General features: G+C 47.0%; 52 protein-coding genes and 2 tRNA genes (2 of these 54 cut by a window edge). 7 read left to right on the top strand and 47 right to left on the bottom strand.

Annotated elements, in window-relative coordinates; genetic code table 11:
* The 6 genes in view from QCB45_RS09905 to QCB45_RS09930 are tightly spaced (at most 56 nt apart) and all read right to left on the bottom strand, a layout consistent with a single transcriptional unit that may run on beyond the window.
* Window positions 1–83, bottom strand: partial view of a CopD family protein gene (locus tag QCB45_RS09905; RefSeq protein ID WP_279420815.1) — the beginning only. The gene continues 385 nt to the left of window position 1, outside the view; only the first 83 of its 468 coding nucleotides appear in the window; its start codon is at window positions 81–83; the stop codon falls past the left edge of the window.
* A gap of 15 nt (window positions 84–98) precedes the next feature.
* Window positions 99–947 carry a sulfurtransferase gene (locus tag QCB45_RS09910; protein WP_279420816.1) on the bottom strand — a complete coding sequence of 283 codons (849 nt, stop codon included), beginning with the start codon at window positions 945–947 and terminating at the stop codon, window positions 99–101.
* Window positions 948–1,003: 56 nt separating this feature from the next.
* Window positions 1,004–1,444 carry a cyanase gene (gene cynS, locus QCB45_RS09915; RefSeq protein ID WP_279420817.1) on the bottom strand — a complete coding sequence of 147 codons (441 nt, stop codon included), beginning with the start codon at window positions 1,442–1,444 and terminating at the stop codon, window positions 1,004–1,006.
* Window positions 1,441–2,307: an ABC transporter ATP-binding protein gene (locus QCB45_RS09920; protein ID WP_279420818.1), complete on the bottom strand. Its 867-nt coding sequence runs from the start codon at window positions 2,305–2,307 to the stop codon at window positions 1,441–1,443. The genes cynS and QCB45_RS09920 overlap by 4 nt, the downstream gene beginning before the upstream one ends.
* A 9-nt stretch (window positions 2,308–2,316) precedes the next feature.
* Window positions 2,317–3,147: a nitrate ABC transporter permease gene (gene ntrB / locus QCB45_RS09925; protein WP_279420819.1), complete on the bottom strand. Its 831-nt coding sequence runs from the start codon at window positions 3,145–3,147 to the stop codon at window positions 2,317–2,319.
* A gap of 21 nt (window positions 3,148–3,168) precedes the next feature.
* Window positions 3,169–4,644 carry an ABC transporter substrate-binding protein gene (locus tag QCB45_RS09930; RefSeq protein WP_279420821.1) on the bottom strand — a complete coding sequence of 492 codons (1,476 nt, stop codon included), beginning with the start codon at window positions 4,642–4,644 and terminating at the stop codon, window positions 3,169–3,171.
* A gap of 297 nt (window positions 4,645–4,941) precedes the next feature.
* Here QCB45_RS09930 and QCB45_RS09935 point away from each other — a divergent pair, with 297 nt between their 5' ends.
* Complete coding sequence (locus QCB45_RS09935; RefSeq protein ID WP_279420822.1) at window positions 4,942–6,831, top strand: sigma 54-interacting transcriptional regulator; 1,890 nt, start codon at window positions 4,942–4,944, stop codon at window positions 6,829–6,831.
* A 55-nt stretch (window positions 6,832–6,886) separates the two neighbouring features.
* On the opposite strand, the gene QCB45_RS09940 is transcribed toward QCB45_RS09935, so the two are convergent.
* The 5 genes from QCB45_RS09940 to QCB45_RS09960 form a co-directional block, all read right to left on the bottom strand.
* Window positions 6,887–8,170 carry a diguanylate cyclase gene (locus QCB45_RS09940; RefSeq protein WP_279420823.1) on the bottom strand — a complete coding sequence of 428 codons (1,284 nt, stop codon included), beginning with the start codon at window positions 8,168–8,170 and terminating at the stop codon, window positions 6,887–6,889.
* A 158-nt stretch (window positions 8,171–8,328) separates the two neighbouring features.
* A complete protein-coding gene (locus QCB45_RS09945; RefSeq protein ID WP_279420824.1) occupies window positions 8,329–13,368 on the bottom strand; it encodes a diguanylate cyclase in 5,040 nt (1,679 codons plus the stop codon).
* A 195-nt stretch (window positions 13,369–13,563) separates the two neighbouring features.
* Complete coding sequence (locus tag QCB45_RS09950; protein WP_279420825.1) at window positions 13,564–15,645, bottom strand: methyl-accepting chemotaxis protein; 2,082 nt, start codon at window positions 15,643–15,645, stop codon at window positions 13,564–13,566.
* A 203-nt stretch (window positions 15,646–15,848) separates the two neighbouring features.
* A complete protein-coding gene (locus QCB45_RS09955; RefSeq protein WP_279420826.1) occupies window positions 15,849–16,724 on the bottom strand; it encodes a DMT family transporter in 876 nt (291 codons plus the stop codon).
* Window positions 16,708–17,865 carry a glycosyltransferase family 1 protein gene (locus tag QCB45_RS09960; protein WP_279420827.1) on the bottom strand — a complete coding sequence of 386 codons (1,158 nt, stop codon included), beginning with the start codon at window positions 17,863–17,865 and terminating at the stop codon, window positions 16,708–16,710. The genes QCB45_RS09955 and QCB45_RS09960 overlap by 17 nt, the downstream gene beginning before the upstream one ends.
* 249 nt (window positions 17,866–18,114) lie before the next feature.
* On the opposite strand from QCB45_RS09960, the gene QCB45_RS09965 reads away from it, so the two are divergent.
* From QCB45_RS09965 to QCB45_RS09980, 4 genes are all read left to right on the top strand, one after another.
* Window positions 18,115–18,600: a DUF6428 family protein gene (locus QCB45_RS09965; protein WP_279420829.1), complete on the top strand. Its 486-nt coding sequence runs from the start codon at window positions 18,115–18,117 to the stop codon at window positions 18,598–18,600.
* Window positions 18,601–18,768: 168 nt separating this feature from the next.
* Window positions 18,769–19,128 carry a CidA/LrgA family protein gene (locus tag QCB45_RS09970; RefSeq protein ID WP_279420830.1) on the top strand — a complete coding sequence of 120 codons (360 nt, stop codon included), beginning with the start codon at window positions 18,769–18,771 and terminating at the stop codon, window positions 19,126–19,128.
* Entirely contained in the window at window positions 19,125–19,844 is a 720-nt protein-coding gene (locus QCB45_RS09975) for an LrgB family protein (RefSeq protein ID WP_279420831.1), read from the top strand. Before QCB45_RS09970 ends, QCB45_RS09975 begins: the two co-directional genes overlap by 4 nt.
* Window positions 19,845–19,951: 107 nt before the next feature.
* Window positions 19,952–20,176 carry a (2Fe-2S)-binding protein gene (locus tag QCB45_RS09980; protein WP_279420832.1) on the top strand — a complete coding sequence of 75 codons (225 nt, stop codon included), beginning with the start codon at window positions 19,952–19,954 and terminating at the stop codon, window positions 20,174–20,176.
* Window positions 20,177–20,254: 78 nt separating this feature from the next.
* Here the strand turns inward: QCB45_RS09980 and QCB45_RS09985 are convergent, their stop codons facing one another.
* From QCB45_RS09985 to QCB45_RS10015, 7 genes are all read right to left on the bottom strand, one after another.
* A complete protein-coding gene (locus QCB45_RS09985; RefSeq protein WP_279420833.1) occupies window positions 20,255–20,578 on the bottom strand; it encodes a twin-arginine translocation signal domain-containing protein in 324 nt (107 codons plus the stop codon).
* A gap of 127 nt (window positions 20,579–20,705) precedes the next feature.
* On the bottom strand, window positions 20,706–22,004 hold the full coding sequence (locus QCB45_RS09990; protein ID WP_279420835.1) for a TolC family protein: 1,299 nt from the start codon (window positions 22,002–22,004) through the stop codon (window positions 20,706–20,708).
* 1 nt (window position 22,005) lies between these two features.
* Entirely contained in the window at window positions 22,006–25,170 is a 3,165-nt protein-coding gene (locus QCB45_RS09995) for a CusA/CzcA family heavy metal efflux RND transporter (RefSeq protein WP_279420836.1), read from the bottom strand.
* A gap of 9 nt (window positions 25,171–25,179) precedes the next feature.
* Entirely contained in the window at window positions 25,180–26,490 is a 1,311-nt protein-coding gene (locus QCB45_RS10000) for an efflux RND transporter periplasmic adaptor subunit (protein WP_279420838.1), read from the bottom strand.
* A 624-nt stretch (window positions 26,491–27,114) separates the two neighbouring features.
* Window positions 27,115–27,957, bottom strand: coding sequence for an MYG1 family protein (locus QCB45_RS10005; RefSeq protein WP_279420839.1), 843 nt, complete (start codon window positions 27,955–27,957; stop codon window positions 27,115–27,117).
* A gap of 147 nt (window positions 27,958–28,104) precedes the next feature.
* Window positions 28,105–28,377 carry a hypothetical protein gene (locus QCB45_RS10010; RefSeq protein ID WP_279420840.1) on the bottom strand — a complete coding sequence of 91 codons (273 nt, stop codon included), beginning with the start codon at window positions 28,375–28,377 and terminating at the stop codon, window positions 28,105–28,107.
* Between the two features lie 266 nt (window positions 28,378–28,643).
* Window positions 28,644–29,405 (bottom strand): hypothetical protein, encoded by a 762-nt coding sequence (locus QCB45_RS10015; protein WP_279420841.1) that lies wholly within the window; start codon window positions 29,403–29,405, stop codon window positions 28,644–28,646.
* A gap of 423 nt (window positions 29,406–29,828) precedes the next feature.
* Here QCB45_RS10015 and QCB45_RS10020 point away from each other — a divergent pair, with 423 nt between their 5' ends.
* On the top strand, window positions 29,829–30,323 hold the full coding sequence (locus tag QCB45_RS10020; protein WP_279420842.1) for an ATP-binding protein: 495 nt from the start codon (window positions 29,829–29,831) through the stop codon (window positions 30,321–30,323).
* 120 nt (window positions 30,324–30,443) lie between these two features.
* Here the strand turns inward: QCB45_RS10020 and QCB45_RS10025 are convergent.
* From QCB45_RS10025 to rlmE, 23 genes are all read right to left on the bottom strand, one after another.
* Window positions 30,444–30,520: transfer RNA gene (locus tag QCB45_RS10025), tRNA-Met, on the bottom strand.
* Window positions 30,521–30,607: 87 nt separating this feature from the next.
* A complete protein-coding gene (locus QCB45_RS10030) occupies window positions 30,608–30,928 on the bottom strand; it encodes a DUF2818 family protein (protein ID WP_279420843.1) in 321 nt (106 codons plus the stop codon).
* Between the two features lie 63 nt (window positions 30,929–30,991).
* Window positions 30,992–32,437, bottom strand: coding sequence for an NADH-quinone oxidoreductase subunit NuoN (gene nuoN, locus QCB45_RS10035; RefSeq protein WP_279420844.1), 1,446 nt, complete (start codon window positions 32,435–32,437; stop codon window positions 30,992–30,994).
* Between the two features lie 23 nt (window positions 32,438–32,460).
* Window positions 32,461–33,975 (bottom strand): NADH-quinone oxidoreductase subunit M, encoded by a 1,515-nt coding sequence (locus tag QCB45_RS10040; RefSeq protein ID WP_279420845.1) that lies wholly within the window; start codon window positions 33,973–33,975, stop codon window positions 32,461–32,463.
* A gap of 34 nt (window positions 33,976–34,009) precedes the next feature.
* The gene (gene nuoL / locus QCB45_RS10045) at window positions 34,010–35,983 is read right to left on the bottom strand and encodes an NADH-quinone oxidoreductase subunit L (RefSeq protein WP_279420846.1); all 1,974 of its coding nucleotides are present in this window, start codon (window positions 35,981–35,983) and stop codon (window positions 34,010–34,012) included.
* A 6-nt stretch (window positions 35,984–35,989) separates the two neighbouring features.
* Window positions 35,990–36,295 (bottom strand): NADH-quinone oxidoreductase subunit NuoK, encoded by a 306-nt coding sequence (gene nuoK, locus QCB45_RS10050; RefSeq protein WP_279420847.1) that lies wholly within the window; start codon window positions 36,293–36,295, stop codon window positions 35,990–35,992.
* Window positions 36,292–36,933, bottom strand: coding sequence for an NADH-quinone oxidoreductase subunit J (locus tag QCB45_RS10055; RefSeq protein WP_279420848.1), 642 nt, complete (start codon window positions 36,931–36,933; stop codon window positions 36,292–36,294). The genes nuoK and QCB45_RS10055 overlap by 4 nt, the downstream gene beginning before the upstream one ends.
* A 16-nt stretch (window positions 36,934–36,949) precedes the next feature.
* Window positions 36,950–37,441 (bottom strand): NADH-quinone oxidoreductase subunit NuoI, encoded by a 492-nt coding sequence (gene nuoI / locus QCB45_RS10060; protein WP_279420849.1) that lies wholly within the window; start codon window positions 37,439–37,441, stop codon window positions 36,950–36,952.
* 12 nt (window positions 37,442–37,453) lie between these two features.
* Window positions 37,454–38,515, bottom strand: a complete 1,062-nt coding sequence (nuoH, locus tag QCB45_RS10065; protein ID WP_279420850.1) for an NADH-quinone oxidoreductase subunit NuoH — start codon at window positions 38,513–38,515, stop codon at window positions 37,454–37,456.
* A 5-nt stretch (window positions 38,516–38,520) separates the two neighbouring features.
* The gene (gene nuoG, locus QCB45_RS10070) at window positions 38,521–40,632 is read right to left on the bottom strand and encodes an NADH-quinone oxidoreductase subunit NuoG (protein ID WP_279420851.1); all 2,112 of its coding nucleotides are present in this window, start codon (window positions 40,630–40,632) and stop codon (window positions 38,521–38,523) included.
* 46 nt (window positions 40,633–40,678) lie between these two features.
* Window positions 40,679–41,959, bottom strand: a complete 1,281-nt coding sequence (gene nuoF / locus QCB45_RS10075) for an NADH-quinone oxidoreductase subunit NuoF (RefSeq protein ID WP_279420852.1) — start codon at window positions 41,957–41,959, stop codon at window positions 40,679–40,681.
* Window positions 41,960–41,964: 5 nt separating this feature from the next.
* Entirely contained in the window at window positions 41,965–42,465 is a 501-nt protein-coding gene (gene nuoE / locus QCB45_RS10080) for an NADH-quinone oxidoreductase subunit NuoE (RefSeq protein ID WP_279420853.1), read from the bottom strand.
* Complete coding sequence (locus tag QCB45_RS10085) at window positions 42,462–43,715, bottom strand: NADH-quinone oxidoreductase subunit D (protein ID WP_279420854.1); 1,254 nt, start codon at window positions 43,713–43,715, stop codon at window positions 42,462–42,464. Before QCB45_RS10085 ends, nuoE begins: the two co-directional genes overlap by 4 nt.
* 9 nt (window positions 43,716–43,724) lie before the next feature.
* Window positions 43,725–44,402, bottom strand: a complete 678-nt coding sequence (locus tag QCB45_RS10090; RefSeq protein WP_279420856.1) for an NADH-quinone oxidoreductase subunit C — start codon at window positions 44,400–44,402, stop codon at window positions 43,725–43,727.
* A gap of 19 nt (window positions 44,403–44,421) precedes the next feature.
* A complete protein-coding gene (locus QCB45_RS10095) occupies window positions 44,422–44,898 on the bottom strand; it encodes an NADH-quinone oxidoreductase subunit B (RefSeq protein ID WP_178861732.1) in 477 nt (158 codons plus the stop codon).
* Entirely contained in the window at window positions 44,889–45,245 is a 357-nt protein-coding gene (locus tag QCB45_RS10100; RefSeq protein WP_279420857.1) for an NADH-quinone oxidoreductase subunit A, read from the bottom strand. The genes QCB45_RS10095 and QCB45_RS10100 overlap by 10 nt, the downstream gene beginning before the upstream one ends.
* A gap of 60 nt (window positions 45,246–45,305) precedes the next feature.
* Window positions 45,306–45,390, bottom strand: a tRNA-Leu gene (locus tag QCB45_RS10105).
* 17 nt (window positions 45,391–45,407) lie between these two features.
* Complete coding sequence (gene secG, locus QCB45_RS10110) at window positions 45,408–45,731, bottom strand: preprotein translocase subunit SecG (protein WP_279420858.1); 324 nt, start codon at window positions 45,729–45,731, stop codon at window positions 45,408–45,410.
* Window positions 45,732–45,733: 2 nt separating this feature from the next.
* Window positions 45,734–46,489: a triose-phosphate isomerase gene (tpiA, locus tag QCB45_RS10115; RefSeq protein WP_279420859.1), complete on the bottom strand. Its 756-nt coding sequence runs from the start codon at window positions 46,487–46,489 to the stop codon at window positions 45,734–45,736.
* A gap of 68 nt (window positions 46,490–46,557) precedes the next feature.
* Window positions 46,558–47,886, bottom strand: a complete 1,329-nt coding sequence (glmM, locus tag QCB45_RS10120) for a phosphoglucosamine mutase (RefSeq protein ID WP_279420860.1) — start codon at window positions 47,884–47,886, stop codon at window positions 46,558–46,560.
* A 48-nt stretch (window positions 47,887–47,934) separates the two neighbouring features.
* A complete protein-coding gene (folP, locus tag QCB45_RS10125; RefSeq protein ID WP_279420861.1) occupies window positions 47,935–48,774 on the bottom strand; it encodes a dihydropteroate synthase in 840 nt (279 codons plus the stop codon).
* 63 nt (window positions 48,775–48,837) lie between these two features.
* Complete coding sequence (ftsH, locus tag QCB45_RS10130; RefSeq protein WP_279420862.1) at window positions 48,838–50,805, bottom strand: ATP-dependent zinc metalloprotease FtsH; 1,968 nt, start codon at window positions 50,803–50,805, stop codon at window positions 48,838–48,840.
* A gap of 101 nt (window positions 50,806–50,906) precedes the next feature.
* Window positions 50,907–51,524, bottom strand: a complete 618-nt coding sequence (gene rlmE, locus QCB45_RS10135; protein ID WP_279420863.1) for a 23S rRNA (uridine(2552)-2'-O)-methyltransferase RlmE — start codon at window positions 51,522–51,524, stop codon at window positions 50,907–50,909.
* A gap of 64 nt (window positions 51,525–51,588) precedes the next feature.
* Here rlmE and yhbY point away from each other — a divergent pair, with 64 nt between their 5' ends.
* Window positions 51,589–51,897, top strand: a complete 309-nt coding sequence (gene yhbY / locus QCB45_RS10140; RefSeq protein ID WP_279420865.1) for a ribosome assembly RNA-binding protein YhbY — start codon at window positions 51,589–51,591, stop codon at window positions 51,895–51,897.
* Between the two features lie 41 nt (window positions 51,898–51,938).
* On the opposite strand, the gene QCB45_RS10145 is transcribed toward yhbY, so the two are convergent.
* The 6 genes from QCB45_RS10145 to trpA form a co-directional block, all read right to left on the bottom strand.
* Window positions 51,939–53,117 carry an O-succinylhomoserine sulfhydrylase gene (locus QCB45_RS10145; protein WP_279420866.1) on the bottom strand — a complete coding sequence of 393 codons (1,179 nt, stop codon included), beginning with the start codon at window positions 53,115–53,117 and terminating at the stop codon, window positions 51,939–51,941.
* A 28-nt stretch (window positions 53,118–53,145) separates the two neighbouring features.
* A complete protein-coding gene (purF, locus tag QCB45_RS10150) occupies window positions 53,146–54,663 on the bottom strand; it encodes an amidophosphoribosyltransferase (protein ID WP_279420867.1) in 1,518 nt (505 codons plus the stop codon).
* A gap of 78 nt (window positions 54,664–54,741) precedes the next feature.
* Complete coding sequence (locus QCB45_RS10155; RefSeq protein WP_279420868.1) at window positions 54,742–55,278, bottom strand: SPOR domain-containing protein; 537 nt, start codon at window positions 55,276–55,278, stop codon at window positions 54,742–54,744.
* Between the two features lie 2 nt (window positions 55,279–55,280).
* Entirely contained in the window at window positions 55,281–56,621 is a 1,341-nt protein-coding gene (folC, locus tag QCB45_RS10160) for a bifunctional tetrahydrofolate synthase/dihydrofolate synthase (protein ID WP_279420869.1), read from the bottom strand.
* Entirely contained in the window at window positions 56,621–57,475 is an 855-nt protein-coding gene (gene accD / locus QCB45_RS10165; protein WP_279420870.1) for an acetyl-CoA carboxylase, carboxyltransferase subunit beta, read from the bottom strand. Before accD ends, folC begins: the two co-directional genes overlap by 1 nt.
* Window positions 57,476–57,482: 7 nt before the next feature.
* Window positions 57,483–57,671: the final stretch of a tryptophan synthase subunit alpha gene (gene trpA, locus QCB45_RS10170; protein ID WP_279420872.1), read on the bottom strand. The gene runs 642 nt beyond the window's last position; the window shows 189 of its 831 coding nt (coding positions 643–831); the start codon falls outside the window, past its right edge; it ends in the stop codon at window positions 57,483–57,485.

A 57,671-nucleotide genomic window follows, 5' to 3' on the forward strand; every position in this document is an offset into this window, starting at 1 on the left:
CTATAAGCTAAAAAGATACCGCCTACCCAAAGCACTGCGACAACCGTATGAACCGACGTCGCAATCAAACTGGCTACATTCATTGAGAATCCTTGTTTTTAGTATGGAAGCCCCTCTTCGATCGGCAACGCAGGATCACGTGACCACTCATTCCAAGAGCCGAAATAGAGTTTTACATTATCCATGCCGGCCGACTTCAATGCAACCAAGGTATTGGAGGCTCTCGCCCCTTTAAAGCAATACAGGTAAACCGGCGTATCCTTATCGATTCCGACCGTCTTACATTCTGCCATAATCTCGTCAGGCGACTTGAGCATAGGTACAGCGCCCGGCTTCATCATTCGATACCATTCAATCCACACCGCACCCGGTAAACGCCCCTTACGCGGACAGAAATCCTTGCCGTATGGTGAAGAACTGTCGGCAATCCACTCATCGACATCACGCACATCCAGAAGCACCGTATCCGAATCAAGCGCCTTCAGAACATCGTCTTTATCAACCATGAACTCACTGCCCGTATCCTTAAGCGGGAATGTCTTGGCAACCGGTGTCTCCTCCTCTGTACTAACCGGAAAACCTTCCGCCAACCACGACTGGTAACCGCCTTGAAGGATACTGACCTTCTCATAACCAAGATAGGTCAACAAGAAATAACCACGGCAAGATTGACCGAAACCTGTATTCAAAGAATCTTCATACAGAACGGCCGTTTCTTCTCCCGACAAACCCGCGTCGCCAAAAGCTTTTGCGAAGTTATCCTTCAACTCCTCCAACCCTTCCGGACTGGAGGTCGCCAAAAAGGTGAAAATACTATGAATATTCACTGCTCCCGGAATATGACCCTGCTCATAGGCTTCCGGGGAGCGTGTGTCAATGATGACGACAGGTTCGCTTTTCATCATTGTTTCGAGCTTTGATGCATTAATCAATAACGGTTCAGACATGGTACTTCTCCTTTAAAAAGACAACTTCAATCCTTTCGATTCGAAATAAAACCGAATCACCAAGCTTTATAAGGTAGGAACTTACCGTTCATTTTGACCACAACGCGGTCACCGGCAGGATTCTCTTCCTTGTCAATATCCATTGTGAAGTCGATTGCACTCATGATGCCGTCGCCGAACTTCTCATGAATCAATTCCTTCATGGTCGGACCGTAAACGCCGACAATTTCATACAGACGATAAATCAACGGGTCGGTCGGTACGGCCTTTTCCCAAGACTTGTGCGGGAATGCCTGAAGAGCGGCAGAAACCGTCGCATCAAGGCCAAGGTAAGCACAAAGCTTATCAGCCGGTTCCGACTTAAGGCTGTTCATCCCCAAACAGGCAGATGTCACGAACACCTCCCCCAAACCGGCTGCTTCGGCGATACTCGCCCACGAAGCACCCTTTTCCGCTTTCGCCAAAATAATGGCTTCGGTCATTTCGATTTTTGTCATGCTATTTCCCTCTTTTTCAATAAATTCACCGTCACAGGCTGACGGTTAGGGTCGACCTCAGTTTGCTCTTTCGCATAGTCTTTGGAGCGGTTAACCAGGAAATCCACCAGGTGGTTACGGATGTTGTAGTAATCCGGATGATGGATGATATCGGTACGTTTTCTCGGTCTCGGAATGGTCACTTCGACCGACTCCGCAATCTGCGCTTTCGGACCGTTACTCATTAAAAGAATACGGTCGGACAACAAGATTGCTTCATCCACGTCATGCGTAATCATGAAAACCGTCTGCTTGGATTCACTCCAAATCTTGATCAACTCTTCCTGAATTACGCCACGAGTCAACGCATCCAATGCACCGAAAGGTTCGTCCATCAACAGCAACTGAGGCTGGGTCGCAAACGCACGAGCAATACTCACTCGTTGACGCATCCCGCCGGACAGTTCCGAAGGTTTACGGTTCATGGCATTTTTCAATCCCACCAGTTCCAGATACTTCTGGCTGTGGGCAATGACCTGTTCCTTGTTCCAGGCCGGCCATCGTGCCTGAACCGCAAACGTGATGTTCTGCAAGGTGGTACGCCATGGCAACAGACTGTAATTCTGGAATACCACCCCACGATCCAGACTCGGGCCCGAGACTTCGCGACCATTCATGATCACGACGCCTTCGGTAGCCTCATCCAAACCGGCCAGAATGTTCAGGATCGTCGACTTACCACAACCGGAGTGACCAATCACACAAACGAACTCACCTTTCTCGATATTGAAATTAGCGTGTTCGAAAATGGTCACCTCTGGATCTTTACCACGTCCCGGATAACTTTTCTTTAGTCCTTGTATTTCTAAAAAATGTGATGTCATCTCTCTCTCCTATTCTTCATATGCGATCCATCGAGCCGTAAATGCCAGAATCATATCCAACAGCATTCCGACTACTCCGATCATTAGGATAGAAAAGATTACGCTGGCCAAATCCAAGTTATTCCATTCGTTCCAGACGTAGTAACCGATACCGGTACCACCTACCAGCATTTCGGCCGCAACGATAACCAACCAAGCGATACCGATTGAAATACGCATCCCGGTTAAGATCGTAGGTGCCGCAGCAGGTAAGATGACCTGTAAAGCGGTTTTGACCGCACTCAACTCATGCGTCTTGGCCACATTAATCCAGTCCTTTCGGACATTGGCGACACCGAACGCTGTATTAAGCAACATCGGCCAAATGGAACAGATGAAGATAACGAAGATCGCCGAGATTTCCGAATCCTTGATGACGAACAGAGCCAACGGCATCCACGCCAAAGGGGAAATCGGCCTTAAAACCTGGATATAAGGGTTTAATGCGTTATACATCAAAGGCGACATCCCGATCAGAAAACCAACCGGAATCGCAATCAATGCTGCAAAGAAAAAGCCAACCAGCACACGATAAATCGAATAGCCCAACTGAATCCCGATCCCCTTGTCGTTAGGACCGGCATCATAGAAAGGATTACTCAATTCCTCGTAGGCGAGTTTGATGATTTCGGATGGAGGCGGAACCCTAGCCTCCTGCGAGGCTCCCCCCATCAACATCTCATACTCAGTCAGTGGCTTGGTATCTGTCGGAATCTGGTTCATCCACTCCCAGACACCCAACAGTACCACCAACATGATGACGGAAAGCAGCGCTGATTTCAGTCTTAACATGTTAAACATACATACATCCTTGGTTATTGATTAGCTTCTACGAATTTTAAAGCTCTGTAGATATTCTTCCGGCTTGGTATAGTCGAACTCTTTACCCATAATGGTATAGTTCTCGTATGTTTTGCTCGGAGGGGTATAACCCAACTCCTTCATAACCGCACCGGTCTCAGAGGCAAGATAAACTTCTTCTGCGATCTTGTTGTAATCGACATCCCCTTCGATATAACCCCAACGCTTCATCTGAGTCAGGATCCAAACCCCCATCGAGTGCCATGGGAATGGATCGAAGTCGATACGGTCCGGTACATTCTGAACCGATCCCAAACCGTCGGCGTAACGTCCAGTCAATACCTGTTCAACAACCGGTACAGGCTGGTTCAAATAGTTCTTAGGCGCAATGGCCGCTGAAATTTCCTTACGGTTTTCAGGCTTCGCCGAATATTCGGTCGCATCGATAATCGAACGCAACAAGGCACCGTAAGTATTTGGATTTTCAACTGCAAACTCTTTACTACATGCGAATGCACAGCAAGGGTGGCCTTCCCAGATGTCTTTAGTCAACGTATGGATAAAACCGACTTTTTCCCAAACAGCACGCTGGTTAAAAGGATCAGGAGACAGATAACCATCCAGGTTACCGGCACGCAGGTTAGCAACCATTTCCGGTGGTGGAACAACACGGATTTGGATGTCTTTATCCGGATCCAAACCATGCTCAGCTACGTAATAACGTAATAGGAAGTTGTGCATTGAATATTCGAAAGGAACACCGAACTTGAAGCCTTTCCAATCCTTAGGATCACGCTTATCCTTGTGGTCGTTGTGAAGTACGATTGCCTGACCGTTAATATTTTCAACCGTAGGCATAATGAAAGGCTTGGCAGTCGAACCCGCACCCATCGACATCGCCAATGGCATTGGCGTCAACATGTGAGAAGCGTCGTATTCTTTCGCTAATGACTTATCACGCGCCACAGCCCAACCGGCTGTCTTGATTACGTCCACATCCAATCCGTTCTTCTCATAGAAGCCCATAGGGTGCGCCATGATGATCGGAGTCGCACAGGTGATCGGTACGAAACCGATCTTAAGCTTGCTCTTTTCAAGCTTGCCCATTCCCATAGATTCTTTCAAAGCAGCTTTTGCTTCTTCCATCGGGAACACCGTACCCAAAACGGAAGCGGCCGTACCAGCTCCCACCATACTCAGGAAAGAGCGACGGCTCATCTCGTTGTGACCGAATACCGATCTAACCACAGCGCTTTCAATCGCACGATCCATGATCGCTTCATTCGAATCCAACGCTTCATTATGCTCGGCATCGACATGCATGCTATGTGTAGACGCAGGAGATTCGTAAGCAGCCTTTTCAACCACTTCCTGCTTCTGAGAAGCACTCATATTACCCGAGACTTTCTCAATCTGGCACATCGGACAATCACAGTCCGTTTTATGCAACAGACTTTTATCCGGATTAAAAGGATCACTCAAACTCTTAAAAGACATATCAATACCTCGCACAATTTAGGTTATATTCGCCTCCAATCAGTGCATTCGCAATTACTACGGAAAACACAGGGATGCCACTACCCTTCATTGAGCAGAAGATATGCCATTCAACAAAATGATAGATAACAGATTGTTTATAAAAGATTTTTATAGAAATAACAGCAAAAAAAACATCTACTTTTTTTCGTAAAAAAACGATTTTTCGTAGCATGACTACGAAAAATCGTAAATAGGTACGATTATTGTTTTAAAGAGAAATATCCCTATTACAAGGCAAGTTTTAAAGGCACCGGTATGAGAAATATCTACGAAGACCTGTTCGAAAAAAACCAGGAAGCGATTCTGATCATCGACCCGTTCGCCAACCGTATCATCCAGGCCAATCCGACTGCGCTCAAACTGTTCTATATAACGCAAGATACCCTCGAAAGTTTGAGCGTGACCCAGCTTTTCAGACCAAGTCTGTCGAAGCTGGTGGTTTTTACGGAAGAAGTACTGGAAAAGAAACAAGCCTGGAGCAACGAATTACAGGCACTCCCCCTGAACAAACAACCGATTGACCTTGAAATGTCCGCAATCCTCATCGAAGCGGGATCAGAATCCTCACCGGTCATTGCCTGTACCATTCGAAATAAAAAGACACTGGAAGATCTCAGACAGATTTCCGACGCCAACAAATTACACCGGGACGGGCTGGAACATTGGCAAACGATTGAAAATGTTTTCCGGGAATTCGAACGTGAAAACCAGTTGATTCTGAGAGCGGTCGGCGAAGGAATTTACGGTGTCGACGTCGACGGCAACACCACCTTTATCAACCCGGCCGGTGAACGCATGCTTGGATGGAAAGCCGAAGAACTTATTGGCAAGAACATGCATGCCATGATCCATCACAGCCACAGTGACGGAACCGAATACATAGGGGATGATTGCCACATCTACGCCGCCATTCGAGACGGAGAAGTTCGCCATGTCGAAAACGAACTTTTCTGGCGTAAAGACGGTAACTCCATCCCCATCGAATACACAAGCACTCCAATCATGGATAACGGTCGTCTGGTCGGCGCCGTTGTCATCTTCCGAGATATCAGCGAACGAAAACTGGCCGAAGAGAAACTACACTCCGCACTCAATGAAGTGCAGACCCTTAAAAAACGATTGGAACTTGAAAACGCCTACCTTCAAGAAGAGTATCGCTCCGAACATAACTACAAGCAGATCGTGGGAAAAAGCGCGGCCATCCACAAGATCATTCAACAAATCGAACTCGTCGCACCAACCGATGCCAACGTTCTGATCACAGGAGAATCCGGAACCGGTAAAGAGCTAATCGCTCGCGCCATCCATGAAAGCAGCGGCCGAAAAAACCGTCCTCTAATCCGAGTCAATTGCGCCTCGATTCCAAGAGAACTGTTCGAAAGCGAATTTTTCGGTCACATCAAAGGCGCCTTCACTGGGGCGGTCACTGATCGAGCCGGGCGATTCGAATTGGCTGACGGAGGCTCACTTTTCCTGGACGAAGTCGGAGAAATCCCGATGGAACTGCAAAGCAAACTTTTGCGCGTTTTGCAGGAACAGCAATTCGAGCGAGTTGGTGAGTCCAAAACCCGAAGTGTCGACGTACGCATCATCGCCGCCACCAACCGTGACCTGAAACAGGAAGTGCAGGCAAAAAACTTCCGTGAAGACCTCTACTTCAGACTGAACGTCTTCCCGATCGAATCCATTCCCCTACGGGAACGTATCGAGGACATCCCGTTACTGGCAGACCACTTCCTGAAACTGGCCTGCCGAAAATTCGCCAAACCGCCCATGAACCTGACTGTTGGGGATATACAGAAAATGAAAACGTATTCTTGGCCGGGTAACATCCGTGAATTGGTCAACGTTATCGAACGTGCCATCATTCTTTCCAACGAAAAGAAACTGGAACTCAATCTGCCTAAGCAAAACGTACTTCAGGAAATATCATCGGAATCCGAACAGAAGAAAATCTCGGTTCAAACCAAACAGGAACGGCTGGAAGAGGAAAAACAGAATATCATCAACGCCCTTACCCTTTGCAACGGCAAGGTATTCGGTAACAACGGAGCAGCGGAACTCCTGAATTTAAAACCAACCACACTGACTTCTAAAATCAAAAAACTGGGAATAAACCGACATAACTACATTCAGATTCAATAACAGGAAGAGACAGGCTTACACCAACTTCTATAGCGAAAACTGAATTTATACAGAACTAAACCGAAACCTGCTCACATCCGGAAAACAAGCCATCTCTGTCCAAGTCCATATGAAAGTTCAAACAATTACGTCCCTGCATCTTAGAACGATAGAGCATCTTGTCTGCATCCTGAACTGCAGATTCCAGATCATCCGCCGCAAATACGATTCCCAGACTTATTGTAAACTCCACACCCACGGCTATCTTGGATTTGATTTCAACTTGCTGACGCAACTTCTCACAGCTGTCGATGACCGTGTAAGGATCACAGGAATTCCCAACAACAGAAAATTCTTCTCCGCCCACACGAGCCGCCAGACTATCCTGGAAGAATTTTTTAAATAGGCCTGCGACAAACCGGATCGCCTCGTCCCCTTTTGGATGTCCATAGGTATCGTTGATATGCTTAAAATGATCGATATCCCCCATCACAACAAAAGGGACGCCTTTGGGCAGGAAATCGACGTCGAAAACCTTTCTTCCCTTCTGAAAAAAGGTACGTCTGTTATACAGGCCAGTCAGGCCATCCGTCTCCGAAACCAATTTAATCTGCTTATAGGCCATTTGACGCTCTATGTTCTGAGTCACCCGGGCATAAAGCTCTTCCGGTTTAAATGGATACAGAAGATAGTCGTTTGCGCCATACTTCATCATTTTCACAGCCATGCTACTGCCCTGTTTCTCAACCAGAGCCAGAACAGGCAATTCATTAAAGTTTGTCACCGCTCTCAATTTGGTTAAATAACGCAAACTCTCATTTTGATCCGTCCCTTCTCCAACAATAATGAAGTCCGGCTGCTCCGTATCCATCTCCTCAAGCATTTCTTTCAGAGAAACGAACACCTTGACCTTGAAACGATGCACCCCCAACAACCCCACAAGCTTGGAAGCCAAGCCATCGGAGAGTGCAGCAATCCAGATTTGACGGTCGGCATTCCCTACCAGTACCCGTAACAATCGCACCACATAATCGATCGCGACCACGCCTTCCTTAATGACGTAATCCGCCACATGGTTGCGGTACATTTTTTCTCGCATCTGCTCGTCATAATTTCCGGTCAAAACCACAGTCGCTACACGGTAAGAGCGAAGTAGCTCGACCGTCTCACCGTTTGGGGCATCCGGCAAAGTCAGGTCGCTCAAAGCCAGATCATAATGCTCTCCGCTCGCTAACAAACGCTCCGTATCAGCCATGGAATGTGCTAACGTCACCTCCACTTCCAACTCACTTTCCAAACGCGCTTTCAACAACATGGCAATCGATTTTTGATCTTCGATAAGCAAGATCCTGGAATTCATTAAAGTCCCCTGAGCACAAGATACAAATAAACCTACAATTTATAAGTATAATTTATAACACAAGTACCTTACAGATTAATGAAAAGAAGTGAAATTAATTACAAGTTAAGTCAAAAAACTTAAACAAAAAGACATGATCCGCAATCAAAATTGAAAAACTAGCTAGAGACGGTTCTGTTTCTACCCTGTTTTTTAGCACGATAAAGCGCATCATCCGCCATTTTCAATAAGACTTGTGGAACAGCTCGCTCTTTCTCGGGAGCGACCGCCAAGCCAATACTCAAGGTCACGGAATCGGATACGGAAGAGTATTCATGAAGGATGGCTACCTCACGAAGCTTTTCATGAATGGTTTGTGCAATGCGCAGCGCACCCTCTTCGTTTGTGGAAGGCAATACAAGTGCAAACTCCTCTCCACCATAACGCGCAACAAAATCCGTTGAGCGTAAAACAGATTCGTTAAGAATGTCGGCAACCTGCTTCAAACAAGCATCACCCTGCTGGTGACCATAATGATCGTTATAGGCCTTAAATGAATCGATATCACAAAGAAGTAACGACAACGGCTTGTCCGATCTTGCCTGTAGATCACACTCCTGTTCAAGATAGCGGTCAAAATCACGACGATTGCTCAACTCCGTCAAAGAGTCGGTTGTCGCCAGACGGTTCAGCTCTTCAATTGCCTGCTGAAGTTGTTTTTCTACCTTTATACGCTCTTCGTTCTCTTTCACTACCAAAGAGTTCAATTCAAGAATCGTGTCATTCTGTTTTTTCAGTTCGACATTCTGCAATCCCAAGGCTTCGTTTTTGACATCGATATCGTGAGTACGCTCCGCAACCTTCTGTTCAAGCTGATCGTAAATCACCGCATTATCGATGGCGATGACGACATGTCCGCTCAAATGCTTAAGAAGCTCGATACGTTCTGTTGTAAATACTCCGGAGACGGCATTGTTTTCAAGATAGATCACCCCACGGAACTGACCATGCAATATCAGAGGCGCACATAACACGGATTTGACCCCACGTCTGTCAACCTCTTCATCACGGCCAAATACACTACTCTGCTGAGCATTCTCCAAAACAATCGCTTCTTCGGTTCGCAAAACATAATTGACGATTGAATGAACCATATTCGGGTTCTGCAAATAAGGTGTCCCTTGCATCACACTGACACTGTCCGTTTCAACCAAGGCTTCGGCCTGCACCACCAAAAGGTCATTTTCTTGCAGCAGCAGTAAACCGTGCTGCGCGCCCGCATTTTCGACCATGATACCGATCAGAGTTTCCAATAACTCCGGCAGTCGTTTCTCTCTGGCTATGACTTCTGTCGCCTTCATCAACGCCGAGACATCAAAAATCGATGTCTCGGCAGAACGGTTTTCATTTTCACCTTCCTGTCCTACAGAAGCACCCCAACGCTGGAAACTCTCCTTGGCAGCCTGACGATAAAGTCCCGCCACCTTAGACTGATGCATCATCTCATGAACATCGGCAGCCAATGAATTCGCCACACCATTCAAGTGGGGTTGACCGAAAACACCTGCCGCCTCAATCGCCGCCTCGTAACTGCGCAATGCCTGAGGATAATTCCCCGCAAGCCGAGACTTCTCCCCTTCCAATATCCGGAGACGAACCAAAAAGTTCTCGGGACAGGATTCCGCCCAAGCCGTGAATCGCTTGACCGTTGCCGCGATATTCAATCGATACTGCTGTCGCTTAAATGGCGCAGACTGCGAATACAGTTGGGCTTGAACCAGAGCCGTCAGAAAGTAATGCTCTGCACCGTGCAACATCCCCTTGGAATCGCCCAAAAACTTGCGGCTTTGAAGACTGATTTCAAGCGCATTTCGATATTCCCGATGCAGATACAGCGTCCACATCTTATTCACGTAATAATAATGCGCGAAGTGGCGTGAGCCGTAACCATCAAGGGAATCGACATAATCTCCCTCGTCAAAATCTGCATGATCGAACGATAAACTGGAATGCGTCTCTCCGCGCAGGTTATGAATCGCCTGCTTCACACTCAAAATTGCGCCTAGCTGTTCTTCTGCGCCGATTCGCTGCAAACTGGACTCAAACCGTTCCACTTCTCCAATAATCTCATCGAGAGGCTTACCACGCATAAACATGCTCTGCACAATCCCAGCAGCCGCACAACCTGTATGGAACCAGTCGCCGACTTCCAAACCATGACGATAAGCATCAAACCAATTCTGTTCGGTAAAAGCCGACGCCTTTTGCCAACTCATTGCAAAATAACCGAATACGAACTGCACTTCCGCTTTCTGCTGGGTATTCCCATAACGCTCGACCAGCGCCATCGACAGCTTGCCGTATTCATAACCGATTTTGTGCTTGCCCAGCACCCCCCCTTGGAAAATAATACCGAATACGATGTAACCGACCACGGCTTCACGGCTGTTCCCGTATTTCAGGCAAAGACGAATTACTTTGAGGGAAATGGCCACACAAAGTTCCGGCTTAATCTGATAGGCGGCTTTCAGAATGGCGGATAACAGACGAATCACCATTCTCATATGCTCGTCCTGAACCTCCGGCAGATCGAGAAGTTCGGAAACCTCATACTTTCTGAGCTTGGCCTGAAGCGATAGAAAATCTTTGGCAAACAAAGCCGGATTGAATTTACTCGGCAAGCCAACCCCAAACATCTGTGTCGCACTTCGGCCAATTGAGTAGGCCTGTTCAAACTCTGAAATATCGGTATAGAACTTGATCATCAATTCAAAGACGTAGGCCTTTTCCAAAAGGTCTTCACTGGCTTCGACGGCTTGATTGTAGAAGTGAATCGCCTGCTCTCGACGGTTACACAGGTGCTCGCATTCGGCACGATCCTTTAGAATCAAAGCCAATTTCGAATGCTCATCTAAATCCGGCATCCACTCCATCGCCTTTTTGATATAAGCCAGCGCCAGTTCAAAGTCCCCACTCGATTTCGCTTCCAGTGACGCCTGATAATTCAATTCCGCCAGATCCCACCATTCCTCTTGAGAGGTAAACAGGCCACACGCCTTGTTCAGATGGTTAACGCAATCAAACAACACTTCTTTTTCAAGTTGCGCATGTGCCGCTTGCATGTGTCGCCCGATCAGCAGATGGACATGCTCTCTCTCTTCCGGTTCCAACAGCGACCAGACGGCCTGCTGTATCCGATCGTGAGTGAACTGATAATACATATCACCGGTATCCGAGCCGCCTAATTCCGGCTTAACCCATCCCTCGTTAATAGCCGTTTCCAAAGAAACCTCAAAGTCTTCACCCACATCAAAACCGGCATGAACGGATCTTGCGACACCTGCATTAAAACGATTACCAATACACGAAGCGATTTTAAGCAATGACTTTACTTGCTCAGGAAAGGTGACGATTCGCTGTGACAGAAAATCCACCACATTATCACTGACGGGAAGCTGTTTCAGCTTGTCCAGGTCACATGACCAACTGGACTCGTCCGGGTCGAAAAAAACCACCTTATCCTGATGAAGCTGCTTGAGATATTCATTGACGAAAAAGGCATTCCCGCCTGTTTTTTGAAGAATGATTTCGCTGACTTCCGTCAGTTCATTGTCTGGCAGCGGTAAATAATCCGCAACCAATTGGCCGATCGCTTCTGAGGAGATATCCGAAAGTCGAATTTCTTCGCTGTCCGCCTGAGAATTTCGAACTTTGTTCAACAGAAGATTAAACGGATGCTCTGCTTCAACCTCATTATCTCGGTACACCGCCACGATCACCAGATGGGAAATATCCTGCAAAGCGGTTTCAAGCCATTCGATGGTAGAGATGTCTGCCCATTGCAAATCATCCAACACCAAAATAAGAGGGTGTTCAGAAGTAGCAAACGCCTGAACGAAACGGCACAACAGCCCGTTTAATCGTACTTTGGCGTCGGAAGGCGGTAAAGTTTCCACTTCCGGCTGTGCTCCGATAATCCACGCCACTTCCGGGATCGCTTCGACCAAGACACCGGCCTGACGCCCTAAAGAATCCTGCAGCCTTTTTTTCCAGAACTTCAATCGGTCTTCATCGCCTGCCAAAACCTGATCGATCAGATCCCGTAACGCGGAGTAGAGCATTTCAAACGGGGTATTTTGACGATACTGATCAAACTTCGTAGATAGATGGTAACCGGAAAACGATTCGAGTTCTTCAATGGTCGCTTCGACCATACTGGACTTCCCGACACCTGAACTCCCATAAATTGAGATCAGTGAAGCACGTCCTTTTTGAGATTGGGAACGAATGGTCTCTTTGAAACGACGAATCTCATTCGTTCTTCCGTATAGCTTATTTGATTGTTTGAAACGGAGTGTACCCCCCATACCATCCGGTTCAAAATCGACAATTTCTTTACCCGTTTGTAATGCAACAAAGAAGCGTTTTAAATCTGCTTTAAGTGACGCGACGCTGGAGTAGCGGTCTCCCGGCGTCTTTTCGATCATCTTGGCAACCATTTCAGCCACACCTTTCGGTACGCCATCAACGATCCCATCAAGCATTGGAGCATGCTTAGCGATGTGGCTGTGGATAAGCCCGACTGTGTCTTGCGAATCAAATGGAAGCTGTCCGCTCAACATTTGGAAAAACAAAATGCCTAACGAATAGATATCCGCTTCCGGTCCAACCTGGTAACAGAGCCTGCCGCCCTGTTCGGGCGCCAAGTAATGATGAGATTGGCTCGATTCGCTACAACCCTCTTCTTCCAAAGCGAACAATCGACGTACCGCAGCACCGAAGCCGGTCAGCATAAGCTGTTCACCACTTCTGTCGATCAAAATGTTATATGGAGACAAATTGCCGTGGATCACCTCCTGAAGATGCAAGGTTTCAATCACATCGGCTAACTGAATCGCTAAAGGAAGGAATCTTTCCAGCTCAAGTGGACGGTCTTTCAAGACATCGTGCAGAGCAACCCCGTCAAAATAATCGCGAACCAAATAGCTCTGACCTTGAACACTCTCTATGCCGTGCGCTTTGATAATGGATGGGTGGTCAAAACGATTCAACAGTTCCAATTCATGCCGTAGGTGTTCAATAACCTGATTACTCGCATAAGCGGCTTGATTCTTTTTACAGACCAACGCTTCTGAATATTGAGGATGCGTCGCCAGGAACAGTTCAGAATTCCGTGTAGTGGCGATACTGTCTTGTATTTTGTAACCGATAGTTTCCAACTTTGAAACCTTCAAGAGTAAGCCAAGATTAAGCTAGGGCCGCTGATATTTTGAATGCAGAATACTGAATTCTACTCAATCAAGCCGATGGCGTAAACGTTAAATTCAACAATAAAGGTAGGTAAATTCAATCTTTGAAAAGCAGGCCGTCCGAAAACGCCATTCGCTTCCGGACACTTCCGATAGCCTCGTCAATCAGAGCTTGATGCCGGACATGACCGATTGCAACTGTTTGGCACTGGCGGACATCGCCTCACTCAACTGAGCGGATTGATCCGATAGAGCGGCATTTTCCTGTGTAAACTGATCCAACTGGGCAATCGCCTGGTTAACCTGTTCCGTCGCGCTCATTTCCTGATCTGCTGCGGAACTGATCTGATTGACGATCTTGACCAATTTTTCAATGTTTTCATTAATTTGCTGCAGGGCCTGAGCCGACTCATTGGACAAGCTCTGACCATGATTCACCATGGACAGATTCTGCTCAACCAAGTCCTTGATGTCATTGGAAGCCTGCGAAGCACGTAAGGCAAGATTACGCACCTCTCCGGCCACCACGGCAAACCCACGACCGTGCTCACCGGCTCGCGCCGCTTCCACAGAGGCGTTCAACGCCAAAAGGTTCGTCTGGAAGGAGATGCCGTCAATCAGTTGCACAATGTCGGCAATTTTTTGGCTGGCCTGATAAATCTCGTTCATCGATTCTTGGGTTTTTATGACCACTTGAGCCCCTTGCTCGACATGGGTTTGCACTTGACCGACCAAACTCGATGCACTGCCGGATTCATGTGCGGTATTGCGAATGGTTTCGGTCAATTCTTCCATACTGGCCGCCGTCTCTTCAAGTGAAGCGGCCTGCTGCTGAGTACGGGAATTCAAATTATGGTTATCTCTTTCCAGAGCCTGAGTGTTGTCAACCACGGTGCGTGTGGTTCCTGCGGTTTGCGAGAGAATCTCGTGCAGGTTTTCAACCGCCGTATTGATGCCCGATTTCAACGCTTTAAGATCCCCTTGATAATCGCCTTCAATCTGCTTGGTTAAATCTCCCTGAGAGAATGTCGCCATCACTTGGTTAATTTCAGACATCGCCAGATCAAGAGCGGACACCGAATCATTGACCGCCTCTTTCAAACTTTGCAAGTCGCCAGGTAAGGCTTTATCAATACGTTGACTGAACTGACCATTGGCCATAAAGAACATCACTCGAGTGACTTCCGCAATCGCACTTTTCAGGTTCAGCATCGCCTCTACGCTGCTCTGGACCGTCCGTTGATCTTGTGGATTCAGGCCATCGGACAGCTCATCCAAATGGCGCGAAAGTGAAATATCCACCCCGGCCACACCGACCACCTTGCCATTATCAATGATTGGCTTCACGACACTGGTAATCAGGAATTCATCGTCTCCAACCGGATACATATAAGGATCGACCACTTGCGGCTGCTTGGTTTGCAATGGCTTAAGGTAGAAATCCCCCAGCCCTGGAACTTCGTAATCCACTAAAGGCTCGAGTCCAAGCTGATCACCGGAACGCCCCCAAAAAGGCATAAATCGCCCAGTCTCATCATGCCAGTCAACGTTCTTGAAGTTTTCATCCTCTGCGTCATAAGCAGCCGGCTCCCAACCGCTCCAACACGCCAGGAAGTTTGGATGTTTTTCCAGATGGCTTCGAATCAGATTCTGAGCGTTTTCACGGGACGCCCCACTGCGTTGCAACGCCAATAATTCCTCTGCCATACTGGCAACGGTTTGTTGCGCTTCTTGAATATCCTCGTTCGCCTTACTCAACGTCAACTCACCACCGAAATCGGCGCTCTGAATCGATTTAATGACTTCATCCAGTACCTTAGAGGCCTGCTCGTTCTTGGATAAAAAGTGCTTGATGCGATCAACCAATGCTTCCGAATAATCGGCTTCCAGAGTCTGCACTGCGGTTGGTTCACCGCTTTCCAAAACATCCATCAAACGATCCAGTCCATCGGATTTCACGGCGGGTTCCTGTAAGGCCTGCAAACTCTGTTTCCAGGCCAAAGGCAGTTCCGACTCCGGACGTTTGTTCACCTCTTCACCCGGTTGCATCATATTGTGGATGTAACTGCGCTGCTCGGACAATAAATTCTTATACAACAGGCCTGTTGAAAACAGGCCTGCAGCCACCATAAACGGCAATGCGAGCCACTTATATACTTCCCAGTCCACAGCCCCCATCAAGGCCACCAATAATCCTCCAAACACCAAATTCAACAGAACAATCAGGGTCCAGGTCAATCGCATCATTTACTTCCTATAAATTAATTTAAATTCCTGAACAGAAACAAAGCAATCACCATTCTTCTTATCAAATATTATTTAAAATCAAACACATATATACAAGTTAAACAGTATTTAATCTGGCAAACCCTTCGACTGCACCACAATGATACGAACTGTGAAAAACTCAGCAACGATGAGGATAAAATAATTGATTTGAACAGGCCTGTTCATTTTCGGGTGATCAGATAACCACCCAGAAGGATCGGCATGATGCCTAAGAGTTGTGAAAGAGTCGGAATTTGGTTCAGAACCACATAAGCCAACCCAAGCGTCATCAACGGCGCAAACGCATACAAGGCATTAACTTTAGTGATAGGAAGCAGATGAATCGCTTCCACCCAGAACAGTTTGCCGACAAAGAAAACCAGAAAACCGGTCAATCCCAACCATAGCCACTGCTGTTGAACAATCGACCAAGCCGGGCTGGGTTCAAATAAGACGGCAAGCACATAGATAAACGGTAAGGCTACAACGGAACGAACCAGAAGAACGGTTTCACTGGACACCCTCGAACGAGCTTTCTTTTGATACAAATTGGCAAAAGGCGCGATCAACGCGGCAATCAATACCAGAATGTCGCCTTTATTGACTGTCCACTCTCCAGGAAACAAAACCAAAAGCGCACCGACGGTCATCAGAACTGCGCCAAAAGTATGTCTTCCATCCAGACGCTCACCCTGCCGTCCTCCCAGAAACAGGTAGGCGAACAGGATCTGTAAGAACAGGATAATAGCGACATTAGTTGCGGTGGTGTACTGTAAACCGGTAAAGGTTAGAGCAAACAAAGTCGTAATATACAGGCTGGTCAACGCCAGATCTTTATAAGCGGCCGTTAAACGGATTTCATGCTGCTTGCGACGATAGAACCACCAGACCCCAAGGAATATCACCGACACCAAAAGACTGTAGAAGTAGGCATGCAGGCCCCCCAAAGCGGCAACGCTGTAAAAAGCAAAAATGGGAAACCAAGCTTCAATCAAAGTCAGACTCAGGGCAAACAGTTCGCCCTTGCGTTGGTTTTCCAGTTTAAGTTTGGGTTGCATCGACAGAGTGAATCCTTTGGTGAATCTCGATAAAGTGCTTGAAGGATGCAACAATATCATACTGCTCCATATGCGGTCGACATCTTCGTGCCCACTGCTCACGCAAAGGCTTCTGACTCAAGGCCACTTGCAACGCTTCGACCCAAGCATCCTCGTCACCGGCTTTCAAAATCCGACCGGTTTCATTGTCGATGACCAAAGTCTGAGGGCCGCCGATATCCGATACCAGACATCCCAAGCCGCTCGCCTGCGCCTCCATCACCACCTGTCCGAGCGTATCGGTAACGGATGGAAACGCAAACAAATCGGACGAGGCGTAAACCTTTGAGAGCAACTCGCCTTCCAACGGCCCGAGGAAATAGGCGTGATGCGGACGAAGACGATCGGCCCATTTCCGATAGCGACCTTCTCCGACCATCACCAGATCAGCCTTGATACGCGGGTATTTTTCACAAAACCGTTTCCACACGTCCACCAAAAACGGGATGTTCTTTTCGACATTGATCCGCCCGACATACAGCACCTTCAAACGATTGTCCGACAGGCCGAAATGACGCCAAACGCCAGTATCCCTGAATTTTGGATGAAACCTTTCCAAGTCAGTACCGGGAAATAAGACCGAGGCCCTCTGATAATTGATGCCGATATCGCTCGCCATCACTTCCAAATAGGATTCCGAACGTGAGAAGACGTGGCCGAACGGTTCATAAAAATTCGCCATCACCTTATCGGTTCGATGCTTTACCCACTGCATTCCCGTCAGGTCGTGCAGATACGCCGGGAAATCTGTATGGTAAGTACCCACCAGCGGGTAACCGGCTTTCTCGGCGCAGCGTTTCGCCATCCAACCAAATGGGCCGGGCGTAGAGATATGCACCAGATCCGGTTGCAATTCGCTAAGCTTAGCGTTGATGGATTTCTTGTGCGGCCAAACCAGATCCAACTCCTGATAAAACGGCATCGGCATTTTAAAGCGGTACGGTAGATTATGAATAAAAGGTTTGTCCGGTATCGGCTTTGAGGTCGAGGTGAGAATCTGAAGATCAATTCCGGCAGAAAACGCCCGCTCCCCCATATCCCGGATAAAACGGGAGACGCCGTTCAAATCACCCAACGTATCGGTAAAAAGACAAATCTTCATGGCTGCTAACCTCTTCGCCCATCGATAAAAAATCAATCATAATCGTGCAAAGAGCTCGGGGGATGACAGCTTGATGAAACCTATGTGACAATTCAAAAATGACCTACTTCATCTCCTGTTAATTCAGCACTTTATAAGATCTACCCGAAAATTATTTTAATCGTCACTTGAATATATTTGCCTAGCGCCATATAAAGAAACCCAACCTCAACTATTCGCTGCAGTATTCATCGAATAAAGGATAAACATATGAGCATTTCATTCGAAACATTCAGCAATGCATTAAAGAATAATCCGGACAAAGAACTGAATTTTTACCTGCCGGATTCCGAACGAATTCCCCAACATTTTCACATCACCGATGTAGGCAGCGTGGTACGAAATTTCATCGATTGCGGCGGTCAGACCCGGACAGAACAATATGTACAGATACAGCTATGGCTAGGCGCAGATACAGACCATCGCTTAACTACAGACACGGCAGATAAAATCTTGCAACAGAGTCAGCCGGTCTTGAACCTGTTGCCGGATTTAGGTCATAGCGAGGTCATGATTGAATACAAGCGGGATTTAATTTCACAGTATCCAATAGAATCGATCAAAGAAACCGGGACAGAAATCAACGTATTTCTGGGAAACCTGGACACGCAATGTCTGGCCGCTTTACGACATGAACAAGACGTAAGAAACCAGAATACAAGCGCCTGTTGCTCCGCTTCTGGATGTTGTTCCTGATTTTGTAGCAAAACGATAGAAGTACCCTCAATAATAACGCCTCCTTCGTGAGGCGTTTACATCCTTCCTGAAATCACTTCATTCCATTTAATTGCCGATACATTTCATGAAAATGGCATTAGAATAGGCTGAAAAACCCTTTGGCCTGCACAAACGATTGGAACCTTTATGCCGTTTTTGAATGTGATTACGATTCTGTTGGTTTACCAGCTTGTCGGAGAACTGACCGTCCGCGAATTCGATTGGCCCGTACCCGGACCGGTCATCGGCATGCTGTTGCTTCTAGTCACGCTATTGATCAAACGGCCCATTGCAGAACAACTGGTCAAACCGACCGAGATGCTGCTTTCTCATTTCTCCCTATTGTTCATCCCTGCCGGTGTCGGTTTGATGATTCATTTAACCCGGTTGCGCGATGAATGGCTGGCGATTACCGTCGCCCTGCTGGTGAGCACGGTTTTAGGACTGCTTGTCACAGCCTGGACCATGATGCTGATGACAAAACTGATGAACAGGAGTTCTAAGTGAAAGACTATTACGAGATTTGGGTTTACCTATCCGCCAGCCCGCTTTTCGGATTGACCCTGACATTGGTCTGTTACCTTATTGCACTCAAGATTTACCGCAAAGGAGGAGGCAATCCATTATTGACGCCCGTCGCCACGTCGATTGTGATGATCATCCTCGTCCTGACCTTGATGGATATCCCTTACTACTCCTACTTTTCGGGGGCACAGTTCATCCACTTTCTGTTAGGGCCGGCTACCGTCGCTTTGGCGATACCGCTATTCTTCCAGCTCAAAAAACTCAAAACAGTCTGGCTTCCCATGTCGGTCGCTCTGATATGCGGCATTACGGTTGCGGGATTCAGCGCCTACTTCATTGCCCAAGCCCTCGGCGCGAGCCATGAAACCATCCTGTCACTGATTCCAAAATCGGTCACGGCACCGGTGGCAATGGGGATTTCCGAACAGATCGGCGGCCTACCGACCCTGACAGCGGTGTTTGTGGTCATCACCGGCGTGCTCGGCGCCATCATGGGAGTGTGGCTGTTCAAGATTTTCAAAATCACCGACGACGACATCAAGGGCGTTGCCATGGGCGTCACCGCCCACGGACTAGGCACAGCCACCTCTTTGCAGATCAACCAGCAGATGGGCGCATTTGCGGGACTGGCGATGGCGTTGTCCGCCTCGGTATCGGCCTTCATACTGCCTTTCGTGCTGTCACTGGTTTCACCTTGAGTTCAGAAACATTCCGAACAGGCCTGTTCGGAATGAAAAAGCCGGACGAAATCGAGTAAAATAGCCGCCCATATTTTCAATCAAAAACACTTAGGACTTTACGACAAATGTTGGAAGAGGCGCTGGATAAGTTACCGGAAATCCTGAAAAAAAATTTGGATCGAAACCTCTGCGTCTGCAACGAGGTCAAGAAGATCGATGTGATTAAGGCCATCGTCGACGGTGCCGACACCCGTGAAAAAGTACGAGCCAAAACCTACGCATCCGACGGAAACGGCTGCTGCCGTTTGCAAGTGGAGGACTTGGTAGAAGCACTGAACGAACAGAAATGACTTTCTGAAAATAAAAAAGCCGCATGAAAATTGATTCATGCGGCTTTATTTTTCAAAGTTCAGTCGCTGATCGAGCAATTACTCGGTACGGCCACCGCACTTTCCTTCTTCATCTTTAACCGGCTTCGGTGCCGGTGCCGCGTTACCGCCACACTTTCCTTCTTCGGATTTAGCTACTGGCTTCGGTGCTGGTTCCGGTGGAGCCATGCCCGGCATACCCATACTGGCACCGCACTTACCTTCACCGCAGTTACCCTCCGCGGCCGCTGCTACCTGTTCATACCCTTCTTTCAAATGTTTGATGCCGAACGGGTTCTCTGAAGCCAATGCGGAACCGCTCAAAGTGGTCGCCGTAGCCGCACCTGCCAATTTCAAAAAATCTCTTCTTGTTTGCTTAGACATTGTCTTCCTCCAATGGGTTAACATCAACGTTTAAAAACTAATTTATATTTGAAAATCAAAAGCTTGATTCGACTTCAACCAAACCTATTTAATAAACCCAGTTTATCGAATTTTATTACACCCCCTTTCAAGTTTTTTCATTCAAATTTCCTATCGCCCAATAGAACAGATAGTAGTTTTTCCAAATATCCGCTTTCAGCAAAGGCAGATCCCTTTCCATCCTGTGTAAATGTCGTTGGGCATCCAGCAGATCCAACACGTTCCGTCGACCGGTCTTCAAAGCTTGCTCACTGGCTTTGACCGCCTGACGGCTGGACTCCAGCGCAGCCTTTAACGCCTTCAAGCGAATGGTTCCGGTTTCCAATGCCAACCAGGCGTTGCGCGCCTGAGACTGATAGGACAAAGCGGCTTCGCGTTTCATCGCCTGAATCCGTTGTACTTTCTGACGCTGTTCCGCCATCGCCGCCTCGGTTCGCCCGCCCAGATACAAAGGAACATTCAGCCTGACACCGCCACGGGCACCTTGCATGTCGTCATAGAAGTGCTTGTCCGAATCGTTATAGACCAAGGCACCGAATGCCTCTACCTGAAACGAATCCTTATTTTTCTGGTACTCGACCTGCTGCTGTGCAGCCTGACTCTCTTGTTCCAATGCCAGCAACACCGGATTATGAGCAACCTGTTCCGACCAGGCCTGTTCGGAATACTCGGCCATCGCCTTTTTGACTCGATGAACCAGTTCCTTCAATTGGGGTGGCTGCTTTTCCGGAAAGACCAGAGTTCCGAGCAACTTTGAAGACGTCAGACCCAGGGCGGCCGTTAACTTGGCTTCAGTCTGTCGATAATCCTGCCCCGCTTTCAGCAGTTCGGCATGGTTGTAATCCAGACGGGACTGGATTTCGGTAATGTCGTTCAGATCCTGATAACCGACCTGAAACCGTTGCTTGACCTGTTTGATGATCGACTCGATCGAACGCTGCTCTTTCTGTAGAAACAGGAAGTCTTCGCGCTGCTGCCAATAAGTGAAATACAACTGCGCGACCTTGAGCAACACTTGCTGCTTCTCCGCCTCTGAGCGTAGTTGCTTGCTCTGGTAAGTCGAATCGGCCGACTCGCTCAGATCATCCAATTGCGGTTCGTAAAGCGGATATGTGGCGACGAGCTGGTTAGCGGTTCTCGGAAAGTCGTCGTAACGCATCCACGCATAGCTCAACTCACTGTTGAAACGCACTTCCGGTTTCAATAATCCTTTAGTCTTCTGTAGGGCACTATAAGCCGCTTGTTGATCGGCGTCGGCACGGCTCAGACTTGGGTTATTCTGCAACGCCAACTCGAACAGGTTTGACAAGGCCGCCGGAGCGGCCGAGACTGGAACGGCAACTGCCATACAAACAGAAACCAAGCCGTTGATTAGGATTCTTTTCATCTTATAACTCCTTTTCATCAGAAGTGTCTGTATCTTTGAAACCCCGTTTCAGATACAGCAAATAGGTCAGGATCGGAATCAGCACCATTGAAACCAACGGCGCAGAGATCATGCCGCCAACCATCGGTGCGGCGATGCGCTGCATGACTTCCGCTCCGGTTCCGGTCGCGAACATGATCGGCAACAAACCAACCACAATCACGCTAACCGTCATCGCCTTAGGGCGTACACGACGCACCGCGCCGTACATGATTGCCGCTTTCAGATCCTCTGCGTTGTTGAAACGTCCCTCGGCCTTGGCCGCCTCAATCGCGTTCTTGAGGTAAATCAGCATGACCACCCCGAATTCGGCGGCTACACCGGCCAGAGCGATCATACCGACCGCCACTGCAATCGAAAAATGGAAGCCCAATGCCCAGACGAACCAGACAGAACCGAGCAGAGCAAACGGAATGACCAGCAGAATCATCAAAGCTTCAACCACGCTCTTGAAGATCAGATATAGAAGCACAAAGATAATCAGAATCGTCAAAGGCACGATTTCCGATAGTTTCTTCTGGGCTTTGAGCAGGTACTCATACTGCCCTGACCACTGGATACTGTAACCAGCCGGCAAGTCCACCTTCTCGGCCACTTTGTTGCGGGCACGTTCGACATAACCCGCCAAATCCGTACCCGGCTTCAGATCAACGAACGTCCAGCCGTTCAAACGGGCGTTTTCCGACTTGATAACCGGCGGCCCCATCCGTACCTTGACGTCTGCCACCATGCCCAACTGGATTTGAGCACCGGACGCGGTCACGATCGGCAAATCCTTCAAGGCCTCGACTGAATTGCGCCATGCCTGCGGATAACGAAGATTCAGACTATAGCGTTCACGTCCTTCGATGGTTTCCTGAAGCACTTGCCCACCCACCGCCGAAGCGACGATATTGGATAACTGCGCCATGCTCAGGTCGTAACGTGCGGCTTCAGTCCGTTTCGGCAGGATGTCGATATAGCGCCCACCTTCTGAACGATCCGAAAACGCCGACAGCGTTCCCGGCACCTGAGATACCACGGCTTCAATTCGCTCACCGATCTTCTCGATCTGCCCCAAATCATCGCCTGAAACTTTGATTCCGATCGGCGTCTTAATACCGGTGGAGAGCATATCGATTCGCGTTTTGATCGGTTGCACCCAAGCATTGGTCAATCCGGGAATAGAGACCGCACTGTTGAGTTCGTCGATCAGTTTAGGCAACGTCATGCCTTCACGCCATTCGGACTTGTCCTTCAACTGGATGGTGGTTTCGATCATCGTCAAAGGCGCCGGATCGGTTGCGGTATCGGCTCGACCGATCTTACCAAACACACTCTTCACTTCCGGAAAGCCTTTGATGATGCGGTCGGTTTCCTGCAACAGACCTTGGGCGGCACCAATCGACAGACCCGGTAAGGTTGTCGGCATATACAGCAGATCCCCTTCTTCAAGTTCCGGCATGAATTCCGAACCGGTCTGCTGCCACGGATAAATCACCGAGGCCAACATCAGTGCCGCTACAACGATGATGGTTTTAGGCCAATGCAACAGACCTCTCAATACCGGTTCATAAAGACGGATCAAAACGCGGTTTATCGGGTTCTTTGATTCATCCGGCAACTTGCCGCGGATGAAATACCCCATGAGTACCGGTACCAGACTGATCGCCAAACCGGCGGCCACGGCCATCGCCAATGTCTTGGTCAGCGCAAGCGGTGTGAACAGTCTTCCCGCCTGCTCCTGCAACGCAAAAATCGGCATGAAGCTCAAAGCGATGATCAACAAGGACAGGAACAGCGGCAAACCAACTTCCTGAGAGGATTTCAGAATCAACTGCCAATGCACCTTGCCTTGCGGTACTTCTCCGGTTTCATGACGATAGGCTTCGAGATGTTTGTGGGCGTTCTCGATCATGACGATCGCCGCATCCACCATGGTTCCGATGGCGATGGCTATCCCACCCAAACTCATGATATTGGCGCTGACGCCCATCTGTTCCATGACGAAAAAAGCACCCAGCACCCCCAAAGGCAATGACACAATCGCCACCAGAGCGGAACGCAGGTGTAGCAGGAACAACAATGAAACCAACGCCACCACAATCATCTCTTCAATCAATTTATGCTGAAGCGTTTCGACTGCGCGGCCAATCAAACCGGAACGGTCATAGACCTCAACCAGTTTTACGCCTTTCGGCAGGCCTGGTTTCAACTGTTCAATCTTCTCCTTAACCGCGTCGATCACCTTCTGGGCGTTTTCACCGGAACGCATCACCACGATTCCGCCGACCACTTCGCCATCGCCGTTCAGATCGGCAATACCACGACGTGGCTTACTCCCCAGTTTGACGCGGGCAATGTCTTTCAGCAGCAACGGCGTATTGGTCTCGGAGTTACGACCCACCGGAATCTTCTCCAAGTCGCTCAACTTGGTCACATAGCCTTTGACACCTACCATATACTCGGCTTCGGCCAATTCGATGACGGAGGCGCCCATTTCAACCGCGCTTTGACGAATAGCCGTTTGAACCTTTTCAAGCGGCAAATGGTAAGCACGCAGCTTCAGCGGATCAACTTCCACCTGATACTGTTTGACCATACCACCGACTGCGGCAACCTCCGAAACGCCGGGCACGGCCTGAAGTTCGAACTTGAGAAACCAGTCCTGCAAACTACGGAGTTGGGCGAGATCCAGTTTATGGGAACGATCCACCAGTGCATACTCATAAACCCAACCTACACCGGAGGCGTCCGGCCCAAGAATCGGCTGTACGCCGCTCGGTAGCTGCGCCTTGACCTGACTGAGATACTCCAGAACCCGAGAACGAGCCCAGTATGGATCGGTACCCTCTTCAAACAACACATACACGTATGAGTCGCCAAAGAAGGAATACCCCCGTACCGTCTTCGCCTTGGGCACCGACATCATCAGGTTTGAGATCGGATAGGTCACCTGATCTTCGACCAGTTGCGGGCTTTGTCCTGCGAACGGCGTCTTAATGATTACCTGGACGTCGGACAGATCGGGAATCGCATCCAGCGGTGTTTCCTGTACGGATTTCCAGCCGACAATCGCAATGATGGCACTGAAAATCAGTACAAGCACGCGATTGGCGATGGAAGCCGAAATTATCGATCGGATCATGTCGGCCTCCTAGTGCTGATGCTGTGACGGCATGGCAGACGATGCAGGAGAATCCGAGCCGTTTTGCGGCTTCTTGTTCATCAAACGTCGCAAATTAGCCTGTACCTGACTCTCGGAATCGATCAGGAACTGACCGGAAATGACGATCTCTTCCCCTTCCTTAATACCGGAAAGCACTTCGACAATACCTTGAGTCTGCATGCCGGTCACCACTTTCTTGACCTGGAAGCCGCCCTTGTCGTTCATGACGACGACCCGCTTGGTATCACCGTCATCGATCACGGCTTCCAGAGGAATCGCCAAAACATTTTTTCTAGGGCCGCCGTAAATGATGGTCTTCACCAACATGTTCGGTTTGAACAGCATCGATTCGTTTTTCAGAGGGATACGTACCTTAACCGCTTGAGTCACCGGATCGGCAGAGGGATACAGATAATCGATGTAACTTTCCCAGTGTTTACCCGGATAAGCCTGCGTGAGGACATCAACGGTCAAACCGTTTTTCAGCCAGGCCTGTTGACGTGGCAAGACTTCGGCTTCCACCCAGATATCGGACAAATCCGTCAAACTCATCAACTCGGTTTGAGGTTGAACGTACATACCTGTCTGAACCATCAGATCATTGACAACCCCAGTCTGCGGTGCATAAACCGGAATCTTATGAATCGGCTCACCCTGCTTGGCAATGCTTTTGATGGTCTGATCATCCAACCCCAGCAACTGCAGACGTATCTTGGCGGAATTGACCAAGGAATTGGCCTGAGCACCCAAACGTCGTTGGTTTTGAATCACCTGAAGGTAATCGTCCTGCGCAGATACGATTTCAGGCGAATAAATCCGGTAAAGAAGTTGACCTTTTTGAATGGCGTCACCATTGTTGCGTACAGTCAGATCACTGATCCAGCCCGAAGCACGAGGATGGATATGCACCACCTTGGTTTCGTCGGCCACCACCTTCCCGAAAGTAGGAATGTATTTCCAAAGCGTATGGGTTTCAGCTTTGGCGGTGCGAATCGAGAATTCCTGTTGCACCCCGGCATTACCACCAGAGGCCTGCCCATTCCCTTTCAGAGTGACTTCCGGCGCGGATTGTTCTTGAGAAAAACGCTGTTTGACCAGTTTCATCCCGCAAATTGGGCAAGTCCCTTCATGGTCTCGAACAATCTGAGGGTGCATAGGGCAAACGTATTTATAGACTCCGTCGTCTTCTCCCAACGTCGGAAGGTTGCCGTCCTTCTGTTGCGTATCGGCCGCATGAACGTAATGGCCGGATGAAGACAATAAAGCAATCGATAGAATCAGCCATGGTTGACGAATCATCATAAAATCCTTTTCGTAAATTCCGTTCGGACAACATCGGAGAATCCCGAAAAACCGCGTACGGAAATTGCATCAAATCACTATTCCAACGGAAAAACCGTCAGAGAAATCGAGAAAAGAAAATTAGACTAATCTAGGAGGTTGTTCTTCGCGAGGAAGATCAATAGAAACGAATTTGACTGAATCAGGATGATTCAATCGCGCCATAACTGGCTGAAAAGAAAGAACGAAGTCTTCTGAAAGACTGACCGAATAACTCAAAAAGTGGCATGTTAAGTTACCGCAATGACAATCATCACCGCACTGAGGGCAGCCCATGTTAGAGGCATGTGAATGGTCACAGCAAGCGTGGTCTGAAGATGCCACCTGATGATGAGACATCTCATGATGCATATCGTGATGAGACATTTTTTCATCACAGCACCCATGCTCGGCGTGCATAGTTGCAGCCGATGCGTCAGGTGTTTCCGATTCGGCAGCAAACGTTACTTGCAAATTGCCGAACAGAAAAACAAAAATGAGTGCTAGGTATGAAAATTTCATAAATTTGAGTTTAAATTAAACCGGAACCAAATACAAACAATTTTCAACAAGCTGAAAAAAACCGCTTTAAGCTATTCAATCTTAATGACTTTTCGCCATTGTCAATGCACTTTCAAAACTGCGGCATACCGACATGAATCCGGATTTGTGGCAGAACACAGCGTCATCCAAACCTGTAACCACCTTCAACTCCTCTTCACGCAACCCTCGGAAGCGTTCCGGAAGATGGTTTTCGTGTCCGTTGCAAAAAACACCGTATCCTTCCGGGCCTTTCGGGTACACCACGCGCGTGATGTCCGGGCGAGATCGGATGAAGTCTTTAAATGGCAGATTCTCTTCCAACACCAAAATGCCTTCATCGATATTTTCAGCGCATGCTTCAAGTTCCTGAACCACTTCCGCTTCTTTAATCGCGGCTGAAATGAAGTTTTCCATAATATTGGTGGTCAGCTCGATCGCTTGTTTGAACGCCGCGTCCTGCAACTCAACTTCATCGGTTGAAGAGACATTCATCATGCCAATCAACATCGACACCGAAGGACGTGGATCATCGACGAACATGCCGTTATCCACGGCATCAATGTCTTTGATGATTTTCTGATCCACCCACTCCAAGGCAAACTGCTGTTCGTAATCCCCTTCCAGCCCTTTCTTGGCAAGAATCTCCTTACCGAAATGTTCCCAAACCAAGCCGGCTGTGGCATAAGGCGTACCGTCTTCACGGGTACGGGTAAAACTGTTTTGGTGATGATCGAAACGCAAGGTCTCAGGATCGTATTCCGCTCCCACATCCAACACAATTTCTGCTTGATCAATGATCTCTTGATCCCTGGAACGAACAATTTCCTGCTCTCCAAGCATGAGAATCATCGAAATGGCAAAAACTTCGTCGGCATGAAAACGACCTGAGTGAGTAACTAACATCTAATATCCTTAATTCAAACTTTATTACATTCAATTTATGGGGGATATGTTAGTTCATTTCGACTATGAATTGAGGAGAATAAATGAAAGACTTCCTTATTCGGCACGAATAAACACCATCATAGAAGTTCAAAGGATGACTAAACGCTATGATTCTTTTTCATCTTTTTCAGATTTCACATCTGACCACAAGTTGAAGAAATAAAGAAGCAGCCCGAACCCCAGTACCCACCATCCTATTGACAGCAAAACATTGGATACATCTACAGCCATTTCCTTTTCGACAATGTCATGCACCCAATAAGGTGAATAGGCCATCGCAATTCCCAACAAGATCGTAATCGTCGCTGTCCGCTTTCTTACATTAGGATTGATTTGCGCAATAAATCCAATAAAACGTTTCACCACATTTTCACTCATTAAACTTGCCTCATACAAAATTCTGTTTGAATGAAAAAGTATAAAAGACAATTCAGCCAAATTGTCGCTTTATTAAATGTGGGGCGGACTATTTTTAGTGCTGGCTTATAAGAATGCCTAAATCATAGGTATTTAACTAGTGTGATAAACCTCTATTAGATATCAATGAATCAGACTTCAAACAGTGTCGATGCATGAAAGGCCTGACTTTCAATAGGCAACAGGACTGATTAAATCAAAGCTATCTACGAGACACATCTAAAAAATTATTTATCTTCTTTATCATCACTCCTAATTTTTTGCGCAACGCTATTTCCAGAAGCGAGTTTAGTCGCAATAGATGCAGCTTCCAGACCCGAAACGATATTACACTTTGAGTGATATAACAAAGCATCTGAAATTGCTCTATTTACCGGGTATTCGCTAAGATCTAATTTACGTTGATCATTTATTTGCAGCAAAAGACCTTCGCGCTGTTTGGTAATACCGGCCGAAATTACATTTACTGTTAAATTATTAAAATATGATTCGTTATAAAGACTTAAAACACCATTAGCGACCGTGCTTCCTGCGGAAAGTAATTGAGAAGCGGCGGCTGGGGTTGTAACACTAGCCGCGCCAGACAATAAAGTTGCAAAAGCACCCCACCCCATTTTCGACTGTGCCTTGGCAGTTGATAGCATTCTGATATATGCACCACAACGTTGATTTGAGGCTGCAATTAAACGATCCTGCAATTCATTCCTTAAATATCTATATTTCTGACTTTTAGATAAGTCTTCCGACACTAACTCAGGATCATTAAAACCATATTCCTTAAGCAAAGCTTTCATATCAATTAATTGATATTTTTGCGCTTCTAACTCACAGTCGTTACCCGTGCAATTTTCGGGCTTTTGGGCAGCAATTGCTCCAGCACCGCTCAATAGGTTCTTTTCTTCCGGTGCATAAATGTCTCTTAAGGTTGTACAACCTGACAAAAAGAATGGGATTAACATCAAGGAAAATAAAGGAAAAACACGTTTCATATTTCTACTCCTTATACAGTCATACTCAGATGACTTACCAAGAACGCACAAGGATTGAAATGCAAATGGTTAATTCATTCCCTGTAATTATGAAACGTCTTTGTCTCTTTTCGTCCAAATATAGCAAACCCTAAATAAATAGTAAAACTACTCACTTGATAATTTATATCGACAGCTTTGTAATTGTGAAAACGTGATCAAATGGATTGGACATAGATCGTAGATAAAACCGCTATGATAAGTGGCTTTAAGATTAGTTAATCTACATGAATAACGAATGGTAGCTTTCAAATTGCAACTTCCCCTATTATAAAAATGACAAGTTGCTATAAGAAGGTTATGTATAGAGAAGAAGATTTGTAGCGACTCGAATATATTTGATTTAGGATGTCTAACAGTAAATATGTGTAAAAGGGACGAAAAGTGCAAGTAGGAACATTGATACTGTTCTCAGGAAAAATGGGAGCCGGAAAATCAACTAAATCAAAGCAAGTGTCTCAAAAGCGAAATGCTGTTTTGATTTCTGAAGATGAATGGCTGTCAAAGCTTTACCCAAATCAAATCACTTCATTTGAAGATTACATTCGCTATTCATCCTTATTGAAACCTCTAATCAAATCACATGTTTTAGAAATATTAAAAACGGGTACAAATGTGGTTATGGATTTTCCTGCGAACACAGTAAATCAACGAAAGTGGTTTAAAGATCTGATTAATGAAGCCAATGCATCAAACGAACTCATCTATCTAAATGTAAGTAATGACGTTTGCTTGAAACAACTAGAGAAAAGACGTTTAGAACAGCCCGAAAGAGCAATCTTTGACACAGAAACAATGTTTATTGAAGTGAGCAAGTATTTTCAGGAACCTGATCAGAGTGAAGGATTTAATCTAAAAATTATAGAACAAAACACATAAAAATGCGTTTGAGTAGCACATTTTCCTAATTCAAGGATAGCTATATAGATTTTTCGATAAACAATAAAAAAGCCAGACCTCATTCACTCGTAAGTGTTTGAAAAATCTGGCTTAAGAATTTGGTAGCGGGGGCTGGATTTGAACCAACGACCTTCGGGTTATGAGCCCGACGAGCTACCAAGCTGCTCCACCCCGCGTCAATTTGTAGTTCGTAACGTTTCCGTTTCGATGGGGCGTATTATAGGGGGTTACAGAATTATTACAACCCCCAATTCCCGATAAACCTAAACTTTTTTGGTATCGAGGAACTTCTTAAGGTTATAACGGTAGATAAAGCCCGGAAAGGCGAAAATTACAAACATAAAGAAGGTAACAGTATAGAACTCCCAACCCTGCTCTTGAACGTGCCCCATGCTCTTGTTTTCTAACAAATAAGCCAAAATTCCTGTCAAGATAAAATACAACAGCCACTCCAACAAGTTAATTACGATGGATTTGTGCGGTACTTTGATGAACAGGAAAATACGATTGGCAAAAAGCCATGGAACGTTAGCCAAAACAATTGCGGTAACCAATAACAACCAAACGGACTGATCTAAACTCATAGGACTATCTCTTTGTATAAAAAAAGCCCGTCGTGACGGGCTTTTAATTATTGCATATATTGATTATTGAACGCCAATGCTTTGGTAGCTCAATTCAATCAACGACGATGGCATCAAACCTAGAACCAACAGCGCAATTGAAACCAGGCTAACTGCCCAGTTCAATTCCGAGCTTACTGGCGTCAATGGCGTTTCATCTTCAACCTTATCGAAGTAGATCGCCTTAACGACTCTCAGGTAGTAGAACGCACTGATTACAGCCGTGATAACCGCAATAACGGCAATCCAAATGAATCCGGCCTTAACCACTTCTTCAATAACAATCACTTTGGCGAAGAAACCGATAAACGGAGGAATACCCGCCATCGAGAACATTACGATCAACATCATGAACGCCAACCAAGGGTTACGAGCATTCAAGCCTTTAAAATCAGCAATCTTATCGAATTCGTTCCCAGTACGTGACAGGGCAATGATCATACCGAAACCAGCCACACCAGTGATTGCGTAGACGATGCTGTAGAACATGGCACTGGCGTAACCGTCCGGGTTGGCTGCCAAAACACCCAACAATAGGAAACCAACGTGACCGATACCGGAATAGGCAAGCATACGCTTAAGGTTTTCCTGAACGATGGCAACAAAAGCACTGACGATCATCGAAAGAACCGAAAGAATGATGATCAAGGTCTGCCAATCTGAAACGAGTCCTGGCATCCCTTCCGCCAACAAGCGGTAAAGGATTGCGAAACCGGCGATCTTAGGAGCTGTACCTAAATAAAGGGTAACCGCAGTTGGAGCACCGTGATAAACGTCCGGCATCCACATGTGGAAAGGAACCGCACCCAATTTGAACGCCAAACCGATTACGATGAATACCACACCGAATGATAGAACAACGGTATCCGCTTTCCCTGAATCGATGATCTTAGCGATTTCAGGCAAGGTGATCGAACCGGTTGCACCGTAAATCATTGAGAAACCGTACAACAGGATACCGGTCGCCAAAGCGCCCAATACGAAGTACTTCATTGCCGCTTCAACTGCCGCACCAGAATCACGACGCAACGCGATCATGGCGTACATGGAAAGCGACATGATTTCCAAACCAAGGTACAAAGTGATGAAGTTGTGCGCCGAAACCATGACGAACATACCCAACACACCAAACAGACCCAGAACGAAGTACTCGCCACTGAAGAATTTCTGCTGCAACAAATATTCTTTGGAGAACAGGAAGATTCCCAGCGACACCAGGATAATGAATAGTTTAAGGATATCGGCAAAACTATCACGCACGAAGCTTCCGTCAAACGTGATGACTTGAGTCGTGGCAAAGCTTGTCATGATGAAATAACCAGCCACCAATAAGCTGATTTGCGTCGCATAATACGTCGCAAACTGATAACGCTTAGACCAGATGGTATCAGCGACCAAAATAAAAGAAGCCATCGCCAGAAGAACCATTTCTGGTATTGCGGGTGCAAAAGCAGGTATTACAAAATTCATACTGTTAATTCACCTATATCCAATTAAAGTTTTGAAGTTGTTGCTTGAATAAGCAAGTTTTCAACAGAAGTATGCATCACTTCCATCAACGGCCCCGGGTATACACCCAAAACAACAACCGCAACGGCTAAGGTCGCCATAATGGCAAACTCGCGCTTGTTAAGGTCTTTTAAGTTTTCTACGTTTTCATTGGTAATCGGACCGAAGAATACACGCTTGACCATCCACAATGTATAAGCCGCACCGATGATCAGTGTCAACGCAGCAATCGCTCCGTACCATAGGTTCGCCTTGAACGAGCTCAAGATAACCATGAATTCACCAACGAAACCGGAAGTACCAGGTAGACCGACGTTCGCCATCGCAAACAATACCGCGAACATGACAAACCAAGGCATCTTGTTCACAACACCGCTGTACGCGGAGATTTCACGCGTATGCATACGGTCGTAAAGTACACCGATCGCCAAGAACATCGCACCGGAGATGAAACCGTGGGAAACCATCTGAACCATGGCCCCTTCCATACCCAACTGGGCACCTTGAAGAGTTCCGGTATTCTGAAGAATGTCGTACAGCACGAACATACCAAGCGTCACGAAGCCCATGTGGGAGATCGACGAGTAAGCAACCAGCTTCTTCATATCACTCTGTACAAGAGCGATAACACCGATATAAACGATTGCGATCAGAGACAATGCGATAACCAACCAATCCAATTGCATAGACGCATCCGGCGTAATTGGAAGGCTGAAACGCACAAAACCGTAACCACCCATCTTGAGCATAATCGCCGCCAGTACGACAGAACCGGCTGTAGGTGCTTCAACGTGTGCATCCGGCAACCAAGTGTGTACCGGGAACATCGGAATCTTAACCGCAAACGCGATCAGGAACGCAAGGAAGATCAAAGTCTGAGCTGTCATTCCCAAATGCATCGTGTGCATATCTAGGATAGAAAAGCTGCCTGACTGGTAGTACATATACAGGAAGCTCACCAGCATAAATACGGAACCGAAGAACGTATACAGGAAGAACTTCAAAGTAGCGTAAACACGACGAGGCCCACCCCACTTACCGATAACGATAAACATCGGAATCAGCAACGCTTCCCAGAACACGTAGAACAAAATCGAATCCAATGCAACAAATACACCGGTCATCATCCCACCCATGATCAGGAAGGCACCCATGTACTGTTCAACACGCTCTTTGATTACGTCCCAAGCAGATGCGATGACCAAAACCTGAGTGAATGTGGTCAACAATACCAACGGCATTGAAAGACCGTCCACACCCAAGTGATAGTAGATGTTGAATGACGGAATCCAACTAACTTTTTCAACAAATTGCATTGAGGCAGTTGTTGTGTCAAAACCGAACCATAGCGGTAACGACAAAACAAACGTCAACATGGCTGTACCCAAAGATAGCCACTTGGCGGCAGAAGCATTATTACGGCCTGCAAAAAGAACCAACAGGCCACCGATGATCGGCAGCCAAATTAGAGTACTTAATATAGGATAGCTTGATAACATGTAGTCTATTCCCTTCTCTTATTCTTCTTCTAAATTACCAAAGTACCCATACCAGCATCGCTAGCAGGCCGAAAATCATCACAAACGCATAGTGGTACATATACCCCGTTTGTGTTTCACGTAAACTCTTGGCGGAATTCAGAATCGCGTAGCAGGTATTCATTACAACACCGCTATCGATCAGCTTGATATCCACCGACTTGGTGAAGAACTCACCAAGCTTACGAGTTCCGTTAACAAATACGATTTCATTCAAACGATCGAATCCGTAGGCGTTATCCAACACGTAGTAACCGCGTGGACACATCGACTTCAACTTCCCTGGAATATCAGGACGTTTAACATATAGGACCCACGCCAACAACACACCGGACAAAGCCAAAATGACAGGCAGAGTGATGAATGAATGCAGGATCATGTTCAGCACACCGTGGAAGTAATTGTTGTAAACCGCCATCATGGTGTCGTTTTCAGCCATAACAAAGACCGAGTCACCGAAATATGTACCGTTCAACATCGGTTCAATCATAGGCAGACCCATCAACACCGCAGGAATCGACAACAAGATTAGAGGTAGTGTCACAACCCATGGAGACTCTTTCAGCTCATGAGTACGGACGTATTCACTCTCTTCACCATGGAACACAATAAAGAACATGCGGAAGCTATAGAAAGCGGTTACAAATACACCGGCCATCAATAACACGTATGCGAACATCGCGCCGTAACGGTCACTCTCTCCCAACGCCAGCAGGATGCTGTCTTTTGAGAAGAATCCTGAGAAACCAGGGAAACCGATCAAGGCCAAAGAACCGATCAACATTGCAATATAGGTGATCGGCATGTATTTCTTAAGACCACCCATGTCGCGGATATCCTGCTTGTGGTGCATCGCGATGATGACAGAACCGGCCGCAAGAAACAACAAAGCCTTGAAGAACGCATGGGTCAATACATGGAACATGCCTGCCGCGTAAGCCGAAGCACCCAACGCCGCAGTCATATAACCCAACTGAGATAGTGTCGAATAAGCAACTACGCGCTTGATGTCATTCTGGATCAAGCCCAACAGTCCCATCATGAATGCAGTCAAGGCACCCACGATCAATACAACACTCAATGCCGTTTCAGACAATTCAAATGCAGGAGACAAACGAGCTACCATGAAGATACCCGCAGTTACCATTGTCGCAGCGTGGATCAATGCAGAAATCGGAGTAGGACCTTCCATCGACTCAGGAAGCCAGACGTGAAGCGGCATCTGAGCCGATTTACCCATGGCACCGACAAACAACAAGATCAGCATCAAAGTGATCATAGACCATTCGACACCTGGAACGATTTCGATCATCACATCGCGCTGGGATGTCAGCTGAGCAAAAAACTCTTGATAATCCATGGTATTGAAATAGACGAATACCATTGCAATACCCAGGATGAAACCGAAGTCACCGACACGGTTAACCAAGAATGCTTTCAAGTTAGCTTGAATCGCGGATTCACGCTTCATGTAGAAACCGATCAATAGGTAAGAAACAAGACCTACCGCTTCCCAACCGAAAAACAGTTGCAGGAAGTTATTCGCCATAACCAATGAAAGCATCGAGAATGTGAACAGCGAGATGTAACTGAAGAAGCGTTGGTAATAAGGGTTGTGGTGATCATAATCTTCGTCGTGATCCATATAACCAATGGTATAGATATGAACCATCAAGGAAACGAAAGTCACCACCAACATCATAGTTGCAGACAGTTCGTCGATCATATAACCGATCTCGAAACGGACACCGTCCGTCACCATCCAGGTATACAAGCTGGCGTTGTAAGGTTCACTACCTTCCAATACGAACAGCATAAAGACATAGAAAGAAAGAACAGTTGAAATCGCCACACCGATAATCGTTGCAGTATGCGCCCCTTTGCGCCCGACCTGTCGACCGAATAAACCGGCAATCATTGAGCCGAATAACGGCGACAATAAAATAACGGTAAGAATAAAGTGTAACATCTACAACTACCCCTTCAGTGATCCAAGATCATCAACATTGATGCTCTTACGGTTACGGAACACCAGAACAATAATGGCCAAACCGATCGCTGCTTCCGCCGCAGCAACCGTAAGGATAAAGAATACAAAAATCTGTCCAGTTACATCGTTCAAGTAAGACGAAAACGCGACAAGGTTTGTATTAACCGCCAACAACAGCAACTCGATCGACATCAAAAGAATAATGATGTTCTTACGATTCAGGAAAATCCCGGCCATACTCATCGTGAAAAGAATGGCGCTAAAAATTAGGTAATCCGATAAAGCAATCACTTGCTCTCCTCCTCTTTTTCCGGCAGATCCTTCTCGACCACCGCTTCCATCTTCACCATTCTCAGACGGTCTGAAGCTTGTGTTTTAACCTGCTTATCAATGTTTTGATAAAGCACTTCTTTAGGCGCACGACGACGTATCGTCAATGCGATGGCGGCAACGATCCCCACTAGAAGTAGGACGGCCGCCAATACAAACGCGTAAGCGTGCGTAGTGTAAAGAGGAACGGCGATTGCAGCTGTGTTGCTGTAATCAGGCCCGTGAACAACCGGTGCACCAGTTACTTCCAAACCAAAGTGTGCTGGTCCAAGAACCATGTACATCATGCCGAAAGTAGCGATTGCAGCAATGGCCCCTAATGACAAGTAACGCGTGAAACCTTCCTTAAGCTTAGCCAGGTTGATGTCCAGCATCATGACCACGAATAGGAAGAGAACCATAACGGCACCGACATAAACCAAAATCAATACCAGACCTAGGAATTCGGCCTGAGCCATGATCCACACGCCAGCCGTTGAAATAAACGCCAATACCAACCATAAAGCGGCTTTAACCGGGTTTCTAACCGTAATCACCATAAAACCAGAGACGACGGCCATCGCAGCAAGTACATAAAAAATAAATTGCTCAAATGTCATGTTGAATTCTCTTTAATTAACGATATTTAGCGTCTGCAGCGCGGTCCGCAGCAATCTGTTGTTCATGCTTGTCACCAAAGGCCAACAACTTGTCTTTGGTCATGATATGAGGGCCGCGCTCCTGGAATTCATATTCAAAAACACGTGTTTCGACGATTGCATCAACTGGACAGGCCTCTTCACAGAAACCACAGTAAATACACTTAAACATATCAATATCGTATTGGGTCGTTCTACGCGAACCGTCTTCTCGTTCTTCCGACTCGATGGTAATCGCATTGGCAGGACAAACCGCTTCACACAACTTACAGGCGATACAACGCTCTTCACCGTTTTCATAACGGCGTAATGCGTGATGCCCTCTAAAACGAGGAGAAAGCGGAGTCTTCTCTTCCGGATAACGAACCGTAATTTTCTTCTTAAAAAGGTATTTTCCGGTTAACGCAAGGCCTTTGAAGAGTTCTGTCAACCCAAAGGTCTTAACTTGATGTCTGATGAATTTAACCATTTTTACCTCTAATTAATTAAACCAAGGACCGAATTTGAAGTACTGCATTGCACCAACAACGAATACCCAAACGATAGTCACAGGAATTAACACTTTCCACCCTAGACGCATTAACTGGTCATAACGGTATCTTGGGAAAGTGGCACGAAGCCATAGGAAAACAAACAATAAGAAACTTACCTTAAAGGCCAACCAACCGAAGGCAGGTACCCATGCAAACAGAGTTTCCAGAACTGGAATGCCTTCAAACGGCGATAACCAACCACCTAGGAACATAATTGCGGTCATGAATGAGATCAGGATCATCATGGCGTATTCGGCCAACATGAAGACACCGAACGTCATACCCGAATATTCAACGTGGAAACCAGCAACGATTTCAGCTTCCCCTTCGACGATATCAAACGGCGTACGGTTGGTTTCAGCCAAACCGGAAAGGAAGTAAACAACGAACATTGGCAACAACGGCAATAGATACCAGTTCAAGATACCACCTTGCTGACCTGCTACGATTTCAGACAAGTTCATACTTCCGGCAATCATCAATACGGTTACCAACGCGAAGCCCATTGCGATTTCGTAAGAAATCTTCTGTGCAGAACCACGCAAAGCACCCAAGAATGCGTACTTAGAGTTGGAAGCCCAACCTGCAATAATGGTTCCGTAAACTAAAATCGACGATACCGCAAGGATATACAAAATACCGGCGTTGATATCGGAGACCACCACTTCCGGTGAGAACGGTATAACCGCCCATACTGCAACCGCTGGTGCGATAGACAACACCGGTGCAACAATGAATAGGAACTTATTAGACTGACGAGGGAAAATCACCTCTTTTGTCATCAGCTTGATCGCATCCGCAATCGGCTGGAACCAACCACCCGGGCCGACACGGTTAGGTCCCATACGAACCTGCATGTAACCGATAACTTTACGCTCAGCGTATGTCAACAGCATAACCGTGATCATAATTGGCAGAATAACGACCAATGCTTGAATAACCAAGGTAATAACAATAGCCAACCAATCGAATAAGAAGGTAGATAAAAAGGCTTGGATCGCATCAAACATCTAGATTATCCTCTTTTCGTTAGTTGAGCGTTGGCATCGGGAGTCGCCTGCAAAGACGGAGAACGTCTGACAATACTGTCGATCACATACGGCGAAAGCACACTGAAAGTTTCAGACGCGTTATCCAAGGTCATTTCAACCTTACCGAAATCGATGTTCGTCGCTTGGTTATCCATTACTTCTGTCAAAACTTGATTTGAATGTGTCTGTTCGAAACCTTCTAGGTCGAACAGGTTACCAAGTACACGTAGGACTTTCCAACCTGCTTTTGAGTCACCTTTAGGCTCGACAGCCATCTTGAAAGACTGTTTTAAGCCATTGGCGTTCACGTAAGTTCCCGCTGTTTCCGCAAACGTCGCCAATGGTAGCAACACATCCGCATATTCACGCATAGCTTCGCTATCAAATGCAGTCATATTGACTACAAAACCGGCTTGTTTCATCGCCTTCAACGCCTGATCAGATTCAATACAATCTAGTTCAGGCTCAACTCCGAAGTTGATAAAACAATCCAAGTTAGCGTTCAACATTTGCGAAACGTTCATACCGTTCTGAGGCAGTACATTCACAAGATGAGCACCTACTTCGTTAGCGGCAATCGGAAGAATGTTCAAACTCGCACCGGTCGCTTCGGCGATGATGGCCGCCAACTTCTGCAGCTGGGCGTAGTTAGAATGGTTCTGAGAGATTTGACCTAACATGACTGCTGCTTTTTCAGCGGCCTTTAATGATTCAACGATCTCTCGATGTGTATTCGTAACTTCAACTGAATCCAACCAGGCCTGTTCACTTTCATTTGCCATTTCCAAAGCCGCTTTAGCGACTCCGGCAAGCTGTTCGACCAGATTGTTTTGATCTGCGATGATTTCGCTGGCCAAAGGGTAATTGAAATCCAACGTAAGTGGGTTAATGACATGTGCTTTCGCACCGGCCAGCACCGCTTTACGAATACGGTGGTTTAGGATAGGCAGCTCTTTTCTTAGGTAAGAACCTACCAACAATACGGTCTGCAATTCTTCAACCTCTTCGATTGAAGGAACCAGTGACGGTGTATGGAAACCGTTCGCATCCAAAGAGAAGTCGGTTTGGCTTAAACGGTGATCGATGTTCTCAATCGCTAAACCGCGCGCCAGTTTCTGTAACAAATGCAACTCTTCAACTGTTGAACTTGGAGATGCAAGCACACCAACTTTGGATGCATCGGACAATCTCTCTTTCAGACCTTCTACAGCAAATTCCAAAGCTGTTTCCCAATCAACAGAAAGCCATTTGCCGTTCTTTTTTATTTGTGGCTGGGTCAATCTATCTTCAGCATTGATCCCTTCATAAGCGAAACGGTCCCTATCCGATAGCCATACTTCGTTGATAGCTTCGTTTTCGCGAGGAACAACACGTTTGATTTCACCGTCTTTAGAGTGAAGGATGATATTCGATCCCATGCTGTCATGAGGAGCGATACCGTTGTGAGCTTTCAATTCCCATGCACGCGCAGAATAACGGAACGGCTTGGATGTCAGAGCGCCTACAGGACAAAGGTCGATCATATTCCCAGACATTTCGGAAGTGATTGATTTTTCGATATAAGTACCGATTTCCATCCACTCACTACGCCCGGTTGCACCCAATTCCATCATACCGGCCACTTCCTGCCCGAAACGAACACAACGGGTACAGTGGATACAACGAGTCATATCCGTTTGGATCAATGAACCGGCTTCGCGGTCACCGACGATACGTTTCGCTTCGGTATAACGGGAAACATCATCACCATAATCCATGGCCACATCTTGCAATTCACACTCACCACCCTGGTCACAAATAGGACAATCCAGCGGGTGGTTAATCAGTAGAAACTCCATCACCGATTTTTGTGCCGCAATCGCTTTGGCCGATTTTGTGTGGACCTTCATACCGTCGGTAACTGGCGTAGCACAGGCTGGAAGCGGCTTCCATGCACCTTCTACTTCAACCAGACACATACGGCAGTTGGCAGCGATCGATAGCTTTTTGTGGTAACAAAAACGGGGAATTGAGATCTGCGCTTTATCGGCGACATCAATCAGCATGTCCCCTTCACGCGCTTCGACAACTTGTCCGTTAATTTCTACTTTTACCATAATTCTTTAACCTAATTAAACTTAGCTTAGTAATCTAAGGATTCGATTATTGACGATCGTAGATGCTACAACCGTGCTCAATGTAATGTCTGAATTCGTGCTCGTAGTGCTCAAGCGCACTCGTCAAAGCAATCGTAGCCGCGTCTCCAAGACCACAGATAACATTCCCCATGATCTTACCGGATACATTCTTCAAACTTTCGATATCCTCAGGGCGGCCCTTTCCTTCGCGAATACGCTTAACCACGCGGTATAACCAACCGGTACCTTCACGACAAGGCGTACATTGACCGCAGGATTCGTCCCAATAAAAGTGACTCAGGTTTTCGATGACCTTAACGATGTCGGTCTGATCATCCATGATAATCACCGATCCGGCACCCAGGAATGACCCAGCTTTGGCGATCGAATCATAATCCATATTCATTGCCATCGCTTTCTCGGCAGGAAGAATTGCCGTTGAAGCACCACCAGGGATAACACACTTCAACTGACGTCCTTTCCAGATTCCGCCAGCCGCTTCCAATAGATCTTTAAACGGCGTCCCCATGCGGATTTCAAAGTTACCTGGCTTTTCTACATGCCCGGAGACCGCATACAATTTAGTTCCACCCGCGTTTTCAACACCAAGATCGGCAAACCACTGTCCGCCCTTTGCAAGGATCATTGGAATCGATGCCAAAGTTTCTGTGTTGTTGATAGTCGTAGGCTTACCGTATAAACCGTAGCTAGCTGGGAAAGGCGGCTTGAAGCGTGGCTGACCTTTCTTACCTTCGATCGATTCGATCAAAGCAGTCTCTTCACCACAAATATAAGCACCCGCTCCTAAATGTGTGTATAGATCGAAATCAAAGCCAGAGCCAAGGATATTCTTTCCTAGCAGGCCTGCTTCACGAGCTTGGTTGACCGCATTATCAAAACGTTTGTACGGTTCCCAGAACTCACCACGGATGTAGTTGTAACCGGCTGTCGCACCAATAACATAACCGGCAATCATCATTCCCTCAATCAACTGATGAGGGTTATAACGCATAATGTCACGGTCTTTAAAAGTACCCGGCTCACCTTCATCGGAATTACAGAGGATGTACTTGTCACCTGGTGCCATACGGTTCATGAAGCTCCACTTCAAACCGGTCGGGAAACCGGCACCACCGCGTCCGCGGATACCCGAAGTTTTAACTTCTTCAATGATCTCTTGCGGATCCAACTCACCGGCCAGGACTTTTTTCCAAATCTCGTAACCACCGTTCGCCATGTAAACATCAATGTCCCATGAACGGTCTAAGTGGTTTAAACGGTAACAGCATTCATTTTGAGGCATCATATCGTTTACTCCAGCTCGGTAATCAATTTATCTAGATATTCTTCGGTAAGGTTTTCATGATATTCCTTACCAAGCTGCATCATAGGCGCACCACCACAGGCACCAAGACACTCAACCTTCTTGATCGAGAACTTGCCATCCGGCGTAACTTCACCCACTTTGATGCCTAGACGTTTTTCAAGATAGGCGATGATATCGTCCTTACCGCGCAACATGCATGAGATGCTGTTACAGACGCAGAACTTGAATTCACCGACTGGCTGATGTTCGTAGTTACCGTAAAAAGTCGCTACTTCATAGACCGCAATTGGCGGCATTCCTAGGTAATCAGCGATTTCATCCATCAATTCAGTTGTAAGATGACCGCCGTTTACTTCCTGCACAATACGCAAAGCCGGCATAACCGCCGACTGTCTTTGGTCAGCTGGATAATGCGAAATCCAACGATCGATGCGGGACTTTACGTCCCCTGTAATCATTTTGCTGTTATTTTCGGTTGAACTCATCGGTCAACTTCTCCAAATACAATATCTTGTGTCCCAATAATCGAAACCACATCCGCAATCATGTGACCTTTGGTCATCTCTTCTAGAGAGGCCAAGTGCGCAAATCCAGGCGCTCTGACTTTCATGCGGTAAGGCTTATTGGCTCCGTCCGATACCATGTAAATTCCGAATTCACCTTTTGGGTGTTCAACAGCGGAATAAACTTCACTTGTCGGGATGGTGTACCCTTCTGTGAATAATTTAAAGTGGTGAATCAACGCTTCCATGTTCGATTTAGCGTCTTCTCGTGAAGGCGGCGTCACTTTGTGGTTATCAGAGATAACCGGGCCCGGATTCTCTTTCAACCACTTAACACACTGCTTAATAATCTTGTTCGATTCGCGCATTTCAGCGACACGCACCAAGTAACGATCGTAAGTATCACCAGTTTTACCAACCGGGATATCAAAGTCTAAACGGTCGTATACTTCATACGGTTGCTTCTTACGCAAATCCCATTCAATACCGGAACCACGTAACATCGGTCCACTAAAACCAAGTTGTAATGCACGTTCCGGGGATACGATACCGATATCGACAGTACGCTGCTTCCAGATACGGTTATCGGTCAATAGGGTTTCATATTCATCAACATAACCCGGGAAACGCTCGGTAAACGCTTCGATGAAGTCCAACAATGAACCTTCGCGAGTTTCGTTCAATTTGTCCAGTTTCTTACCGGAATGCCATTTAGACTCAGAATACTTAGCCATCGTTTCAGGCAAATCACGATAAACCCCACCCGGACGATAGTAAGTAGCGTGCATACGGGCACCGGATACCGCTTCATAACAGTCCATGAGATCTTCACGCTCACGGAAAGCGTATAGGAAAACAGTCATGGCACCGATATCAAGCGCGTGCGCACCTAACCACATCAAGTGGTTCAGGATACGAGTGATTTCGTCAAACATAACTCGGATGTACTGGGCACGTTCCGGCACTTCAACACCAAGCATCTTTTCGATCGCCATGACGTATGCGTGTTCGTTCGCCATCATGGAGACATAATCCAAACGATCCATGTAACCGATAGACTGGTTGTAAGGCTTATATTCGGCTAGCTTTTCTGTACCGCGGTGAAGCAGTCCGATATGCGGATCCGCTCTTACGATGGTCTCACCGTCCAATTCCAGTACAAGACGCAATACCCCGTGTGCAGACGGGTGCTGAGGACCGAAGTTAAGAGTATAGTTACGAATTTCAGGCATAATAATCTCCTACTTAACCTCTGCTGATGCATCTTCACGAATGACGCGAGGCACATTCACTCGGTTTTCAATTGAAACCGGTTCATAAATAACACGTCCCTGTTCTGCGTCGTAACGCATTTCAACGTGTCCAGTAAGAGGGAAATCTTTTCTAAGAGGATGTCCGACAAAACCGTAATCGGTCAGGATTCTTCTTAGGTCTGGGTGTCCATTAAACAAAATTCCAAATAGGTCGAACGCTTCACGTTCAAACCAGTTGGCACAACTCCAGACATCGATAACAGAATCCACCAACGGCATCTGGGTTGATTCAGGGAACACCTTCACGCGGATACGAGCATTGTGTTCAACGGAAAGAAGATGATAAACAACCGCAAAACGGCGTTCCATTTCCAACTCTTCATTACCGTTCTCTTCTTCGGCGAAATCAAATACACCACGGCTAAAACCAGTGTTTGCCGCGCGCATCGTTTCCCAGTTAGCCTGACCGAAATCAAGATAATCCACACCACACAGGTCCATTAACTGGTCAAATCCCAAATCATCTCTTAGGGATGTAAATGCTTTGACGGCTGTTGTCGGATTCAACTCGATCGTCAATTCGTTCAACGCAACTTTCGAGTCGACAACCTTATCGCCTAAGACATCATTAACTTTATTTTGTAAATCTAATACAGACTGTTTCATAACTGACTTCTTACTGTGATTATCTAGCAATGGTGTTGGTGCGTTTGATCTTGTTTTGCAACTGAATGATGCCGTACAAGAGTGCCTCAGCGGTAGGAGGACAGCCTGGTACATAGACGTCGACAGGAACGATGCGGTCACACCCGCGAACTACAGAATAGGAATAATGATAGTAACCGCCACCATTTGCGCAGGAACCCATTGAGATAACCCAACGAGGTTCAGCCATCTGGTCGTAAACCTTACGAAGAGCAGGTGCCATTTTATTAACCAGCGTTCCAGCAACAACCATGACATCCGATTGACGAGGACTTGGTCTGAAAATGATCCCGAAACGGTCTAAATCATAACGGGAAGCACCCGCGTGCATCATTTCAACCGCACAGCAAGCCAAACCGAAAGTCATTGGCCATAATGAACCAGTTCGTGCCCAGTTAATTAATTTATCTGCTGAAGTGGTAACTACCCCTTCTTTCAAAACACCTTCTATTCCCATTCTAGTGCACCTTTTTTCCACTCATAGATGAACCCGACGACTAGCAGCGACAAGAACACTCCCATCGCCAGCAATCCAAATGTTCCAACTTCGTCAAGCACAATCGCCCACGGAAACAGGAAAGCTATCTCCAAATCGAAAATAATGAAAAGAATTGCGACTAGATAGAAACGCACGTCAAATTTCATACGTGCATCCTCAAACGCTTCGAAACCACACTCATAAGGAGAGTTTTTCTCCGCATCCGGTTTCTGAGGACCCAGCAAATATCCAAGCAAAATAGGCCCAGCTCCAAAGAGCACTCCTAACGTGACAAAGACAAGGACAGGAAGATAACTTTCTAGCATTGGCTTTAGACCTCTTCTAGCATGTTAAAGGCTCCTGCAACATTGCAGGAACTCGTTAATTGGTGCCGATGGCCGGACTCGAACCGGCACAGCTTGCGCTACCACCCCCTCAAGATGGCGTGTCTACCAATTTCACCACATCGGCGTGATTAATTTTGTTTCTTAATTCGGTACTACCGGAGCTTCCGTATCAGCCGCCTTTTCAGTAGGCTGCTCTACCTGAGTTTTCGTGACGCTCTGATAACCTTTTGACTGCTGCCCACCAAGATAGGCCAGCGTCAAACTGGTAATAAAGAACAAAGTCGCAACAATCGCAGTTGTTCTGGACAAGAATGTGGCAGAACCGCCGCTACCGAATACCGATGTAGAAGAACCGCCTCCACCGAAGTTGGCGCCCGCATCTGCCCCTTTACCTTGTTGCAACAACACTAGTGCGACCAACACCAACGCGATAAGAATATGAATACCTAAAATAATTTGAAACATGATTAGCCTGCTGCCTTACAAATCGCAATGAAATCGTCTGCATTTAGAGATGCGCCACCAATCAACCCACCATCAATATCTGGCTGACCAAATAATTCTGCTGCATTGTCCGGTTTAACACTTCCACCGTATTGAATAACTACTTTAGCCGCAACATCGGCATTCATACCGGCCAACTTGTTACGAATAAAAGCGTGTACTTCTTGTGCTTGTCCTGGTGATGCAGTTCTACCGGTACCAATTGCCCAAACTGGCTCATAGGCGATTACGACATCAACAAATGCATCAATACCGACCACTTCCAAAACTGCGTCCAACTGTTCAGCAATCACGTTCTCCATGACACCGGATTCACGTTCTTCCAGCGTTTCCCCGACACACAAAATAGGAGTAACGCCCGCTTTTAATGCAACAGCTACTTTATTAGCCACTTGAGCATTGGTTTCACCATAAATAGCACGACGCTCGGAATGCCCAAGGATCACATAACCACAACCAAAATCTTTAATCATCGCTACAGACTGCTCACCAGTGAACGCACCTTGAACTGGCTCTTCCGCAACATTTTGAGCACCAACAGAAATTTTATTTGCCACTAACGCACGATTTACGTAGTCTATGTAAATAGCAGGTGGACAGATAGCGACATCCACATCGCCAACTTCTTCAATTTTTGCATTCAAATCCGACACCAAAGTCAGGATTGATGCTTTCGAACCATGCATTTTCCAGTTACCTGCAACAAATGGCTTTCTCATCTGCTATTCTCCAACACAAAATTTCAACAATATTAGCGGTTTCTTTTACAAATTACAATATTGCAATTTTATGAAAATTCTGATTTAACCGCCTCTGTAAGCTGATTTGCGCAGTCTTCAACAAGACTGGCATCCTTCCCTTCAACCATAACTCTAATCAAAGGTTCGGTACCCGAAGCACGTATCAACACACGCCCTTCAGAACCCAATTTTTCTTGAACTTTTACTACCTTTTCCTGAATAACTTGGTTCGATTGCAAACCAGACACATTCTCAACCCGAACGTTCTTCAGGATATTAGGGTATTTACTCATCCCTCGCTTAATCTGATTAAGCTTTGATTCCGTATTCACCAACACGGACATTACCTGGAGAGCCGCTACAATTCCGTCCCCTGTACCAATTTTATCCAGGCACAAAACATGACCGGAAGGTTCGGCACCTAGAAGCCAACCATTCTCAGTTAATTGCTCCATCACATAGCGATCACCCACTGCTGCCCGCTTCAACTCAATCCCTTGCTGTTTTAAAGCGTTTTCCAAACCCAGATTACTCATCACAGTACCGACAACACCTGCAATTTCCGTCTTGCGCCCCATAGCTAGGATATAAAGAATCTCGTCCCCATCGACCACTTCACCCAGGTGATCAACCATCATTACACGATCCCCATCACCATCAAAAGCGATCCCCAAGTCGGCCCCATACTCCACAACAGCCTTACTGAGTGCACCCATAGAGGTCGCACCACAACCTTGGTTGATATTGATTCCGTCCGGCTTATCGCCAATTACGCTTACTTCTGCCCCCAACTCCGTAAATACATTCGGTGCAATATGGTAAGTAGCGCCGTTAGCACAATCCAATACAATCTTGAGTCCATCCAGCTTGCGCTTACCATGATAGGTACTCTTGCAAAATTCGATATAACGCCCGGCAGCGTCTTCGATCCGTCTGGCTTTACCCAGCATTTCAGAAGGCACAACATCCATTTCCTGCTCAAAAGCCTTCTCAATCTCCATTTCAACTTCGTCGGAAATCTTCTTGCCTTTTGAAGAGAAGAACTTGATTCCATTATCATGATGCGGATTATGTGAAGCGCTAATAACAATACCAGCATCAGCATGGAACGTCTGGGTCAAATAGGCGATGGCCGGTGTCGGCATTGGCCCGAGCAACATTACATCCACACCTGCCGAAATAAACCCCGCCTCCAGTGCCGACTCAAACATATAGCCCGATATACGCGTATCTTTTCCAATCATAACTTTGGATTCACCGTGAGCCTTCAGCACTTTACCTGTCGCCCATCCAAGCTTCAGGATTTGATCCGGCCGGATCATCCCTTGCCCGACACGATTACGAATACCGTCAGTACCAAAATATCTCTTCTGCATATGTAAACCCTCTTACCTTCCCTTGCCGGTCAAAACCATCCTTGGCCACTAATCCCACAACTGCTGAGAGACTTTTAAAGCCTGAACCGTCTCTTCAACATCATGAACACGCACAATCGCAGCACCCTTTCTTGCAGCAACCAATGCGGCTGCCACGCTACCGATCATTCGCTCACCAACCGGAACATCCCCCATCAAAGTACCAATCATGGTTTTGCGGGAAACGCCAACCAGAATGCCATAAGGCAATTCCGTAAAACACTCCAGAGCCCGAAACAGATCGGTATTATGCTTTAAAGTCTTCCCAAATCCAAACCCGGGATCCAACAAAATATTTTCTCGTGCAATCCCCGCCGACTCGCAAACGTCAATCCTTGTCTGTAAAAAAGACAGAACCTCATCGACCACATTTTCATAAACCGGTGCCGCCTGCATGGTTTGCGGATCCCCCTGTTTATGCATCAAACAAACTGGAATACCAGACCCGGCAACCAATTCAACCGCGCCTTCAGCCTGGAGCGCATTTACATCATTTATCAAGTCGACCCTCTTACCGATCGCCTCAACCATCACTTCCGTCTTATAGGTATCGATCGAAATCGCCGCATCACTGCAATTCCTAACCAACTCAATTGCCGGCATCACACGATCCAACTCCTCACTGACCGATACAAACGAAGCCCCAGGACGCGTGGACTCACCTCCGATATCAACAATATCCACTCCGGCCTTCACCATTTTCTCAACCTGCTCTTTGACGGCATCCTCGGTCGAAAACCGGCCCCCATCTGAAAATGAGTCCGGCGTGACATTTAAAATACCCATAACCAATGGCAAGGAACGATGATCCGAACGACGGGAATCAAGCAAATGTTTCAATTTATTCATGCATTCTTCCTTCTGGCATAAAAAAACCCCATTAAAGGGGTTTTATATCAAGCCTGACTGCACTTAGTGCAGTTTAGGCTCTCCATTATCAGGCACTTTAGAGTCACCGCTCATGTCGTCGGAAATCACATCTGAATCATGACCTTCTTCTGATTTTGCAGCCTGCTCTCCAGAAGGAGCGTCTCCGGACTCATCATCACTAGAACTCCAACCCTTAGGTTCGCCAACCGGTTTACCTTCCATGATATTCTTAATCTGCTGGGAATCTATGGTCTCATAATGCATCAAAGCTTCCGTCATAACTTCCAATTTATCCGCATTATCTTTCAAGATCTGCTCGGCACGCTGGTAGTTGCGATCGATGATCGCACGAATCTCCAAATCAATCTCTTTGGAAATCTCTCCAGAAACGTTGGCATTACGGGAAGATCCCATGAAACTGCCGTTATCATCCTCTTCATACATCAAAGGACCCAGCTTATCGGACAGACCCCACTTGGTCACCATATTGCGGGCAAGCATCGTTGCACGCTCGATATCGTTACTGGCACCAGTTGTGACCGCATCCGGTCCGTAAATTTGCTCTTCAGCAATACGTCCGCCATAGAGGCTTGATAGCTGACTTTCCAGTTTACGTTTACTGTAACTGTAACTATCCTCTTCCGGCAAATACATAGTGACACCCAATGCACGTCCACGCGGCATGATACTCACTTTATAAACCGGATCATGTTCAGGTACTAAATATCCAACAATGGCGTGCCCAGCTTCATGGTATGCCGTCATGCGACGCTCTTTCTCACTCATGACCATGCTCTTGCGCTCAACACCCATTAAAATCTTATCTTTAGCTTTTTCGAAATGCGCCTGACTAACCAACTTGTCGTTATTACGGGCTGCAAATAAAGCAGCTTCGTTCACCAAGTTGGCTAAATCCGCCCCTGAAAACCCTGGTGTACCACGTGCAATTACCGCTGCATTAACGTCATCCGCCAAAGGAACCTTACGCATATGCACTTTAAGAATCTGTTCACGCCCGCGAATGTCCGGCAACCCAACAGTAACCTGACGATCAAATCGACCCGGACGCAACAATGCAGGATCCAATACATCCGCACGGTTCGTCGCCGCAATGACGATAATCCCCTCATTGCCTTCAAAACCATCCATCTCTACAAGCATCTGGTTCAATGTCTGCTCACGCTCATCATTACCACCGCCCATACCGGCACCACGACTACGGCCGACCGCATCAATCTCATCGATAAAAATAATACACGGGGCATGCGCTTTCGCCTGTTCGAACATGTCACGAACACGCGAAGCACCCACACCGACAAACATTTCCACAAAATCCGAACCTGAAATCGTAAAAAACGGTACCTTCGCTTCACCAGCAATAGCCTTCGCCAATAGCGTCTTACCTGTACCCGGAGGACCGACCATCAAGACACCGCGAGGGATATTCCCGCCCAAATTCTGGTATTTAGTCGGATCTCTTAGGAAGTCAACAATTTCCCCAACTTCCTGCTTAGCCTCGTCGGCACCAGCCACATCATCCAAAGTCACCTTAACCTGGTCACTTGTCAGCATACGCGCCTTACTCTTACCGAAAGACATCGGACCGCCTTTGCCGCCCATTCCACCGCCAACGGAACGCATGAAGAAAATCCATACTGCAATCAACAGCAACATAGGGAACCACGAGATGAAAATCTGCATCAGAACGCTTTGCTCTTCCGGCGGCTTTGCAGTGATCTTAACGTGATTATCCAGCAAGTCCCCCATCAAGCCAGGGTCACCTGGATTATAGGTGGAGAAACTGTCCCCATTCATGTAAACACCACGGATGCTAGCCCCTTCAATAAAAACCTTGCTTATCTGTCCCTGGTGAACCTGCTCGATAAAATCAGAGTAATCCAATCGACTCGAACTGGTCTGCGACTGATCTTTAAAATGGTTGAAGACCGTCATCATAATCATCGCGACGATTGTCCAAATCAATACATTTTTTAACATATCATTTTTCATGGTCTACCTTTGGGACTCATCAAACTTTACGAATCCGAATACTTTAACACAAAACTTCATAAGCTTAACTTATGATTGATTGAAGTTATTAATCAAGTTAATTACTTTTTACCTCTGGCCAACAGATAAATTTCCTTACTTCTCGGCCTTGAAGCTTTAGGCTTTCTAGTGATTACTTTCTGATACTTATCCCTAAGCGTCTTGATTAACTGATCGTATCCCTCTCCCTGAAAAACCTTCATCAGTAAATCTCCGCCGGGCTTCAACACCTGGTCGGCCAATTCAACGCAAAGCTCGACCAAATACATCGCACGTGGAATATCCATGGCTTTGTTCCCGCTCATATTCGGCGCCATATCGGACATAACCACATCCACTTCTCGTCCGGCCAAAGCATCCAACAGCGACTGATATACTTCATCTTCCTGAAAGTCGCCTTGAATAAAAGTCACTCCGGCAAAAGGCTCCACCGGAAGGATGTCCAACGCGAAAACCTCACCGCCTTGACCCACCTTATGGGTTGTCCATTGAGACCAACCCCCTGGGGCGGCCCCCAAATCAACAACACACATACCCTGTTTAAACAGATGGTCTTTCTCATCGATCTCTTGCAACTTGTATACTGCACGTGAACGCCACCCTTCCTGCTTGGCTTTCATCACATAGTGATCATCAAAGTGCTCTTTTAACCAACCCGAACTCGATTTACTTCTCGCCATCTATCAAATTTCTACTACAATATATGAATTAACTTTTAAATAATAACGAACACTGGAATTTTCAATGAGCCAACCCGAAAAACTATCGATCAACCAGAAAAAATACCTTCGCGGCATCGCGCACGGTCTGAACCCAATGGTCATCATTGGCGCGAACGGCGTGACGGAAAGCGTTATGGCGGAATTGGAAAGCACTCTCAGCCATCACGAAATCCTGAAAGTCAAGATCGCAGCTGGTGACCGAGACGACCGCAAGGAGATTGTGGACTATATCCTAAAGGAAACCGGCGCTTTATTGGTTCAAAGCATTGGTAAAATTTGCGTGATCTACCGTCAAAACGAAGAAACACAATTACCGCTGCCGAAAAAATAAACCAATCTATCCGATACAAACCTTAATTTAATCGCTTTCGATTAAATTAAGGCATCCAACCCTTTTGCAAGATCTTTCTTAATATCTTCAATCGACTCCAATCCGACCGATACCCGCACTAAATTATCAGTAATCCCCGCCTTTAAACGGTCTTCAGGGCTCACTCGACAATGTGTCGTGGTCGCTGGATGAGTGATACTGGTCTTAACATCCCCCAGATTCGCAGTAATCGATAGCATTTGTGTCGCATCAATCACTGACCAAGCATCTTTCTGATCACCCTTGATTCGAAAACTCACCAGCCCACCGCCGGCATCTTGCTGCTTAAGCGCCAGCTCATACTGAGGATGAGATTCCAAACCGGGATAAAATACTTTCTCGACCGCAGGATGCTCGGACAACCATTCCGCCAATTGTGCAGCATTTTTGCAATGTGCCGCCATGCGAACCGGCAAAGTTTCCAATCCCTTCAGGAAAATCCAGGCGTTAAAAGGACTCATTGAAGGTCCGGCTGTCCGCATAAAACCACGCACCGGCTCCTCAATCAGCTCCGCCGAACCGACTACTGCGCCACCGATACCACGCCCCTGCCCGTCCAAGAACTTGGTGGCGGAATGGATAACAATATCCGCGCCCTGCTCCAAAGGACGCTGCAAAATCGGCGTACAGAAACAGTTGTCCACAATCAACAAACAGTCATTTGCTTTTGCGAGTGCAGAAATTTCGGCCAAATCGGCAATTTCCGTCAATGGATTAGATGGCGTTTCCAAAAAGAACGCCTTGGTGTTCGGTTTGATCGCCGCTTTCCATTCGGACACGTCCGTCTGAGACACAAACGTGACCTCCAGACCGAACTTTGCCAGATATTTATTGAACAGAACCTTAGTGGTACCGAATACACTTTGAGATGAAATCACATGATCCCCAGCCTCGCACAACCCCATGAACGTCGACAGGATCGCCGACATTCCGGAAGCGGTTCCAACACAAGACTCACCACCTTCCATCAACGCCAGACGGCGCTCGAAAGCACGTACGGTCGGGTTGGTGAAACGGGAATAGATATTCCCTTTCTCTTCACCGCTGAAGCGGGCGGCGGCCTGTGCGGCTGACTCATAACGGAAACTCGAAGTCGGAAAGATGGCTTCGCTGTTTTCCTGCTCTGGAGTCTGATCATAGCCGGCGCGTACCGCCAGTGTTTCAATATCAAATTCTTGCATCTTCAATTCTCTAATTGCCTGCAGAACCTTAGGTTCCGTTATAGATTCCCACCGGTTCCTGTCCGGTTGCGCGTGTGGCAGCTTGTGCACTGTCATTACGTGCGCTATCTATCGAAGCCAAATACTCAGGGGTAATATCACCGGTGACGTACTTACCACTGAAGCAGGACGTATCGAACAGCTTGATCTGCTCATTACCAACGCCAACAGCTTCAATCAAATCATCCAGATCCTGATAAATCAATTTATCCGCACCGATGAATTCGGCGATTTCCTCAGTGGTACGGTTGTTAGCAACCAATTCCGAGGCCGACGGCATATCGATACCGTAAACGTATGGGAAACGCACCGCCGGCGCAGCGGAAGCGAAATAAACTTTTTTCGCACCAGCTTCACGTGCCATTTCAACAATTTGGCCGGAAGTCGTTCCACGGACGATCGAGTCATCCACCAGCAACACATTTTTACCTTCAAATTCCAAATCGATCGGGTTCAACTTGTGACGTACCGACTTCTTACGCAACTGCTGTCCCGGCATAATGAAGGTACGGCCGATATAACGATTCTTGATAAATCCCTCACGGTAAGGCTTGCCCAATTTCGCAGCCAGTTCAAGCGCGGATGTACGGCTCGTATCCGGAATCGGCATCACCACATCAATATCGTGATCAGGCCATTCACGCAAAATCTTTTCCGCCAATTTCTCACCCATACGCAAACGTGACTTGTAAACGGAAATGTCGTCGATCATCGAATCCGGACGGGCGAAGTACACAAATTCGAAAATGCATGGCGAGTATTGAGGGTTTTCAGCACACTGCTGAAAGAAAATCTGTCCGTCTTCCGTAATAACCACCGCTTCACCCGGAGCCAGATCCCTCATCAAATCAAAGCCTAAGCCGTCTAACGCAACGGATTCCGATGCAACAACATAGTCCGTCCCCGCATCGGTTTCACGCTTACCGACCACAACCGGACGCAACGCGAAAGGATCACGGAACGCGAATACCCCAATATTAGAAATCAAACCAACAGCTGCATATCCGCCTTTTGCTCGCTTATGGACGTTACGAATTGCATTAAATACATCTTCATGATCAATGAACAATTTTTTCTGTTGCATCAATTCATGAGCAAAAACATTTAACAGTACCTCAGAGTCCGAATTGGTATTCAGGTGACGCAAATCCTGACGGTAGATTTCCTGGCTTAACTGTTCCGCATTCGTCAGATTACCGTTGTGCCCCATCGCGATCCCGTAAGGAGAGTTCACATAAAATGGCTGCGCCTCAGCACTTGAAGAAGAACCCGCTGTTGGGTAGCGTACGTGACCGATCCCCATTTTTCCGTGTAAATCACGCATATGGCGGGTACGAAACACATCCTTGACCATTCCATTATCCTTACGCTGGAAAAAACGACCGTTTTCACAGGTCACAATACCAGCTGCATCTTGGCCACGATGCTGCAAAATGGTTAAGGCGTCATAAATCTCCTGGCAAACGGCGGTGTTACCAACAGAAACTATCCCAACAATACCACACATAGGGTTACTCTCTTTCTAATCAAATTAAACGTTTAAGTGAACAAAACTCTTAAAAGTAAAAACGCAGTTAATATCCTGCTATTTTACCCTGACTATTTGCGATTGGGTACGCAATGCTTTATCTATTTTTTGCTTATCGCGCTCGGCTTCCGATTTATCGGCATAAGGCCCCACTCTCACCGAAAATGTATGACTAGCCGGAAACTCCTTGATCCATGCTTTATATTGCGTATCAAGCTTCTTAAGAGTGTGATTGGCATTACTCAATTTTTTGTATGCAGCCACTTTTACCAGCCATTCTTCGTGATTCGGTTCTTGCTTATGCTGTTCGCTTTCGGAATTATTTTCGGACACTTGAGAAGCTAACGGGTTTGAAGAAACTTCGGACGTACCTCCCGATGAAGACTCCTTGATCGGATTTACCTGCTGTGAAGTAGTGGGGAGCGTATAGGCCCTCTCCACAATCGGACCGGAAACCTCCGTTTTAGCGATTTCTTTTCCACCCGGCTGAAAATTGACCGGATTACTGTACCAACCAGGCACGATAATCACCAATAGAGCCAGCCAAATAGCAGCTCCGATCAATCGATACTTGCTTACCTCATCCATTGCCATTTCTAACCTGTTATACGTTTTGTCGTTTCCAATGCTTGAAACGCTTGGGATACAGTGAAGAAAGATCCCCAAACAAGAACCGGCCCATATTGCTCACAAGCCAGTTCAACCGCGTCGTCCATCGTTTCCATCTGCATAATCGAGTCTTCTGCCACACCCGCCTTCAACAACAACTCATGCAAATCGGTCAGCGATGTCGATCTAGGTATCGCCAAATCCGTAATCACCCAACGTTCCACCCAAGGTGAAAGAATCTTCACCATCGGCAAACTGTCCTTATCGTTCAATACCGAAAACAACGCTGTGAATTTAGATTTATTTTCCAAGCCAGAAAGATAGTCGGCTAATGCCTGAGAAGATTGGGGATTGTGAGCGACATCAACCAACCAGTTCTGCCCGTCGACATCAAAAGTCTGCAACCGACCGGGATGCCGCACTTGAGACAGTCCTTTTTGAATCGATTCACACTCGACGGGAAGCTCATTTCGAATCATGGATAGTAACACCACCACACCCGACGCATTCTGAATCTGAAATTGCCCTTTCAAAGCCGGAACCGGTAAATCCGAACAGGCCTGCCCATTTAAACCGGAAACCGACCAGGCCTGCCCGGTTTGTGAAAAATTATAATCACGCCCCAACCCTATCAACGGGATACGATTGGTTTGTGCATAATCATACAGACTCTGAGGAGGTTGAGGATCCGAACAGACAGCAGGACGCTGCGAACGCATGATTCCTGCTTTCTCGGTGGCGATCACAGAACGGTCATCCCCTAGCCAATCCACGTGATCCACATCGATCGCTGTAATCAATGCGGCATCGGCGTCCACCAGATTCACCGCATCCAGACGCCCACCAAGCCCCACTTCCAAAACGGCCACATCAACTCTGCTGTTCTTGAAAATCAACAGAGCAGCCAAGGTCGAGAATTCGAAATAGGTTAATTTGACTTCGGCACGAGCCTCTTCGATAAGGGTGAATGCATCCACGATCTGCTGGTCTTCGACCATTTGACCATTCAACTGGATACGTTCATTGAATCGTAAGATATGAGGCGACGTATAGGTACCAACGCGATACCCTTGAGCATCGAGAATGGCCGACAGCATGGCAACACTTGATCCCTTGCCGTTGGTACCCGCCACACTTATGACAAATGGAGCAGGCTTATCAATCCCCAAGCGCTTGGCTATCAGAGAGACGCGCTCCAATCCCAAATCGACTTCCTGGGCATGCAACGCCAGAAGCCAGTCGATCCAAGTGTTCAGACTTGAATCACGACCTGGCGAGCCTTGAGAGAACGAATTCATCGATTCGGATTGTGCGACACTAAAAGACATTAAGCAGGTTTATTCATCAGCATCTTACAAACGCTGGATAACTCGTTTCTCAATTCGTGGCGATGAATAATGCGGTCGATGGCACCGTGTTCAAGCAAGAACTCACTACGCTGGAAACCTTCCGGTAACTTTTCTCGTACGGTCTGCTCGATAACTCTTGGCCCCGCAAACCCAATCAATGCTTTTGGCTCGGCGACGTTCAAGTCACCCAACATAGCGAAACTGGCAGAAACACCCCCCATCGTCGGATCCGTCAATACCGAAATATAAGGCAAACCTTTGGCTCGCAAACGACCTAAGGCCGCACTGGTTTTCGCCATCTGCATCAATGAAAACAAAGCTTCCTGCATACGCGCCCCACCACTTGCAGAGAAGCAGATCAACGGACATTCACGCTCAATCGCCTCATTCACGGCACGTACAAATTTCTCTCCGACAACCGATCCCATAGAACCACCCATGAACTTAAATTCGAAAGCGGCACCCACCACTTCCAAACCATTAATGGTTCCCACTTCGGTAATCAAAGCATCCTTCTCGCCCGTCGCCTTCTGTGACTGAGCAATACGATCCTTATATTTTTTCAGGTCACGGAATTTCAAACGGTCAACCGGAGAGATATCCGCAGAAATCTCTTTCGCCGACCCTTCATCGAAAAACACGTGCAAACGCTCGCGACCTGTCAAACGCATATGATGATCACACTTAGGGCAGACTTCCTGATTACGCTTCACCTCGGAACGGTATAAAGTGCTCTCACATTTAGGACATTTGGTCCAAAGCCCTTCTGGGACAGAGCTCTTGCGTTCAGTGACTTGCTTAATGCTAGGAAGGATTTTTTCAAACCAGTTCATTTTTTTATTACTCCTGACCTTTAAGTGCATCTGCGCGATCGATCGCAGTGCGGAATTCTGTCATCTTTTTACCAATGGCAATTTCAATATCATATAAATCGTGATGGGCGTTGGCTTCAATCAAGCTCACAAGCGCCGAACCAACGATAACCGCGTCACCCAATTGCGCCATTCTATAAGCCGTTTCGCCATCACG

Origin of the sequence: Thiomicrorhabdus sp. ZW0627, assembly GCF_029767005.1 — a bacterium.
Classification (GTDB): domain Bacteria; phylum Pseudomonadota; class Gammaproteobacteria; order Thiomicrospirales; family Thiomicrospiraceae; genus Thiomicrorhabdus.

Excerpts from the sequence above, each read along its gene's own strand:
- QCB45_RS09910 (WP_279420816.1), bottom strand. The coding sequence starts at position 947 with ATGTCTGAACCGTTATTGATTAATGCATCAAAGCTCGAAACAATGATG.
- cynS (WP_279420817.1), bottom strand. The coding sequence starts at position 1,444 with ATGACAAAAATCGAAATGACCGAAGCCATTATTTTGGCGAAAGCGGAA.
- QCB45_RS09920 (WP_279420818.1), bottom strand. The coding sequence starts at position 2,307 with ATGACATCACATTTTTTAGAAATACAAGGACTAAAGAAAAGTTATCCG.
- ntrB (WP_279420819.1), bottom strand. The coding sequence starts at position 3,147 with ATGTTTAACATGTTAAGACTGAAATCAGCGCTGCTTTCCGTCATCATG.
- QCB45_RS09930 (WP_279420821.1), bottom strand. The coding sequence starts at position 4,644 with ATGTCTTTTAAGAGTTTGAGTGATCCTTTTAATCCGGATAAAAGTCTG.
- QCB45_RS09935 (WP_279420822.1), top strand. The coding sequence starts at position 4,942 with ATGAGAAATATCTACGAAGACCTGTTCGAAAAAAACCAGGAAGCGATT.
- QCB45_RS09940 (WP_279420823.1), bottom strand. The coding sequence starts at position 8,170 with ATGAATTCCAGGATCTTGCTTATCGAAGATCAAAAATCGATTGCCATG.
- QCB45_RS09950 (WP_279420825.1), bottom strand. The coding sequence starts at position 15,645 with ATGATGCGATTGACCTGGACCCTGATTGTTCTGTTGAATTTGGTGTTT.
- QCB45_RS09955 (WP_279420826.1), bottom strand. The coding sequence starts at position 16,724 with ATGCAACCCAAACTTAAACTGGAAAACCAACGCAAGGGCGAACTGTTT.
- QCB45_RS09960 (WP_279420827.1), bottom strand. The coding sequence starts at position 17,865 with ATGAAGATTTGTCTTTTTACCGATACGTTGGGTGATTTGAACGGCGTC.
- QCB45_RS09965 (WP_279420829.1), top strand. The coding sequence starts at position 18,115 with ATGAGCATTTCATTCGAAACATTCAGCAATGCATTAAAGAATAATCCG.
- QCB45_RS09970 (WP_279420830.1), top strand. The coding sequence starts at position 18,769 with ATGCCGTTTTTGAATGTGATTACGATTCTGTTGGTTTACCAGCTTGTC.
- QCB45_RS09980 (WP_279420832.1), top strand. The coding sequence starts at position 19,952 with ATGTTGGAAGAGGCGCTGGATAAGTTACCGGAAATCCTGAAAAAAAAT.
- QCB45_RS09985 (WP_279420833.1), bottom strand. The coding sequence starts at position 20,578 with ATGTCTAAGCAAACAAGAAGAGATTTTTTGAAATTGGCAGGTGCGGCT.
- QCB45_RS09990 (WP_279420835.1), bottom strand. The coding sequence starts at position 22,004 with ATGAAAAGAATCCTAATCAACGGCTTGGTTTCTGTTTGTATGGCAGTT.
- QCB45_RS09995 (WP_279420836.1), bottom strand. The coding sequence starts at position 25,170 with ATGATCCGATCGATAATTTCGGCTTCCATCGCCAATCGCGTGCTTGTA.
- QCB45_RS10000 (WP_279420838.1), bottom strand. The coding sequence starts at position 26,490 with ATGATTCGTCAACCATGGCTGATTCTATCGATTGCTTTATTGTCTTCA.
- QCB45_RS10005 (WP_279420839.1), bottom strand. The coding sequence starts at position 27,957 with ATGTTAGTTACTCACTCAGGTCGTTTTCATGCCGACGAAGTTTTTGCC.
- QCB45_RS10010 (WP_279420840.1), bottom strand. The coding sequence starts at position 28,377 with ATGAGTGAAAATGTGGTGAAACGTTTTATTGGATTTATTGCGCAAATC.
- QCB45_RS10015 (WP_279420841.1), bottom strand. The coding sequence starts at position 29,405 with ATGAAACGTGTTTTTCCTTTATTTTCCTTGATGTTAATCCCATTCTTT.
- QCB45_RS10030 (WP_279420843.1), bottom strand. The coding sequence starts at position 30,928 with ATGAGTTTAGATCAGTCCGTTTGGTTGTTATTGGTTACCGCAATTGTT.
- nuoN (WP_279420844.1), bottom strand. The coding sequence starts at position 32,437 with ATGAATTTTGTAATACCTGCTTTTGCACCCGCAATACCAGAAATGGTT.
- QCB45_RS10040 (WP_279420845.1), bottom strand. The coding sequence starts at position 33,975 with ATGTTATCAAGCTATCCTATATTAAGTACTCTAATTTGGCTGCCGATC.
- nuoL (WP_279420846.1), bottom strand. The coding sequence starts at position 35,983 with ATGTTACACTTTATTCTTACCGTTATTTTATTGTCGCCGTTATTCGGC.
- QCB45_RS10055 (WP_279420848.1), bottom strand. The coding sequence starts at position 36,933 with ATGACATTTGAGCAATTTATTTTTTATGTACTTGCTGCGATGGCCGTC.
- nuoI (WP_279420849.1), bottom strand. The coding sequence starts at position 37,441 with ATGGTTAAATTCATCAGACATCAAGTTAAGACCTTTGGGTTGACAGAA.
- nuoH (WP_279420850.1), bottom strand. The coding sequence starts at position 38,515 with ATGTTTGATGCGATCCAAGCCTTTTTATCTACCTTCTTATTCGATTGG.
- nuoG (WP_279420851.1), bottom strand. The coding sequence starts at position 40,632 with ATGGTAAAAGTAGAAATTAACGGACAAGTTGTCGAAGCGCGTGAAGGG.
- nuoF (WP_279420852.1), bottom strand. The coding sequence starts at position 41,959 with ATGATGCCTCAAAATGAATGCTGTTACCGTTTAAACCACTTAGACCGT.
- nuoE (WP_279420853.1), bottom strand. The coding sequence starts at position 42,465 with ATGAGTTCAACCGAAAATAACAGCAAAATGATTACAGGGGACGTAAAG.
- QCB45_RS10085 (WP_279420854.1), bottom strand. The coding sequence starts at position 43,715 with ATGCCTGAAATTCGTAACTATACTCTTAACTTCGGTCCTCAGCACCCG.
- QCB45_RS10090 (WP_279420856.1), bottom strand. The coding sequence starts at position 44,402 with ATGAAACAGTCTGTATTAGATTTACAAAATAAAGTTAATGATGTCTTA.
- QCB45_RS10095 (WP_178861732.1), bottom strand. The coding sequence starts at position 44,898 with ATGGGAATAGAAGGTGTTTTGAAAGAAGGGGTAGTTACCACTTCAGCA.
- QCB45_RS10100 (WP_279420857.1), bottom strand. The coding sequence starts at position 45,245 with ATGCTAGAAAGTTATCTTCCTGTCCTTGTCTTTGTCACGTTAGGAGTG.
- secG (WP_279420858.1), bottom strand. The coding sequence starts at position 45,731 with ATGTTTCAAATTATTTTAGGTATTCATATTCTTATCGCGTTGGTGTTG.
- tpiA (WP_279420859.1), bottom strand. The coding sequence starts at position 46,489 with ATGAGAAAGCCATTTGTTGCAGGTAACTGGAAAATGCATGGTTCGAAA.
- glmM (WP_279420860.1), bottom strand. The coding sequence starts at position 47,886 with ATGCAGAAGAGATATTTTGGTACTGACGGTATTCGTAATCGTGTCGGG.
- folP (WP_279420861.1), bottom strand. The coding sequence starts at position 48,774 with ATGAATAAATTGAAACATTTGCTTGATTCCCGTCGTTCGGATCATCGT.
- ftsH (WP_279420862.1), bottom strand. The coding sequence starts at position 50,805 with ATGAAAAATGATATGTTAAAAAATGTATTGATTTGGACAATCGTCGCG.
- rlmE (WP_279420863.1), bottom strand. The coding sequence starts at position 51,524 with ATGGCGAGAAGTAAATCGAGTTCGGGTTGGTTAAAAGAGCACTTTGAT.
- yhbY (WP_279420865.1), top strand. The coding sequence starts at position 51,589 with ATGAGCCAACCCGAAAAACTATCGATCAACCAGAAAAAATACCTTCGC.
- QCB45_RS10145 (WP_279420866.1), bottom strand. The coding sequence starts at position 53,117 with ATGCAAGAATTTGATATTGAAACACTGGCGGTACGCGCCGGCTATGAT.
- purF (WP_279420867.1), bottom strand. The coding sequence starts at position 54,663 with ATGTGTGGTATTGTTGGGATAGTTTCTGTTGGTAACACCGCCGTTTGC.
- QCB45_RS10155 (WP_279420868.1), bottom strand. The coding sequence starts at position 55,278 with ATGGCAATGGATGAGGTAAGCAAGTATCGATTGATCGGAGCTGCTATT.
- folC (WP_279420869.1), bottom strand. The coding sequence starts at position 56,621 with ATGTCTTTTAGTGTCGCACAATCCGAATCGATGAATTCGTTCTCTCAA.
- accD (WP_279420870.1), bottom strand. The coding sequence starts at position 57,475 with ATGAACTGGTTTGAAAAAATCCTTCCTAGCATTAAGCAAGTCACTGAA.